Origin of the sequence: Cryobacterium sp. TMT1-3, assembly GCF_004402315.1 — a bacterium.
Lineage (GTDB): Bacteria > Actinomycetota > Actinomycetes > Actinomycetales > Microbacteriaceae > Cryobacterium > Cryobacterium luteum.
In genome coordinates, this window is sequence record NZ_SOFW01000037.1 from 170,851 (window position 1) to 226,914 (window position 56,064).

General features: G+C 66.2%; 56 protein-coding genes, 2 tRNA genes and 1 other RNA gene (2 of these 59 cut by a window edge). 29 read left to right on the forward strand and 30 right to left on the reverse strand.

Annotated elements, in window-relative coordinates; all coding sequences use genetic code 11:
* Positions 1–1,007 carry the 3' portion of a CDP-glycerol glycerophosphotransferase family protein gene (locus E3O25_RS13075; protein ID WP_092108432.1) on the forward strand. It extends 268 nt beyond the left edge of the window, so the window shows 1,007 of its 1,275 coding nt (coding positions 269–1,275); its start codon lies off the left edge, out of view; its stop codon occupies positions 1,005–1,007.
* Between the two features lie 9 nt (positions 1,008–1,016).
* Here E3O25_RS13075 and E3O25_RS13080 read toward each other — a convergent pair whose 3' ends face one another.
* Positions 1,017–1,862, reverse strand: coding sequence for a hypothetical protein (locus tag E3O25_RS13080; RefSeq protein ID WP_241983899.1), 846 nt, complete (start codon positions 1,860–1,862; stop codon positions 1,017–1,019).
* A gap of 92 nt (positions 1,863–1,954) precedes the next feature.
* Here E3O25_RS13080 and E3O25_RS13085 point away from each other — a divergent pair, with 92 nt between their 5' ends.
* A complete protein-coding gene (locus E3O25_RS13085; protein ID WP_092108434.1) occupies positions 1,955–2,293 on the forward strand; it encodes a helix-turn-helix transcriptional regulator in 339 nt (112 codons plus the stop codon).
* Here E3O25_RS13085 and E3O25_RS13090 read toward each other — a convergent pair.
* The 3 genes from E3O25_RS13090 to E3O25_RS13100 all read right to left on the reverse strand — a co-directional run bounded on the left by E3O25_RS13090 (position 2,272) and on the right by E3O25_RS13100 (position 4,707).
* Complete coding sequence (locus E3O25_RS13090) at positions 2,272–3,042, reverse strand: ABC transporter ATP-binding protein (RefSeq protein ID WP_092108436.1); 771 nt, start codon at positions 3,040–3,042, stop codon at positions 2,272–2,274. The genes E3O25_RS13085 and E3O25_RS13090 overlap by 22 nt on opposite strands.
* A complete protein-coding gene (locus E3O25_RS13095; RefSeq protein ID WP_241983900.1) occupies positions 3,042–3,842 on the reverse strand; it encodes an ABC transporter permease in 801 nt (266 codons plus the stop codon). Before E3O25_RS13095 ends, E3O25_RS13090 begins: the two co-directional genes overlap by 1 nt.
* Positions 3,843–3,984: 142 nt before the next feature.
* Complete coding sequence (locus E3O25_RS13100) at positions 3,985–4,707, reverse strand: phosphocholine cytidylyltransferase family protein (RefSeq protein WP_255576205.1); 723 nt, start codon at positions 4,705–4,707, stop codon at positions 3,985–3,987.
* Positions 4,708–5,792: 1,085 nt separating this feature from the next.
* Between E3O25_RS13100 and E3O25_RS13110 the strand changes: the two genes are divergently transcribed.
* Genes E3O25_RS13110 through E3O25_RS13120 form a run of 3 tightly spaced genes read left to right on the forward strand, consistent with a single transcriptional unit; the run spans position 5,793 to position 8,414 of the window.
* Positions 5,793–6,548: an ABC transporter ATP-binding protein gene (locus E3O25_RS13110; protein ID WP_241988601.1), complete on the forward strand. Its 756-nt coding sequence runs from the start codon at positions 5,793–5,795 to the stop codon at positions 6,546–6,548.
* The gene (locus tag E3O25_RS13115) at positions 6,524–8,098 is read left to right on the forward strand and encodes a hypothetical protein (protein WP_092108446.1); all 1,575 of its coding nucleotides are present in this window, start codon (positions 6,524–6,526) and stop codon (positions 8,096–8,098) included. Before E3O25_RS13110 ends, E3O25_RS13115 begins: the two co-directional genes overlap by 25 nt.
* 31 nt (positions 8,099–8,129) lie before the next feature.
* Entirely contained in the window at positions 8,130–8,414 is a 285-nt protein-coding gene (locus tag E3O25_RS13120; RefSeq protein ID WP_092108448.1) for a DUF3039 domain-containing protein, read from the forward strand.
* 4 nt (positions 8,415–8,418) lie between these two features.
* Here E3O25_RS13120 and E3O25_RS13125 read toward each other — a convergent pair whose 3' ends face one another.
* The gene (locus E3O25_RS13125) at positions 8,419–9,780 is read right to left on the reverse strand and encodes a nicotinate phosphoribosyltransferase (protein WP_370448764.1); all 1,362 of its coding nucleotides are present in this window, start codon (positions 9,778–9,780) and stop codon (positions 8,419–8,421) included.
* Positions 9,781–9,821: 41 nt separating this feature from the next.
* On the opposite strand from E3O25_RS13125, the gene murI reads away from it, so the two are divergent.
* The 4 genes from murI to E3O25_RS13145 all read left to right on the forward strand — a co-directional run bounded on the left by murI (position 9,822) and on the right by E3O25_RS13145 (position 13,018).
* Positions 9,822–10,679, forward strand: a complete 858-nt coding sequence (murI, locus tag E3O25_RS13130; protein ID WP_092108660.1) for a glutamate racemase — start codon at positions 9,822–9,824, stop codon at positions 10,677–10,679.
* A gap of 9 nt (positions 10,680–10,688) precedes the next feature.
* On the forward strand, positions 10,689–11,435 hold the full coding sequence (rph, locus tag E3O25_RS13135; protein ID WP_092108450.1) for a ribonuclease PH: 747 nt from the start codon (positions 10,689–10,691) through the stop codon (positions 11,433–11,435).
* A complete protein-coding gene (rdgB, locus tag E3O25_RS13140) occupies positions 11,432–12,028 on the forward strand; it encodes an RdgB/HAM1 family non-canonical purine NTP pyrophosphatase (protein ID WP_092108452.1) in 597 nt (198 codons plus the stop codon). The genes rph and rdgB overlap by 4 nt, the downstream gene beginning before the upstream one ends.
* Before the next feature lie 81 nt (positions 12,029–12,109).
* A complete protein-coding gene (locus E3O25_RS13145) occupies positions 12,110–13,018 on the forward strand; it encodes a cation diffusion facilitator family transporter (RefSeq protein WP_092108454.1) in 909 nt (302 codons plus the stop codon).
* Between the two features lie 21 nt (positions 13,019–13,039).
* Here the strand turns inward: E3O25_RS13145 and E3O25_RS13150 are convergent, their stop codons facing one another.
* The 4 genes from E3O25_RS13150 to E3O25_RS13165 all read right to left on the reverse strand — a co-directional run bounded on the left by E3O25_RS13150 (position 13,040) and on the right by E3O25_RS13165 (position 15,599).
* On the reverse strand, positions 13,040–13,774 hold the full coding sequence (locus tag E3O25_RS13150) for a VTT domain-containing protein (RefSeq protein WP_174721745.1): 735 nt from the start codon (positions 13,772–13,774) through the stop codon (positions 13,040–13,042).
* 121 nt (positions 13,775–13,895) lie between these two features.
* Positions 13,896–14,570, reverse strand: a complete 675-nt coding sequence (locus tag E3O25_RS13155; protein ID WP_134361341.1) for a DedA family protein — start codon at positions 14,568–14,570, stop codon at positions 13,896–13,898.
* A 1-nt stretch (position 14,571) separates the two neighbouring features.
* Positions 14,572–14,653, reverse strand: a tRNA-Leu gene (locus tag E3O25_RS13160).
* A gap of 10 nt (positions 14,654–14,663) precedes the next feature.
* The gene (locus E3O25_RS13165) at positions 14,664–15,599 is read right to left on the reverse strand and encodes a LysR family transcriptional regulator (RefSeq protein ID WP_241983901.1); all 936 of its coding nucleotides are present in this window, start codon (positions 15,597–15,599) and stop codon (positions 14,664–14,666) included.
* A 160-nt stretch (positions 15,600–15,759) separates the two neighbouring features.
* Between E3O25_RS13165 and E3O25_RS13170 the strand changes: the two genes are divergently transcribed.
* The 11 genes from E3O25_RS13170 (at position 15,760) to E3O25_RS13215 (ending at position 24,308) form a co-directional block, all read left to right on the forward strand.
* A complete protein-coding gene (locus E3O25_RS13170) occupies positions 15,760–17,166 on the forward strand; it encodes an MFS transporter (RefSeq protein ID WP_092108463.1) in 1,407 nt (468 codons plus the stop codon).
* Positions 17,167–17,264: 98 nt separating this feature from the next.
* Positions 17,265–18,080: a 3-hydroxybutyrate dehydrogenase gene (locus tag E3O25_RS13175; RefSeq protein ID WP_092108465.1), complete on the forward strand. Its 816-nt coding sequence runs from the start codon at positions 17,265–17,267 to the stop codon at positions 18,078–18,080.
* Between the two features lie 148 nt (positions 18,081–18,228).
* On the forward strand, positions 18,229–19,461 hold the full coding sequence (locus tag E3O25_RS13180) for a CpaF family protein (RefSeq protein WP_092108467.1): 1,233 nt from the start codon (positions 18,229–18,231) through the stop codon (positions 19,459–19,461).
* A complete protein-coding gene (locus E3O25_RS13185; RefSeq protein ID WP_092108469.1) occupies positions 19,458–20,315 on the forward strand; it encodes a type II secretion system F family protein in 858 nt (285 codons plus the stop codon). Before E3O25_RS13180 ends, E3O25_RS13185 begins: the two co-directional genes overlap by 4 nt.
* Positions 20,316–20,328: 13 nt before the next feature.
* Positions 20,329–21,276, forward strand: a complete 948-nt coding sequence (locus E3O25_RS13190; protein ID WP_092108471.1) for a type II secretion system F family protein — start codon at positions 20,329–20,331, stop codon at positions 21,274–21,276.
* A gap of 40 nt (positions 21,277–21,316) precedes the next feature.
* Positions 21,317–21,493, forward strand: a complete 177-nt coding sequence (locus tag E3O25_RS17015) for a hypothetical protein (protein ID WP_166787722.1) — start codon at positions 21,317–21,319, stop codon at positions 21,491–21,493.
* 8 nt (positions 21,494–21,501) lie between these two features.
* Positions 21,502–21,933: a TadE family protein gene (locus E3O25_RS13195; RefSeq protein WP_241988593.1), complete on the forward strand. Its 432-nt coding sequence runs from the start codon at positions 21,502–21,504 to the stop codon at positions 21,931–21,933.
* Positions 21,908–22,366, forward strand: coding sequence for a hypothetical protein (locus tag E3O25_RS13200; protein WP_092108475.1), 459 nt, complete (start codon positions 21,908–21,910; stop codon positions 22,364–22,366). The genes E3O25_RS13195 and E3O25_RS13200 overlap by 26 nt, the downstream gene beginning before the upstream one ends.
* Positions 22,363–22,809, forward strand: a complete 447-nt coding sequence (locus tag E3O25_RS13205; RefSeq protein WP_092108477.1) for a pilus assembly protein TadG-related protein — start codon at positions 22,363–22,365, stop codon at positions 22,807–22,809. The genes E3O25_RS13200 and E3O25_RS13205 overlap by 4 nt, the downstream gene beginning before the upstream one ends.
* A 264-nt stretch (positions 22,810–23,073) precedes the next feature.
* On the forward strand, positions 23,074–23,346 hold the full coding sequence (locus tag E3O25_RS13210; protein ID WP_092108479.1) for a hypothetical protein: 273 nt from the start codon (positions 23,074–23,076) through the stop codon (positions 23,344–23,346).
* Between the two features lie 77 nt (positions 23,347–23,423).
* The gene (locus E3O25_RS13215; protein ID WP_092108481.1) at positions 23,424–24,308 is read left to right on the forward strand and encodes a DMT family transporter; all 885 of its coding nucleotides are present in this window, start codon (positions 23,424–23,426) and stop codon (positions 24,306–24,308) included.
* Between the two features lie 32 nt (positions 24,309–24,340).
* Here the strand turns inward: E3O25_RS13215 and E3O25_RS13220 are convergent, their stop codons facing one another.
* The 3 genes from E3O25_RS13220 to E3O25_RS13230 all read right to left on the reverse strand — a co-directional run bounded on the left by E3O25_RS13220 (position 24,341) and on the right by E3O25_RS13230 (position 27,134).
* Complete coding sequence (locus E3O25_RS13220; protein WP_241983903.1) at positions 24,341–25,003, reverse strand: pentapeptide repeat-containing protein; 663 nt, start codon at positions 25,001–25,003, stop codon at positions 24,341–24,343.
* Positions 25,004–25,005: 2 nt separating this feature from the next.
* Positions 25,006–25,443 (reverse strand): nitroreductase family deazaflavin-dependent oxidoreductase, encoded by a 438-nt coding sequence (locus E3O25_RS13225; RefSeq protein WP_092108483.1) that lies wholly within the window; start codon positions 25,441–25,443, stop codon positions 25,006–25,008.
* 323 nt (positions 25,444–25,766) lie between these two features.
* Positions 25,767–27,134 carry an MFS transporter gene (locus tag E3O25_RS13230; protein WP_134361342.1) on the reverse strand — a complete coding sequence of 456 codons (1,368 nt, stop codon included), beginning with the start codon at positions 27,132–27,134 and terminating at the stop codon, positions 25,767–25,769.
* A gap of 40 nt (positions 27,135–27,174) precedes the next feature.
* On the opposite strand from E3O25_RS13230, the gene prfB reads away from it, so the two are divergent.
* The 5 genes from prfB to ssrA all read left to right on the forward strand — a co-directional run bounded on the left by prfB (position 27,175) and on the right by ssrA (position 31,524).
* Positions 27,175–28,287 (forward strand): peptide chain release factor 2, encoded by a 1,113-nt coding sequence (gene prfB, locus E3O25_RS13235; RefSeq protein WP_092108485.1) that lies wholly within the window; start codon positions 27,175–27,177, stop codon positions 28,285–28,287.
* Positions 28,288–28,364: 77 nt separating this feature from the next.
* Complete coding sequence (ftsE, locus tag E3O25_RS13240) at positions 28,365–29,534, forward strand: cell division ATP-binding protein FtsE (RefSeq protein WP_092108487.1); 1,170 nt, start codon at positions 28,365–28,367, stop codon at positions 29,532–29,534.
* Positions 29,531–30,445 carry a permease-like cell division protein FtsX gene (ftsX, locus tag E3O25_RS13245; RefSeq protein ID WP_092108489.1) on the forward strand — a complete coding sequence of 305 codons (915 nt, stop codon included), beginning with the start codon at positions 29,531–29,533 and terminating at the stop codon, positions 30,443–30,445. The genes ftsE and ftsX overlap by 4 nt, the downstream gene beginning before the upstream one ends.
* An 86-nt stretch (positions 30,446–30,531) precedes the next feature.
* Complete coding sequence (gene smpB, locus E3O25_RS13250) at positions 30,532–31,008, forward strand: SsrA-binding protein SmpB (protein ID WP_092108491.1); 477 nt, start codon at positions 30,532–30,534, stop codon at positions 31,006–31,008.
* 141 nt (positions 31,009–31,149) lie between these two features.
* Positions 31,150–31,524, forward strand: a transfer-messenger RNA (tmRNA) gene (gene ssrA, locus E3O25_RS13255).
* A 90-nt stretch (positions 31,525–31,614) separates the two neighbouring features.
* Here ssrA and E3O25_RS13260 read toward each other — a convergent pair.
* The 9 genes from E3O25_RS13260 to E3O25_RS13300 are packed head-to-tail and all read right to left on the reverse strand — an operon-like array spanning position 31,615 to position 41,317.
* Complete coding sequence (locus E3O25_RS13260; RefSeq protein WP_134361343.1) at positions 31,615–32,346, reverse strand: PIG-L deacetylase family protein; 732 nt, start codon at positions 32,344–32,346, stop codon at positions 31,615–31,617.
* A complete protein-coding gene (locus E3O25_RS13265; protein WP_092108495.1) occupies positions 32,343–33,521 on the reverse strand; it encodes an XdhC family protein in 1,179 nt (392 codons plus the stop codon). The genes E3O25_RS13260 and E3O25_RS13265 overlap by 4 nt, the downstream gene beginning before the upstream one ends.
* Before the next feature lie 23 nt (positions 33,522–33,544).
* Entirely contained in the window at positions 33,545–34,408 is an 864-nt protein-coding gene (locus E3O25_RS13270) for an SRPBCC family protein (protein WP_134361344.1), read from the reverse strand.
* Positions 34,408–35,664 carry a VWA domain-containing protein gene (locus E3O25_RS13275; RefSeq protein WP_134361345.1) on the reverse strand — a complete coding sequence of 419 codons (1,257 nt, stop codon included), beginning with the start codon at positions 35,662–35,664 and terminating at the stop codon, positions 34,408–34,410. Before E3O25_RS13275 ends, E3O25_RS13270 begins: the two co-directional genes overlap by 1 nt.
* Complete coding sequence (locus tag E3O25_RS13280) at positions 35,657–36,553, reverse strand: MoxR family ATPase (RefSeq protein WP_134361346.1); 897 nt, start codon at positions 36,551–36,553, stop codon at positions 35,657–35,659. Before E3O25_RS13280 ends, E3O25_RS13275 begins: the two co-directional genes overlap by 8 nt.
* 30 nt (positions 36,554–36,583) lie before the next feature.
* Positions 36,584–37,489, reverse strand: a complete 906-nt coding sequence (locus E3O25_RS13285; RefSeq protein WP_134361347.1) for an XdhC family protein — start codon at positions 37,487–37,489, stop codon at positions 36,584–36,586.
* A gap of 1 nt (position 37,490) precedes the next feature.
* Positions 37,491–39,884: an aerobic carbon-monoxide dehydrogenase large subunit gene (locus E3O25_RS13290; protein WP_134361348.1), complete on the reverse strand. Its 2,394-nt coding sequence runs from the start codon at positions 39,882–39,884 to the stop codon at positions 37,491–37,493.
* Positions 39,881–40,381: a (2Fe-2S)-binding protein gene (locus E3O25_RS13295; protein WP_092108507.1), complete on the reverse strand. Its 501-nt coding sequence runs from the start codon at positions 40,379–40,381 to the stop codon at positions 39,881–39,883. The genes E3O25_RS13290 and E3O25_RS13295 overlap by 4 nt, the downstream gene beginning before the upstream one ends.
* Before the next feature lie 6 nt (positions 40,382–40,387).
* Complete coding sequence (locus E3O25_RS13300) at positions 40,388–41,317, reverse strand: xanthine dehydrogenase family protein subunit M (RefSeq protein ID WP_241988594.1); 930 nt, start codon at positions 41,315–41,317, stop codon at positions 40,388–40,390.
* A gap of 151 nt (positions 41,318–41,468) precedes the next feature.
* Here E3O25_RS13300 and E3O25_RS13305 point away from each other — a divergent pair, with 151 nt between their 5' ends.
* Both E3O25_RS13305 and E3O25_RS13310 read left to right on the forward strand, forming a co-directional pair.
* Positions 41,469–43,193: a SulP family inorganic anion transporter gene (locus E3O25_RS13305; RefSeq protein ID WP_092108511.1), complete on the forward strand. Its 1,725-nt coding sequence runs from the start codon at positions 41,469–41,471 to the stop codon at positions 43,191–43,193.
* 83 nt (positions 43,194–43,276) lie between these two features.
* The gene (locus E3O25_RS13310; protein ID WP_092108513.1) at positions 43,277–44,257 is read left to right on the forward strand and encodes a LysR family transcriptional regulator; all 981 of its coding nucleotides are present in this window, start codon (positions 43,277–43,279) and stop codon (positions 44,255–44,257) included.
* A gap of 15 nt (positions 44,258–44,272) precedes the next feature.
* Here E3O25_RS13310 and E3O25_RS13315 read toward each other — a convergent pair whose 3' ends face one another.
* The 4 genes from E3O25_RS13315 to E3O25_RS13330 all read right to left on the reverse strand — a co-directional run bounded on the left by E3O25_RS13315 (position 44,273) and on the right by E3O25_RS13330 (position 48,862).
* Positions 44,273–45,460 carry a TerC family protein gene (locus tag E3O25_RS13315; protein WP_092108515.1) on the reverse strand — a complete coding sequence of 396 codons (1,188 nt, stop codon included), beginning with the start codon at positions 45,458–45,460 and terminating at the stop codon, positions 44,273–44,275.
* A gap of 98 nt (positions 45,461–45,558) precedes the next feature.
* Positions 45,559–47,094, reverse strand: a complete 1,536-nt coding sequence (locus tag E3O25_RS13320; protein ID WP_134361349.1) for a CYTH and CHAD domain-containing protein — start codon at positions 47,092–47,094, stop codon at positions 45,559–45,561.
* 44 nt (positions 47,095–47,138) lie between these two features.
* A complete protein-coding gene (locus tag E3O25_RS13325) occupies positions 47,139–48,302 on the reverse strand; it encodes a globin domain-containing protein (protein WP_092108519.1) in 1,164 nt (387 codons plus the stop codon).
* Positions 48,303–48,418: 116 nt separating this feature from the next.
* A complete protein-coding gene (locus E3O25_RS13330; RefSeq protein ID WP_134361350.1) occupies positions 48,419–48,862 on the reverse strand; it encodes an Rrf2 family transcriptional regulator in 444 nt (147 codons plus the stop codon).
* 54 nt (positions 48,863–48,916) lie between these two features.
* Between E3O25_RS13330 and E3O25_RS13335 the strand changes: the two genes are divergently transcribed.
* Positions 48,917–49,660: a trimeric intracellular cation channel family protein gene (locus E3O25_RS13335; RefSeq protein WP_092108523.1), complete on the forward strand. Its 744-nt coding sequence runs from the start codon at positions 48,917–48,919 to the stop codon at positions 49,658–49,660.
* An 88-nt stretch (positions 49,661–49,748) separates the two neighbouring features.
* Here the strand turns inward: E3O25_RS13335 and E3O25_RS13340 are convergent, their stop codons facing one another.
* Positions 49,749–50,585 carry an inositol monophosphatase family protein gene (locus tag E3O25_RS13340; RefSeq protein ID WP_134361351.1) on the reverse strand — a complete coding sequence of 279 codons (837 nt, stop codon included), beginning with the start codon at positions 50,583–50,585 and terminating at the stop codon, positions 49,749–49,751.
* Positions 50,586–50,710: 125 nt separating this feature from the next.
* Between E3O25_RS13340 and E3O25_RS13345 the strand changes: the two genes are divergently transcribed.
* Positions 50,711–50,786, forward strand: a tRNA-Lys gene (locus E3O25_RS13345).
* Between the two features lie 86 nt (positions 50,787–50,872).
* Here E3O25_RS13345 and E3O25_RS13350 read toward each other — a convergent pair.
* The 4 genes in view from E3O25_RS13350 to E3O25_RS13365 are tightly spaced (at most 4 nt apart) and all read right to left on the reverse strand, a layout consistent with a single transcriptional unit that may run on beyond the window.
* Complete coding sequence (locus E3O25_RS13350; RefSeq protein WP_092108527.1) at positions 50,873–52,060, reverse strand: acetyl-CoA acetyltransferase; 1,188 nt, start codon at positions 52,058–52,060, stop codon at positions 50,873–50,875.
* Positions 52,057–53,400 carry an MFS transporter gene (locus E3O25_RS13355; RefSeq protein ID WP_134361352.1) on the reverse strand — a complete coding sequence of 448 codons (1,344 nt, stop codon included), beginning with the start codon at positions 53,398–53,400 and terminating at the stop codon, positions 52,057–52,059. Before E3O25_RS13355 ends, E3O25_RS13350 begins: the two co-directional genes overlap by 4 nt.
* Before the next feature lie 4 nt (positions 53,401–53,404).
* Complete coding sequence (locus E3O25_RS13360; protein ID WP_092108531.1) at positions 53,405–55,273, reverse strand: GAF domain-containing protein; 1,869 nt, start codon at positions 55,271–55,273, stop codon at positions 53,405–53,407.
* On the reverse strand, positions 55,270–56,064 hold the 3' portion of the coding sequence (locus tag E3O25_RS13365) for a class I adenylate-forming enzyme family protein (protein ID WP_134361353.1). 780 nt of this gene lie beyond the right edge of the window; 795 of the gene's 1,575 nt are visible here — the last part of the coding sequence; its start codon lies beyond the right edge, outside the window — the gene reads right to left on this strand; its stop codon occupies positions 55,270–55,272. The genes E3O25_RS13360 and E3O25_RS13365 overlap by 4 nt, the downstream gene beginning before the upstream one ends.

The following is a 56,064-nucleotide window of genomic DNA, read 5'->3' on the forward strand; positions in this document are numbered from 1 at the left end:
AGTCGCCGATCCCGGTTGCCTACGCGCGCACGGTACCGCAGCTCGAACAGATCGTCGCCGAGCAGGACATCCGCATCGTGTTCTATGTCAATCAGAACCCGCGCAACTTTCAGATGATGCGGTACGGGCGCTGCTGGCACGTTTTCATCAACCACGGTGAGAGCGACAAGATGTACATGATCACCAACCAGTTCAAGGCCTACGACTATTCGCTCGTTGCCGGCGACGCCGCACTGGCCCGACTCGACCGGGTGCTTTGGGACTACGACTTCGACAAGCGCGCCCTCAAGATCGGGCGCCCCCAGGCCGACTACTTCAGCGGGGAACTGCCCTATCGGCCCGATGAACGCCAGGTCGTGCTCTACGCGCCCACCTGGGAGGGGGACCGGGCCGCCGCCGCCTACGGCTCCGTGGCGACCCACGGGGTCGCGCTCGTCACCGCTCTGCTGGCCACCGGCCGGCACCGGGTCATCTACCGGCCACACCCGCGCAGCGGCGTCGTCGACCACCGCTACGGTGCCTCCAACAAGGTCATCATCGCTGCCATCGCTGCGGCGAACGCCCGCGATGTGACCGCGCAGCACGTTTACGACTTTGGCCCCGACCTCGGCTGGCAACTCGCCGCAGCGGATGTCGCCATCGTCGACATCTCCGCCATGGTCTACGACCGCCTCGCCACCGGAAAACCGCTCATCATCACCCGACCGGTGAACCCGACGGCCGTGATCGATACCAGCGGCTACCTCTCCGACTGCGAGTGGCTGCCGGCCGAGCAGGCCGCCGATATCGTGACGCAGGTTGAACGGCTCACCCACGATGACGCTGCGGTGGAACGCCTGCAGGGCTGGGTACAGCGCTATTTCGGCGACACCACCCCCGGCGTCGCGACGGAACGACTGCACGCGGCAGTGCAGCACCTGATGGACGAGTGGGACAGGTTCGCGGCCATGCACGACGCAGACATCGCGATCATTCCCGATCCCGCGTTGATTCCCGACCAGGAATAGTCCGAAGCGCTACGACCCGGCAGGCTCCGTCGGCTCTGAAACGGATGCCGGCGGCTCGGCCGCTCCGGCCCGTACCGACCGGCCTCCGCGCTTTTCCCGCACCGAGATCTCCCGCACGCGCAGGTCCAGATCCGGCTGGAATCCGGCTGGTGCCGGACCGAAGGCGAGCCGTGACGCGTGCATGACCTTCTTACCCAGAATATGGTTTCCGGCACCGCCGATCACCGCTCCGATGCCGAACGGCAAGGCCTTGCCGAGCAGGCTGGCGCTGCCCCGGGTGGCGAACTGCCGCAGGAAAGCACTCTTCAGCCGGTCGGTGAGCGGGCCGAGAATAGCCCGGGGCAGACTGTTGGTGATGAGTTCACCCCAGTACGTGGTTCGTGCCGTTCCCGAGCCGGTCACCTGCCCGGCGAGCTGGCGGACCAGGTCGCTGCCCTCCCGACCCAGCATCATGGTCATGACGAGGGCACGGGCGCGGTCGGGGTCGTCAACGGCGATGCCGTGCACCTCACTCACCGACTGGGTGAACAGGGCCGTCGCTTCGAGAAAACCGGCGGTCTCCACACCGGAGAGTGCGAGGGTGATTCCAGTCCCGACGCCGGGAATGACCGCGGTGGCGCCGACGGCGGCACCGCCGGTCGTGACCGCTGCGACGTAGCGCTTTTCCAGGATGCGCACGATCTGCTCGGGGGAAGCATGGGGATTGCGACGTCGGATGCTGCGAATGTGCGCGAGCACAACGGGCCGGTGAATGGCCAGGATCCGATCGAAACCCTTGACGAATCCGGTTGGTAGTGCGCCGCCCTGCGGAGTGCCGCCGGTTGACGACAGCATCGGTGTACTCTTCCTGGCCATTAGTCGCCTTCCTCGCGCCCGTCTACAAATACTATCTTTCACGAAATGTCCACCCGCTAGTCAAGACGCCCCTGTGCCGCTACAACTGAGGAATGCTTTCGCCTAAGTCAGAAGCGTCCCGACTGCTCGGACTCCGCCTGCGCGAGCGCCGCCTGGCGCTCGCGCTCAACCAGCAGGACGTCGCCCTGCTCGCCGGACTCAACGTGTCCAATTACGCCCGAATCGACCGCGGGCGCGGCAATCCCACGATGTACACGCTCATCCGAGTTGCGGCCGTGCTGCAACTCGAAATCAGCGAGCTCGTTGCCGGTCTGGCCGTCGAGCAGCTGCCGCCGACCCACGACGGCTACCTCGCGATCGAATTTCGTCGGTCACAGGACAGTCAGGTCCGTCGACGACTCGATGAGGGTCAGGCCGGTTTGATGCCGTAGTCGGCGTTATACCGGGCGAGCACGTCGGTGATCGGCGCGTCGAGCACCAGATCACCCTTGTCGAGATAGAGACCCCTGGTGCAGAAGCGCCGCAGGTCGCGCTCGTTGTGCGAGACGATGAACAGCGTGCGACCGCCGGCCAAAAGTTCCTCGATGCGACGGTAACATTTCTCCCGAAAGGCCTTGTCGCCGACGGCTAGAACCTCATCGACCAGCAGGATCGGTTCCTCCAGCCGGGAAATCACCGCGAAAGCGATCCGCACTTTCATTCCGCTGGACAGATGCTTGTACGGCGTATCGATGAAATCGGCGATCTCGGCGAATTCGATGATTTCGTCAAAGCGTTCGGTGATCTGCCTGCGGGTCATCCCGTGCAGGCCCGCCGTCAGGTAGACGTTGTCGCGCACGCTCAGGTCGTCGACGAAACCGCCTGTGATCTCGATCAGCGGTGCCACACCCTCGGTGACGCGCACGGAACCTTCATCGGGCAGCACGACCCCGGTGACGAGCTTGAGCAGGGTGGACTTACCCTGCCCGTTGCGCCCGACGACGCCGATGGCCTCGCCCGGTTGCACGGTGAAGCTCACATGCTGCAGGGCCCAGAACTCGCCCGGCCGGCTGCGCCTCCTGCTCGCACCGAACAGATCCTTGAAATTGCGACGTCCTCGCCGATTCCGGCGAAAGCGGATGCCGACATCCTGCAGCGAGATAACCGGCGTTACTGTCGGCGGCGCTTTCACCTGCGTCATCAGATCTCCTTCAACACGGCGCGTTCGGTGCGGCGGAAGACGAGCAGTCCGAGCCCGAGGAAGACGAGGGACATGATCACGCTGATCCCGACGGCAAACCAGTCGAGCTGTTCGGGAAAGAAGGCTGCCCGATACAGACTGAAAATACCGCTGAGCGGGTTGAACGCCGCCCAGAAGTGCAGCTCGGGCGGTAGGTCGCTGGTGCCATAGATGATGGGGGAGGCATAGAACAGAAAACGCAGGATGAGCTTGACGGCCCGTTCCAGGTCGCGGAAGAACACCACGAGCGGGGCGACGAGAAGCCCGACACCCGCGGTCAATATCGCCTGGATCACGATGGCGAGGGGGAAGAACACGGCGTCGACGTTGAGTTCGGCACCGTACAGGAGCGCGAACAGCACCAGCACCGGGATGGACGCCAGAAACTCGATGCCCTTGGACAGCACCAGACGGTTCACCCAGATGGTGCGGGGTATCCGCGTCGAGCGGATGAGCTTCGCCTCGCGCAGAAAGGCTCGGGTACAGTCGGAGACCGCACCGTTGAACCACATCCAGGGCAGCAGGGCCGCCAGCAGGAACACGATGTACGGGTCGCTGCCGGCGCTGCGGTCAAAGACCTGGGTGAAGACGAACCAGTAGATGCCGGCCATCACGAGCGGGTCGAGGATGGACCAGAAGTAGCCGAGCACCGAGGTGGAATAGCGCACCCGCAGGTCGCGCTGCGTCAGCAACCACAGCGAATGCCGATACCGGGCGATCGGCGTGCGCTGTTCGGGGCGCACCTGGGCGTAACTACTCACGCGGTCTATCGTATGGGAGCGCGGGGAGCGTTCCGCGCCAGCCTGGCCGGTGACGAAACCCCGACGCCGTGGCTTAGGTCTTTCCGGCGGCACAGGGGTTTCCGGCGGAACAGGGGTTTCGGATGGTGCCGGACCGGGTCGGTCAGACGAACAGGTTGGCGCGCTCGAGGTCCTCGGCGAAGTCCACCTCGACGGCGTAGAAGTCGGAGATGTTGACCGGCTCCACCAGCATGCGGTTCTGTTCGATCGCGAGCTCGATGCCACGCTCAAAGTAGTCCTGGTCGGCCACCTTGTTCAGCTGACGGATGAGGGTAGCCTTGTCAGCGCTCGATACGTAGTTGATGCCGACGGCTTCGCCGAGGCCGCCCTTGACGGTCTTCGAGAGCTCCTTGATGTAACCTTCGGCACTCGTCGTGTACTTGACCTCTTCATCGGACACCTTGTCGGTGTTCACGGTGACGAAGGATTGATCGCGAGCCATCATGGCCGCAGCGCGGTCGAGGATGGCCGGGTCGAAGACCACGTCGCCGTTCATCCAGAGCACGCCACCGGGTTTGGAGGCCTGCAGGGCACGCAGCAGGCTCTTCGAGGTATTGGTCTGGTCGTATTCTTCGTTGTAAACGAAGGATGCCTGCGGGAACGCTTCGATGATGTGCTCAAGCTTGTATCCGACGACGATCGTGACCTTGGCGGCTTTGCCGAAGGCGTGTGCGATGTTGTCGAACTGCTGCTGCATGATCGTGCGGCCGTCATTCAGCTCGGTGAGCGGCTTCGGCAGTGAGCGCCCGAGACGGCTGCCCATACCGGCCGCCAGAATGACCACCTGCGTTTTAGTTGCTCGCGCTTTGACTGCGTGCGTCGTCACGATTATCTCCTCAAGAATGGTTAGGGCTAGGCCGCAAAACCCCATCAGTACTGAAGAGTTTGCCCAGGATTCACCCACATGTTCACGTAAAGACACACCGTTATGTCATCCTCACCATAACCCGTCGGGCTGTTCCGAGGGAAGAAACGGCTCAGCACGTGTCCATTTCGTGACCCGGCGTGGAGCGCACTCACAGGTTGAAACGGGTGCTTCTGGCCCGTCCGCACGCCCCGGTCGGCGGTCCTTGGTAGGTTAGCGGAGTGACTTTTGTGCCGCCCCACTCCGAATCCGGCGATGACTCCGTCACGGGCCGTGCTGCCGATTCGCAAGCTCAGCCCATTGGCGCGCCAGGGGTCGCTACGCCACCCGTCGCCAAGCCGGCCGTTCGTAAGCCGGCCGTTCGTCGGCCGGCGGTTGGTAAACCGACCGGTGCTAGACCGACCGTACGTGCAACGACGGCGGCCAAGTCAACAGTCGCTAAGCCTGCTGTTGCCAAGCCTGATGTTGCCAAGCCTGCCGTTGCCAAGCCTGCCGCAGCCAGGACGACGGTGACCAAGCCGACCGTAGCCGCGCCGACCGTAGCCGCGCCGACCGTAGCCGCGCCGACCGTAGCCGAGCCAACGGCGGCTCAGCCCACGGTGATCGGAGCAACCGCTGGGCAGCCGCCCGCCGAAGCCGGAGTTGCCGAGCCGGCGGTGCGGAAGCCGGCGGTGCGGAAGCCGGCGGTGCGGAAGCCGGCCGTGCAGACGCCGGCCGTGCAGACGCCAGCGGTGCGGAAGCCTGCGGTGCGGAAGCCGGTTGGGTCCGAATCGACATCGGCGACAAGCGCGGGGGTACCGACGTCGTTTGGTGTTGTTCGGGCCACGGCGCAGGTGCTCGCCGAGAACGCAACCGACGAGACGACACGTCCGTACGTGACCCGCGACGCCCTGGTGACGACCCCGCCGCCCGCGACGGTCGCGGTCGTGCGGCAATCGGTCGATACGTCGGCAGCGACACCGACGATCGGCACCACGTCAACAGCGAAGCCGGTGCCCCAGCCGACACCGGCTGTCGCAACACCCGTAGCGGCAGCCCCGGCACCGATTGTCATCGAAGCTCGCGGTCTGGTCAAACGCTTCGGCCACACCGTTGCGGTGTCGGATCTGGACCTGACCGTTCGGGCCGGATCGTTCTACGGCATCGTCGGACCCAACGGTGCCGGAAAAACCACGACCCTGTCGATGATCACCGGGCTGCTGCGTCCGACCGCCGGAACCGCCCTCGTGCACGGCATCGACGTCTGGGCCAGGCCCAACGAGGCGAAGCGGGTGATCGGCGTACTTCCCGACCGGCTTCGGCTCTTCGATCGTCTGACCGGCGCCCAGCTCCTCTATTACGCCGGCACCCTGCGTGGTCTCGACAATGATACGGTGCGCAGCCGGTCGGCTGACCTTGCCGCGGCGTTCGGCCTCGAAGATGCCCTCAATCGTCTCGTCGCCGACTACTCGGCCGGCATGACCAAGAAGATCGCCCTGGCCTGCGCGATGATTCATTCCCCGCGCGTGCTGGTGCTCGATGAGCCGTTCGAGTCGGTCGACCCGGTGTCGGCGGTCAATGTCACGGAGATTTTGCAGAAATATGTGGCTGCCGGAGGAACAGTCGTGCTGTCCAGCCACGGCATGGACCTGATCCAACGGGTGTGCGATCACGTCGCCATCATCGTGCAGGGCCGCGTGCTCGCCGCCGGCACCGTCGACGATGTTCGCGGCCAGAAGACACTGGAGGATCGATTCGTCGAGCTTGCCGGTGGGCGCAAGGTCGCGGAGGGCATGGAATGGTTGCACAATTTTTCGGACTGAAACTCCGGCTCCTCGCCAATCTTTTTCGTCGTAGTCCCTGGCAGGTCGTCGGCCTCGTGCTCGGTCTGCTGTACGGCCTCAGCGTTGCCGTTTCCCTGCTCATCGCCCTGATCAGCCTGCGCTTCGTCGGAGACCCGGTCATCATCCGCGATGCGCTCACGGTGGCCGGATCCATCGTGATCCTCGGTTTTCTGGTCATCCCGATCGTGGTCGGTATCGACGACAGCATGGACCCCCGCAAGTTCGCCTTTCTGGGAATCCCGAACCGGTCCCTCTCGCTCGGCCTGGCCGGTTCGGCGTTGATCGGAGTTCCGACCCTCACGCTTTCGATCGTGCTGCTCGGCACCGTTGTCACGTGGTCGCGCGGCGTCGGGCAGACCCTGCTCGCCCTGATCTCGGCCGCCCTGATCCTCGTTACCTGCATCCTGCTGTCCCGGGTGAGCGCATCCGTTGCCGCATTTCTGCTGTCGACCAGGCGATCACGCGAATTCACCGGGCTGATCGGTGTCGTACTCCTCGTGTTGGTCTCCCCGATCGTCGTGGTGCTGCTCAGCACGGACTGGGGCCGTCACGGCCGCACCCTGCTCGGCACCCTGGCGGCGGTTCTGGGCTGGACGCCGCTCGGCGCAGCCTGGGCCGTTCCGGGAGACGCCTCCACTGGCGCCTGGGGCGCGGCGATTCTGAAGCTGCTCATTGCCGTGGGATCGGCCTACGCCCTCTGGCTGATCTGGCAATTCGTCGTGGCCCGCATGCTCGTGTCGCCCGGGCGCGAAGCGGCGGCGAAGCAGTATTCCGGGCTGGGCTGGTTCGACCGGCTGCCGCACAGTTCCGTCGGCGCGATCGCAGCCCGCACCTTCACCTACTGGGCGCGGGACTCGCGCTACTGGGTGTCGCTGATCATGATTCCGATCGTGCCGATCATCGCGATCCTGCCGTTGAGCTTCGTCGGCGTGCCGTTGCACGACCTCGCCCTGGTGCCAGTCCCGCTCATGTGCATCTTCCTCGGCTGGACCATGCACAACGACGTCGCCTATGACAGCACCGCGATCTGGCTGCACGTGGCGTCGGGCACCAGGGGGGCGGCTGACCGGATCGGACGCCTCATTCCCGCTCTTTCCGTCGGCATCCCTCTGATTGGAATCGGCTCCGCCATCAGCATTTCGGTCTATGGGGACTGGTCGGTGCTTCCGTCGATGCTGGGCGTGAGTACCTGCATCCTCCTGGCTGGTCTGGGCTTCTCCAGCTACACCTCGACCCGTTTTCCCTATCCGGTGACCAAACCCGGTGACAGCCCGTTCGCCCAGCCTCAGGCCTCGGACACCGCCTCGGCTCTCGTGCAGTCGCTCACCTTCATCGGATCGATCGTGGTGGCGCTGCCGGCGCTCGTCTTCGCCTACCTCGGACTCGTCGAGGACCCGGTCTGGCATCTGCGCGCGCTCGGTGCCGGCCTGGGCCTGGGCCTGGTAGCCGTCGTCGTGGGCGTCTGGGTCGGCTCGCGTGCCTTCGACCGGCGCGGACCGGAAATGATCGCTTCCGCTCAGCGCGCCTGACTCAAACGGGCCGAGTGCCTAGACTGGTGCCATGAGTGAATTTCGTGCGAGCATTGCAGAACCCGGCCAGCCCGGCGGCGGAACGTCCACGCTCGACCGTGAACTCGAAGAACTGCTGAACCAGGAGCAGATCGAGCCCGGCGACCACGAACGGTTTTCGCACTACGTGCCCAAAGACAAGATTCTCGAATCGGCCATCTCGGGCAAGCCGGTCAAGGCGCTGTGCGGCAAGAAATGGCTGCCGGGCCGCGATCCCGAGAAGTTTCCGGTGTGCCCGACCTGCAAGGCCATTTACGAGAAGATGAAAGCCAAGTAGTCCATCACCGGTAGGTCGTGGGGATGACGGCCTCGCCGCGCCCCAACCGGAACGCCTCGATCGGCAGTTCCTGCATAACGGATGCGTTGTGCGCGCGGGCGCGCAGCGTTCCGGCCGGTCCCAGATAGCGTTCATCGACGGCGCCGTCGACGATCAGTGGAACCAGCAGGGCGCGTTCCAGTCCGCTGCGGGAATCGAATTGGGCGTCGGGACCGTCCCCGAGCACCACGATCTCTTCCTGGGCGGTACCGACGGCGTCCACTCGGCGCAGCGCGCTTTTACGGCCGCCGATGGACAGCTTCGCGGTCGACGTCTTGGCGACGGAGATCCAGTCTTCGCCGTGACCCTTGTGGGCGACGAGCTTGTAGACCAGTCCGGCAGCGGGCTCGCCCGACCCGGTGACCACCGAGGTGCCGACGCCGAAGGCATCCACCGGGCTGGCCGACAGAGCCGCGATGGCGAACTCGTCGAGGTCGCTCGTAACGGTGATCTTGGTGTTGACCGCGCCGAGGGCGTCGAGCTGTGCCCGGGCCGCAGCGACGACGGTGGGCAGATCACCCGAGTCGATGCGTATTGAGCCGAGTTCCGGCCCCGCGATCTTCACCGCCAGGGCGATTCCGGCCGGCACGTCGTAGGTGTCCACGAGGAGAGTCGTGGCGGAACCGAAGGCATCCACTTGCGCCTGGAACGCGTCTTCTTCGGTGTCGTGCAGCAGAATGAACGAGTGGGCGGCTGTTCCCATGGTGGGCAGGCCCCACTGGCGGCCGGCCTCGAGGTTGCTCGTCGACGCGAAACCGGCAATGTACGCGGCACGAGCGGCGGCGACGGCTGAATGCTCGTTGGTTCGGCGTGAACCCATTTCGGCGATCGGACGACCGAGGCTCACCGACACCATGCGGGCGGCGGCGCTGGCGACCGAGATGTCGTAGTTGAGCACGCTGAGTATGAGGGTCTCCAGAATGACGCCCTCGGCGAAGGTGCTCTCCACCAGCAGCAACGGTGAGCCGGGAAAGTACGCTTCGCCCTCCTGGTAACCCCAGACGTCGCCGCTGAAGGCATAGTCGGCCAGGTAGTCGAGGGTTGGGGTGCGCACGACGTTGTTCTCGGCGAGCCAGGTCAGTTCTTCGGTCTCGAAGCGAAATTGGCGGATCAGCTCGAGCAGACGACCGGTGCCGGCGACGATGCCGTAACGACGGCCGGTGGGCAGGCGTCGGGCGAAGGCCTCGAACATGCACTCCCGATCGGCGGTACCGCTCTGGATGGCGGCGTCCACCATCGTGAGCTCGTAGCGGTCGGTGCGCAGGGCGGGCGGCCGGGCGGCCGTTCCGCGGGGCGCCGGAACGGAGAAAGCGGGGGACGGGGTCACCCGGCACAGCTTATCCGCTTGGCGGGCTAGGCTTGATCTCCGTGACGGATGCACCGATTGGTATTTTCGATTCCGGAGTCGGCGGCCTGACCGTCGCCCGGGCGATCAAGGACCAGCTGCCCAACGAATCCATTCTCTATATCGGTGACACGGCCCACTCGCCGTACGGACCGAAGAAGATCGCCGACGTGCGTGGATTCGCCTTGGATGTGCTCGATGATCTCGTGGCGCAAGACGTGAAGATGCTCGTCATCGCGTGCAACACAGCGTCGGCGGCCATGCTGCGGGATGCCAGGGAACGCTACAGCGTGCCCGTGATCGAAGTGATCCAGCCGGCCGTGCGACGTGCCGTTTCAACGACCCGTAACCAGCGCGTGGGCGTCATCGGCACCCTCGGCACCGTCAACTCTCGTGCCTACAACGATGCCTTCGCCGCAGCGCCCCAGATTGCCCTAATCAGCCAGGCCTGCCCACGATTCGTCGAGTTCGTCGAAGCCGGCGTCACGACCGGCGCCGAGGTGCTGGCCGTCGCCGAAGAATACCTGGCACCGCTGCGTGCAGCCGAGGTCGATACCCTCGTGCTCGGATGCACCCACTATCCGTTTCTGCGCGGCGCCATCTCTTATGTCATGGGAGAAGGCGTCACCCTGGTCTCAAGCGACACCGAAACCGCCAACGACGTCTACCGAGTGCTGGTCGGCCAGGGCCTGGAGCGCGCACGCACGAGCCCGCCCAGCTACCGTTACGAGGCCACCGGCGACAGTGCCGAATATTTTCTCGCCCTCGCCCACCGCCTCATGGGACCGGAGGTCAGCCGGGTCGACCTGATCGAGACCGGCACCCTCAACCTCAGCGCGCTGGCAACGCCCACCTTTTCCCCGCTGCACCCGAACCACTAGGAGTACACCGTGACTGAGATCCTGCGCGCCGATGGCCGCACCAACGACGCACTGCGCCCGATCACCATCGAGCGCGGCTGGAGCGACCAGGCTGAAGGTTCGGCGCTGATCTCCTACGGCCGCACCAAGGTGCTGTGCACGGCGTCATTCACCAACGGCGTTCCGCGCTGGATGAGCGGTAAGGGCAAGGGCTGGGTCACCGCCGAATACTCGATGTTGCCGCGTTCGACCAACAGCCGTATGGACCGCGAATCGGTCAAGGGCAAGATCGGTGGCCGCACCCACGAGATCAGCCGGCTGATCGGTCGCAGCCTGCGCGCGGTCGTCGACATGAAGGCGCTGGGCGAGAACACGCTCGTTCTGGACTGTGACGTGCTGCAGGCCGATGGCGGCACCCGCACTGCGGCCATCACCGGCGCGTATGTCGCCCTCGCCGACGCCCTCGAATGGGGACGCACGAAGAAATTCATCGCCCAGAAGGCGCAGCCGCTTCTCGACAGCGTCTCGGCTGTCTCCGTCGGAATCATCGCCGGGGTTCCGATGCTCGATCTCGCCTATACCGAAGACGTGCGTGCCGACACCGACATGAACGTCGTCGTGACCGGACGCGGCAAGTTCGTGGAGGTGCAGGGCACCGCCGAAGCTGCACCGTTCGACCGCAGCGAACTCGACACGCTGCTCGACCTCGCCCTCAAGGGCGCCGTCACCCTGACGGAGTTTCAGACCGGTGCGCTGACCATGGCTCGGGAGCGTTGAGCGTGCAGATCGTTCTCGCCACGCACAACGCCCATAAGGTCGAAGAGTTGCGGCGCATCCTGGCTCCTCAGCTGCCGGGCGTGGAGGTGCTCGCCTATGACGGCCCCGAACCCATCGAAGACGGCACCACCTTCGCCGAGAACGCCCTGATCAAGGCGCGCGCAGCCGCCGCCCAAACCGGGCTACCGGCGATCGCCGACGACTCGGGCATCTGCGTCGATATTCTCGGCGGGGCTCCCGGCATCTTTTCGGCGCGCTGGTCCGGGCCGGCCAAAGACGCCGGCGAGAACCTGCGCCTGCTGCTCTGGCAGCTCAGCGACGTTCCCGAGCAACACCGCGACGCCCACTTCACCTGTGTGGCGGCACTCGCCCTGCCCGATGGCACCGAGCGGTCCGTGACCGGTGAGTGGCCGGGGCAGCTTCTGTTCGAACCGGCCGGTGCCAACGGCTTCGGCTACGACCCGATCTTTCTGCCCGAGGGCTACGCGATCTCGGCCGCAGAGCTCTCGGCGCACGTCAAGAACCAGGTCAGCCATCGGGCGATCGCCTTCGAGGGCCTCGTTCCGATGCTGCGCGAGGTGCTCGGCTCGTAGCCGTCGAGCGCTGAGAACGGCACTCATTCCCAACTAGACGCGCGGCTGGCGAGCGACCCGGCGCAGCCCTAACCTTGAGCCATGGGCCATGATCACGCGCACGGCACCGGATCGAACCGGCGGCGATTGTCGATCGCAATCGGCATCGTGGCAGCGGTGCTGCTGCTCGAGGTGATCGGAGCCTGGCTCACCGGTTCGCTTGCCCTGCTCGCCGATGCCGGCCACATGCTGTCCGATCTGTTGGGGTTGATCGTGGCGTTGACCGCGACGATGGTGGCGGCGCGGCCGGCCACCGACCGGGCCACCTTCGGCTTTCAACGCGCCGAGGTTTTCGGTGCCCTCATCAACGGGCTGATCCTCATCGTCGTCGCCGGTGTCGTCTCCGTCGCAGCGATCACTCGGCTGATCAGTGCGAGTGACGCCGAGGTACTCGGCACCCCGATGCTCGTCGTCGCCGTCATCGGGCTCGCCGCCAATCTCGCCGCGATGGTGCTGCTCCGTCCCGCCGCCGCCAAGTCGATCAACATGCGCGGCGCGTACCTCGAGGTGCTCGGCGACGCGTTGGGATCGGTCGCCGTCATCGTCGCCGCCATCATCATTCTCACCACCGGCTTCGCCCAAGCGGATGCCGTCGCCTCGCTCGTCATCGCCGGGATGATCGTGCCGCGCGCCTACCTTCTGCTGCGCGACGTCGTTCGGGTGTTCAGTCAGTCCACCCCGGCCGACACCGACGTGACGGAGATTCGGCGTCACCTGCTCGGTACCGCCGGCGTCGTCGCCGTGCACGACGTGCACGTCTGGGCCATGACGAGCGGGGCCCACGTGTTCACCGCGCACATCGTCGTCGAGCCGACCGTACTCGCGGCCGGCACCGACGCCCTGCTCGACGAGCTGTGCGGGTGCCTCGCCGTGCACTTCGACGTCGCCCACTCCACCTTTCAGCTGGAACCGGCCGAGCACGCCGAGCACGAAGACCACCAGCACCGCTGACTGATTCAGAGGCTGACCCGATCAGGCCTCGTGACGCCCGTCATGGTTGGTGTTGAACGTCTCCGGGTCGAGCAGGTGGCTGCCCGTAGCGGCGGTGAGCTGTCCGCGGAGCCGACGCGCCTTCACGACCGACAGCACGTAGTGGTACACCGTGGGAATGAGGGTTATGACGACCGCACCGAGCAGAATCAGGTCAATGTACGTCGTGACAAAATCGGCCACGGGCGGAATATAGCCGAGAAAGTATCCGGCAAAGGTCAGTCCGGCGCCCCAGAGCAGCGCCCCGATCAGGTTGTACAGGGTGTACTTGCGGTAATCCATATGGCCGACGCCGGCCGCCACCGGTGCGAAGGTACGCACGATCGGCACGAACCGGGCGACGATCACGGCAACGCCGCCGAAGCGCACAAAGAACGCATTGGTCCGGTCGACGTTTTTGATGCTGAACAAGCCGGATTCTTTACGCTCGAAAACGCGCGGACCGAATTTATGCCCGATCAGGTAGCCGACTTCACCGCCCAGAAACGCGGCAAATCCGATGGCCAGGGCAACCCACCAGATATCGATCTGGATGACACCGGCGGCGGGAAAAGCCAGCAGGCCCGTGATGACGAGCAGAGTGTCTCCGGGCAGCAGAAAACCCACGAGCAGCCCGGTCTCCGCGAAGACGATCGCGCAGACGACAAGAAGGGCCCACGGACCGGCCGATTCAATGATCTGGGTCGGGTCGAGCCAGGGGATCAAAGCGGTGTGAATCACGGAGTCAGCTCCTGTTGGCGTGCGGGCAGACGATCGGGTTACGACGGCGGGTGGCGAGACACAGGGTATCGCCTAATCGTGAGAAAGTGCCCGTCGTCACACCCCCGAATCGGGGTGGTCAGGGAACGAAGAGGGGTGCGTCGTCGCAGGCGGCGGCATCCGCTCTGCGCTGCGCGCGGTCGAGGCGCCAGGTGCGAAACCCCACCACGATCGAGGCCGTGATGAGTACCCCCGCGATGATGTAGGCCGCACTCTTGACGCCGGGAATCGTCGCCGCGTAGTAGCCGGTGAGGGTGAGCCCGACCCCCCAGGACAGTGCGCCGAGCAGGTTGCTGGAGAGGAACTTGTAATAGTTCATGCGGCCGACGCCGGCGACGACGGGAACGAACACCCGGGCCCACGGTATGAACCGGGCGACGACTACCGACCACCAGCCGAATTTGCGATAGAACGACTCGGTCTTGAGGACCGCGGCCTGGGTGCGTCGGCCGCCGTGCCGCTCCAGGTAGCCGCGACCGTAGTGGCGGCCGAGCAGAAAACCCACCTGGTCGCCGAGGAACGCCGCAATGCCGGTGCCGATCACCAGGATCACAATGTTGATATTGCCGGTGGAGGCGGCGACGAGCCCGGAACCGAACAAGAGCGAGTCCCCGGTGATGAACGGTATGAACACGCCCAGAAAGAGTGCCGTACCGGCGAACACCAGACCCCAAATGAGCAGGTAGAACAAAACGGCTCCCGTGTGCGAGAGAACGTCGTTCAACGTGCTGTCTAGTGCTGAAATCTGGACCATGTGCGGGAGAGGGGACTTGAACCCCCACGCTCGAAAGCACAGGAACCTAAATCCTGCGTGTCTGCCAATTCCACCACTCCCGCCGGTGTGGTCCTAGTCTACGTGGCTGGGTCTGCCGTCGCCGAGCAGCGCTGCCGAGAACGATTCCATCTGGGCGCGAATCATTCCCACGAGCGCTGCCACCGCCGGCAGTCGCAACGACTCGCTGCGCACGACCATCCAGTACGGCAGCCGTTCCTGAAACTCCTTGGGCAGCAGACGCACCAGATCCGCATGCTGATCGGCCATGAAACAGGGCAGAAAACCGATTCCGGCACCCGCCCGGGTGCCTTCCACGTGCACGAACACGTTGGTGGAACTGAGCGACTCACGCATCGCTGGCACCAATCGCCGCGGCGCGTCGAGATCGTCGACCTGCAGCATGGAATCCACGAAATAGACCAGCGGATGCTCGGTCAGCTCGGCAATCGTGGTCGGGGTGCCGTGCCCCTGCAAGTACCGGCGGGAGGCGTACATGCCGAGGTTGTAGTAACCGAGCAGAATCGACTCCGCCCGGTGCACCTGAGGTTCGCCGACGACGATTTCGATGTCGAGTCCCGAACGGTGCTGCAGGGCGCGCCGGGTGACCGTGACGATTTCGACCCGCAACAGCGGATGCCGTCGCTGCAGAGCGGCAACGGCCGGAGCAGCGATGTAGGCGCTGAAGCCGTCCGTAGCCGACATACGCACGACGCCGGAAAGCTGCTGGGCGTCGTCCTCGGAACCGCGCAGCAGAGTCACAGCAGCTTCCACCCCCTCTGCCGCGGTGCGGGCGCGCAGCCCCAGCTCGGTCAGCTCCCAGCCGCCCAGGGCGCGGGCCAGCAGACGACCGTCGAGAGCCTTTTCCAGGGCGGCGATGCGCCGGGACACGGTGGTGTGGTTGAGCCCCAGGCTCTCCGCCGCGGTCGTGAATCGCCCGGTGCGCGCGACGGCCAGAAAAATGAGCAGGTCATCGGGAGTGGGGGCGGTGCCAGCCGGCGGAAAGGTCATATCTGCAATTATGCACATGGGCTCTGTCGTTTTGGCTCTTGTTGCCCGCCCGTCCTGCGGGAATACTCAGTCAAGTCGTGCTTCTGTTAGAACGACCAATTTCTTCCCGCACACCTCTCAGGCCAAGTACGTGTCATCGACGACACAAAGGAGACAGACAATGAGTGTCAATCAACGCGTGGGGACTGCCGGTTCCGGTAAGGCCGCTCGCAGCGCCGGTAGTGAAACCGAAAAATCCGGCCTCAAGAAAATCGTCGCCGCCTCCATGGTCGGAACGGTCGTGGAGTGGTACGAGTTCTTCCTGTACGCCACTGCCGCGAGCCTGGTTTTCGGCACCGTCTTCTTTCCGAACGCCGGCAGCGAACTCGACGGAATTATCGCGGCCTTCCTCACCTACGCGGTGGGCTTCATCGCCCGCCCGCTCGGTGGCATCGTGTTCGGCCAGATCGGTGACAAACTCGGCCGCAAGCACACCCTGCAGGTGACGATCATCATGGTCGGTGCCGCTACCTTCCTCATGGGCTGCCTGCCCGGTTTCGACACCATCGGTTACTGGGCACCCGCCCTGCTCGTTGCCCTCCGTTTCATTCAGGGCTTCGCCGTCGGTGGCGAATGGGGCGGCGCCGTTCTGCTTGTCGCCGAGCACAGCCCGAACGCCTCCCGCGGTTTCTGGTCGAGCTGGCCCCAGGCCGCCGTTCCGGTGGGAAATCTGCTCGCCACCCTCGTACTGCTGACCATGACCTGGATCCTTCCGCCCGAACAGTTCCTCAGCTGGGGCTGGCGGGTAGCGTTCTGGCTCTCCGCAATCATCGTCGTGATCGGCTACTACATCCGCACGCACGTCAGCGAAGCACCGATCTTCCTCGAGGCCCGTGCCCAGGTTGAGGCCGAGAAGGCCGTCAACTACGGCGTGCTCGAGGTCGTGAAGAAGTACCCCAAGGGCATCCTCGGAGCCATGGGACTGCGCTTCGCCGAAAATATCCTGTACTACATCATCGTAAGCTTCACGATCGTCTACCTGAAGACAGTGCACGAGTACGACACCGGCCAGCTCTTGGTCGCCCTGCTCATTGCCCACGTCGTGCACTTCATCGTGATTCCGCAGGTCGGCCGGCTGTCCGACCGCCTCGGTCGCAAGCCCGTCTACCTCGCCGGAGCTGTGCTGGGTGCCAGCTGGGCATTCTTCGCCTTCCCGATGTTCGACACCCTGAACCCGGTGCTGATCATTCTCGCCGTGACGGTCGGCCTCTGCTTCCACGCCCTGATGTACGCCGGTCAGCCCGCGATCATGGCCGAGATGTTCCCGACCCGCATGCGCTACTCGGGTGTATCCCTCGGCTACCAGGTCACGTCGATTCTGGCCGGATCGATGGCACCGATCATCGCCGCCGCACTGCTGCAGGAGTACAACACCTGGGTTCCGGTCGCGATCTACATCATGATCGCCTGCGCCATCACCGTGGTTGCCGTGGTCACCCTCAAGGAGACCAAGGGAGTGTCACTGCGCGAGGTCGACGCCGTGGACGCCCGCAAGCACGGGCTCGAGCCCGTCGGCACGGGCAACTGACCCGGCTCAAGTAACCCGGCTCGCAGGAGGCGGGGTGTCGACGGCACCCCGCCTCTCGCCGACCCTTCCCGCAGCGATCACGCGATCAAAGGAACACCATGACTGACCTCACCGACGCCATCAGCACTAGCACCGTGCCCGTCCGAACGGCCGAGCAGCCCCTCACCGGGCGTCGCGCCCTCGTTACCGGTGGTGCGAGCGGCATCGGCGCCGCCGTTGTTCGGGCGCTGGCCGCCCGCGGCGCGCACGTCGTGGTCGCCGACATCGATACCGCGGGTGCCACCGCCCTGGCCGACGAGGTGGGCGGATCAATCTGGACCGTCAACCTGATGGATACCGACGCCCTCACCGACGACACCCTCGCGACCGCGCTGCACGGCGTCGATATTCTGGTCAACAACGCGGGAATCCAGCGCATCAACCCGATTCAGGATTTCAATCCGGCCGACTTCCACAACATTCTCACCCTCATGCTCGAGGCACCGTTCCTGCTGATTCGGGCGGCGCTGCCGCAGATGTACGCGGCAAAGTTCGGGCGAATCATCAACGTGTCGTCGGTGCACGGCATTCGAGCCTCCCCGTTCAAGAGCGCCTACGTTTCGGCCAAGCACGGGTTGGAGGGCCTGTCCAAGGTGACTGCCCTCGAGGGGGGCGCGTACGGGGTCACCAGCAACTGCGTCGCTCCCGGCTATGTGCGCACGCCGCTGGTGGAGAAGCAGATCACCGACCAGGCCCTTGTGCACGGCATTCCGGAGGCCGAGGTACTCAGCAAGATCATGCTGACCGAGAGTGCGATCAAACGGCTGGTCGAACCATCCGAGGTCGGCTCCCTCGTGGCCTGGCTCGCCTCCGACGACGCCGCAATGGTCACCGGATCGAGTTACACGATGGACGGCGGATGGTCGGCCCGCTAGCACAAGCGCTGCCTTAGGTCGCAACGGATGCCCCGGCATCCGTTGCGACCTATTTTTTGCCGTCGGTATTTTTGCTGGTCAGGGGGCCAAGACACAAGCCCTGTGGAGAGATCGCACGAAGATCGGTAAATAAGGCCATCATGCGGGGATGACCGAAGCCGTTCGTATCATCACAGATCAGGTGCGCCAGCGGGTGCGCCGCGAGGGCGTCGACCTCGCGGCCAACCACGCATTGGTGGAGCAGTACGTGCGGGACGAGTTGCGCCGCTACAGTGAGCGGGCGCTCGGCGGGAGCGCCCCGATGATCGCCGACGAGCAGCAGGCCACCCGCGAGGTCGTCGCCGCGCTGACCGGATTCGGCGTACTGCAGCCGTTTCTCGACGATCCCGAGATCGAAGAGATCTGGATCAACGGCCCAGCGCGGGTGTTCGTGGCACGCGACGGGGTACCCGAACTGACCACGCTGCTGCTCGGCGAACAAGACGTTCGTGACCTGGTCGAGCGGATGCTGCAGGCATCCGGTCGCCGAGTCGACCTCTCGTCCCCCTTCGTCGACGCCTCGCTGCCGGACGGTTCCCGGCTGCACGTGGTGATCCCCGACATAACGCGCAAATACTGGGCGGTGAATATTCGCAAGTTCACCCGGCGCATCCGTGATCTGAACCAGCTCGTCGGGCTGGGCGCCCTCACCCAGCAGGCCGCCGATTTTCTGCGAATCTGTGTGCTGGGCGGCCAGAACATTCTGGTGTCCGGAGCCACCCAGACCGGCAAGACCACGATGCTCAACGCCCTGCTCTCCTCGACGCGGCCGGGCGAACGTATCGTAACGGTGGAGGAGACCTTCGAACTCGACCTCTCCGCCCGTGACGTGGTCGCGATGCAGTGCCGGCAGCCGAGCCTCGAGGGCACCGGGGAGATCACCCTGCGGCGGCTGATCAAGGAGTCACTGCGGATGCGTCCAGACCGGCTCGTGGTCGGTGAGGTGCGCGAAGCCGAAAGCCTCGACCTACTCATCGCTCTGAATAGCGGACTGCCCGGCATGTGCTCGATTCACGCCAACAGTGCCAGGGACGCGCTCGCGAAGCTCTCAACGCTGCCGTTGCTGGCCGGTCGCAACATCGACTCGTCGTTTGTGCTGCCGACGGTGGCCGGCTGTATCGACATCGTGGTGCACTGCGAGATCGATCGGCACGGCCGCCGCCGGGTCACCGAGATCATCGCACCGAGCGGCCAGCTCGCCGGCTCGACCATCGAGGCGAGCCCCCTGTTCCTGTCGCCACACGGCCACCTCGAACCGACCGGCTCCCACCCCACCAAACTCGCCAAGTTTCGTGCGGCCGGCGTCGACCCGGCATCGGTGTTGCGGCAGGGAGCCGCATGACTCTCGTGCTGGGGTGCCTACTCGGGAGTGGGCTGGTGCTGGTGCTCGCCCCGTTCCTTTGGCCGGCGAATTCTGCAACCAGGCGGGCCGGAGTGGGGGAACGGATGCGGGTGCGCCTGGCTCAGGGCGGGCTGCGGGCGGTGCCGGTGCCCGCGTTCCTGGCGCTGTCGGTGATCGTGGGGGTGGCATCCGCTGCACTGATGCACGGAATCTTCGCTGTTCTCGCGCTCAGTGCGGTCGCCGGACTGGCCGGGCTGCTGTTGCCGTGGCTGATCGTGTCGTGGCGGTCGGCAGCGCGGCGTCGGGCCAACCGCACCGTGTGGCCCGATGTCGTCGACCACCTGGTGTCGGCGCTGCGTTCCGGGCTGGCCCTGCCCGACAGCGTGAGCAGCCTCGCGCAGGCGGGGCCGGCCGCGACCCGCACGGCGTTTGCGCAATTCGAGCGCGAGTACCGGGCCACCGGCAACTTCAGCTACTGCGTCGACGAACTTAAACGTTCCCTCGCCGACCCGGTCGCCGATCGCATTCTGGAGACCCTGCGCATGGCGCGGGAGGTCGGCGGCAGCGACCTCACCGTCGTGCTGCGCAGCCTGGCCGCCTGGTTGCGCCAGGATGCCGCCGTGCGGCTCGAAGTGGAAGCCCGCCAGTCCTGGGTGGTGAACGCGGCCCGGTTGGGAGTCGCCGCGCCGTGGATCATTCTGGTGCTCCTCGCTTCGCGTCCCGAAGCGGCCATCGCCTACAACTCGCCCGCCGGTGTCGTCGTGATCGCGAGCGGCCTCGCGCTGTCGGTCATCGCGTATCGCGTGATGATCGCCCTCGGTCGCCTGCCCGAGGAACGCCGGTGGTTCTCGTGAACCGGCGCGGCCGATGAGCGCCGCGCTGGGTTCGTCGGCCCTGGGGTGGGCCGTGCTGTGCGGGAGCGCCCTCGGAGTGGGGCTGTGGTCGCTCGTGAGTCTGACGCCACGGCTGACCCGGCCGCGCCTGATGGACCGGGTGGTGCCGTACATCCTCGACATTTCCCCGGAAGCGCGCCGCGTTCAGGCTCGGCGAACGGTGAACCCGATCCCGGTGCTGGGCAGCCTGTTCGCGCCGCTGGTGCGTACGCTCACGCGGGGGCTGTCGAGTCTTCTCGGGGGCAGCGACACCATTGCGCGACGCCTGCACCAGTCGGGGTCGGCGAAGACAGCCCTGGAATTTCGCTCTGTTCAGCTCGTCTGGGCCCTGCTGGCCTTCGCTGCCGGAACGGTGATCACCCTCGTGGTGCTGCCGGACCTGCTGTTGCCCGCCCGCCTTGCCCTACCGTTCGTGGCCTCGTTTGGTGGCGCCATGCTGCGGGATTGGCTGCTCCAGCGGGCAGCGGCCGCACGACTGGCCCGCATGCGCAGTGAACTGCCGACCATTCTGGAATTCCTCACCCTGTCGTTGTCGGCGGGGGAAGGCATCCTGGATTCGATCCGCCGGGTGTCGCGCACGAGTTCGGGGGAGTTGTCGCGGGAATTCGCCGGGGTGGTCGCCGACGTGCACACCGGGGTTCCGATCGCGGCGGCGTTGCAGACGCTGTCACGGGACATCCAGCTGCCGGAGGTGACCCGGTTCGTCGACCAGGTCACCGGTGCCCTGGACCGGGGGTCGCCGCTCGCCGAGGTTTTGCGGGCGCAAGCGCAGGATTCCCGCGACCAGACCAAGCGCACGCTGCTGGAACTGGCCGGCAAAAAAGAAGTGGCGATGCTCGTGCCGCTGGTCTTCCTGATTCTTCCGATGACCGTTCTGTTCGCTGTTTTCCCCGGACTCGTTGTGCTTCAGGCCGGGTTCTGATTTCCACAGCACCATCCACCCCTCAAGAAAAGAGAATGAGATGACCCGAATGATGCTTCGCTTCAACCGCCTGCTTCGCGATGAAACGGGCGATGTACCCGGCTGGGTGCTGATCACCCTGATGACCGCTGGTTTGGTTCTGATCATCTGGGCACTCGCCGGCCCCGCCCTCAGCGGGGTGTTCCAGCAGGCCATGGACCGCGTCAGCAGTTTCTGACCTTCGGCATGTACCCGCATTGCGAGCGGATGCTGCGCCTCGCCCGGCTGCGCCTTCACCGGCAGCGCGGCGAGGCGGGGTCCGTCGTGGCCGAATTCGTCATGGTGGTGTCGCTTCTGACCTTCCTGACGCTCATGGTCATGCAACTCGCCCTCGCGCTGCACATTCGCAACACCGTGCTCGACGCCGCCGCCGAGGGGGCCCGCTATGCCACGCTCGCCGACAGCAACCTGGCAGCGGGAGCCCAACGCACACGCGACCTGATTACGACGGCCATCGGGGCGAGCTATGCCTCCGAGGTCACCGCCCAGCACGGGGTGAGCGCCGGATACCCGACGGTCGAAGTGCGGGTGAGGGCGCCGCTGCCGCTGATGGGACTGCTTGGGGCCCCACGCGGGTTGGAGGTGGTCGCTCGTGCCGCGGTCGAAACGCTCGAGTAGCGGCTCGGAATCGGGTTCGGCGTCGCTCGAGTTCATCACGGCGGGCCTGATCCTGCTGGTTCCGCTGGTCTACCTGGTACTGGCGCTATCGGCGTTGCAGGGTGGTGCGCTCGCCGTGGAGGGCGCCGCCCGACAGGCAGCCCGCGTCTATGTGCAGTCTCCGGATGCGGTCACCGCCACCGCGCGGGCCCACCGTGCGGTGGCGTTCGCGCTCGAGGACTACGGCCTCGACCCGGGTGATGCCGAGGTGCAGATCGACTGCGCCGGCGGTGCGAGTCACTGCCTGACCCGTCGGGGCCTCGTGACGGTCACCGTGCGCATCGGCATCACTCTGCCGCTGGTCCCCGACCTGCTCGCCGTGAACCAGAGCGCGAGCATTCCAATGACGGCGGCGTCGACCCAGATCGTGTCAAGGTTCGGCGGCCTCGGATGACCGGGCGCCGACCGCACACATCGAACCAGGACGGATCCACCCTGCTGCTCGTCATCTTCTACGGCTTTCTGGCGCTCTGCCTCGTGCTCGTGGCCCTGTCGGCGACGTCGCTCTATCTCGAACACAAACGGTTGCTGAGCTTCGCCGATGGGGCCGCGCTCGCCGGATCCGAGGCGTTCACCCTGGATGCGGTGCAGGTCGGCGTCGCCGGGCCACGGCCCCGGCTGCGTTCGGATGACGTGGCGGCCGCGGTCGATGAGTATCTGCGCCTCGTGCCCCACGACTCGTTCGAGGCGCTGTCGGTGACGAGCGCGGCATCCGCTGACGGGCAGAGCGCGTCGGTGACGCTGCGCTCGTGGTGGCGCCCGCCGGTACTCACGCTCGTGGTCCCCGACGGTGTGCCGCTCGAGGTGACGGTGGTCTCCCGTGCGGTGTTCCACTAGCCGGTCCCGGTCCGCGAAGTAGGTGCACGCAAAGTGGCACTGGTAATTTCAGGATGAAAGCGTACTATACACAGACACGTAGTCGACATGAAGCCTCCTACCTCGTAGGAGGCTTCACGCTTTGGTACCGACGTCGACCCTCGTGCCAGCCCCGGTCCCCGGTTGGTAGTGCTGGCGACCCTCGGTCGTCGTTCACCCGGGCTGGTCGCCGCCGGATGACGTGGCCCAGAATGGCGGCTGAGTACCACCGAGATCGGCTGCGAAATGATGAATGTACTACTGGACGATCGGGTTGTCGAACAGCTCGACTTCGACTCTCTTCTGCCCTGCGAGGGCGTGCATCACGATCGCGGATTGAGCGGTCACGATCCGGCCGAATCGGGCGGCTACATGGTGATTTCCCCCTGCTGCGGCCCCAAGGTGATCCAGTGCTGCTCGCGGGTTGACGCCATGCGGGTCTCCGGTGTGCTCTATTGCGGTGCCTGCCAACACGAGCACCTGACGAGCGAATACCAGTTCGTTCCGCTGGCGCTGTAGGCGGCCTCCGCATTTCTCGAGCGGATGCCGCGAGCGGTACTGTCGAGAGGTGCCCGGACGGCGCCGACAGGAGCAGTGTGCGTACCCAGCGGGAGAAGTTGAGCGGCGCCGGAGCGCAGCTAGCCACCGAGGTCAGCATCAACTTCGGGTCGTCACTGGCCGGACTGCTCATTCCGGTCGTCGGCTCGCCCCTCGTCGTCGCGGCCCGCCAGATCGTCATGGTCATTGTGGTGCTGCCGTTGGCCCGGCCCCGCCTGAGAAACCTGACCTGGGCCCACACCTGGCCACCGTTGGCCCTCGGTGTCGTGCTCGCCGTCATGAACCTCAGCTTTTACCAGGCCGTCAGCATGCTCGGACTCGGCGTCGCGGCGACGATCGAATTTCTCGGGCCGTTCGCTCTCGCCCTGGTGACCAGCCGCCGCATCCTGGACTTCGTCTGCGCAGCGGCCGCCGCCGGGGGCGTGTTCTTACTGACCTGGTCGGACGGCACGCTCGACCCGCTCGGCATCGTGCTCGCGCTCACCGCGGCGGCCGCCTGGTTCTGCTACATCGTGCTGACCCGCCGCGTGGCGACGGAATTCGCCGGGCTTGAGGGCATCTCGATCGCGAGCGTGGTCAGCCTCATCATCGTGGTACCGATCGCGCTGGTCACCCTCGATCTCTCGGTCTTCACCTGGGGCGTGGTCGGGCTGCTGGTACTCGTGGGTATCGTGTCCTCGGCCTTTCCGTATACGCTCGACACCTACATTCTGCGACGGATCAGCCCGCGGCTGTACGCGATCATCACGAGCTTCGGCCCGGTGATCGCGGCCGGTTTCGGCGCTCTCGTGCTCGGCGAGACCTTCACCCTGCTGCAGCAGATCGCCATCGTCGTCGTCTGCGTCGCCGCCGGAGCGGCGATCGCGACCCAGCGCGACCGCCCGACGTCTGACCTCGAGCTGACCGCGACCGCGATCCCCTAGGGCGGGCTCCCCGGCATCCGCTCGTCGGCGGGCTATTCGACGCGCAGGCCGAGGTGGGCGGCGAGCAGCGGGGCGAGCAGACTCAGCTGGGCATCGTCGATCGTGGCACCGCGCAGGCCCTCGAGGCCGTGCACCGCCGAGAAGTCGCTCGAGCGCAGGTCGACGTCTTTGAGCCTGGCCCCGCCCGCATCGAGCGTGCCGATGCGGCAGTTCTGCAGTTCAAGGCGTTGCACGGTGGCGCTGCCGAGATCGAGCTCCTCGATGATGCAGTTGCTGATGAGCACATCGGTGAGGGTCGCGTTGCGCAGGTTCACGAAGTCGAGTTTGGAGCCGTCGATGTGCACCGAGCGCAACGTCGCCTCGTACGCCTCGACCGAACCGAGCCGGGCGTGCTCGATGCGCACGTCCCGCCAGCTGGAGCGCGGCGCGCTGAACACCGGCGCGTGCAGGTCGGCCAGGAGACACTCCGAAAAGGATGCCCCGCGCAGCCTGGTCTCGTGCAGGGAGGCTGTGCTGAATTCACACTCGCCGAAGGAGATGCCGGTGAGGTCGCGGCCATCGAGGTCAACGTTTGTGTACCGCTCGGCCTCACGGGCATCGCCGGAGCGCAGGAGGGAGCCGTCGGCCTCGTCGAGGTCGGGCAGCGTGATGCGGTCGATGGAGGCGTGGCGGGTGCGGGTGCTGGGCTTCGCCACCCTTAGGCGAGGGGTTCAAGCACGAAGACGGGAATCTCGCGGTCGGTCTTGACCTGGTAGGCGGCGTAGTCGGGGAACGCGGCCACGGCGCGTTCCCACCAGACGGCCTTCTCGTCGCCGGTGACCTCGCGAGCACGCATGTCCCACTTCTGCGGGCCGTCCTGCAGCTCGACTTCGGGGTGCGCCACGACGTTCGCGTACCAGACCGGGTTCTTGGGGCTGCCACCGAGGGAGGCAACGGCGGCGTACCGGCCGTCGTGCTCGACCCGCATGAGCGGGGCCTTGCGCAGCTTGCCGCTCTTCACGCCGACCGTCGTCAACACGATGACGGGCATGCCGCGCAGGGTCGTGCCCTCCATACCGCCGGACTTCTCGATCTGGTCGACCTGGTCGCGCACCCACTGGGAGGTGCTTGGTTCGTATTCTCCGATGAGGGGCATGGTCGCTCCAACGCCCGGGCTGGCGAGAACATTCCGCGCCAACGTCGCTGGCGGGTCGTGGGCCGGCGCGTCCTGGGCTGGCGGGTTATTCTCGTGGCTAGTTCAGGAGATCCGGCCGTGCGGCCAGTCCTCAGGTGCGGGACTACGGGCCGGGCCGACAAGATGCGACAGATTTTCCTGAATTAGCCACAGGGGACGGGCCACAGGGGACGGGCCACAGGGGGAGGGGAATGAGGGGGGAGCGAGGGGGAGTGAGGGGAAGAGAAGAGGCTGAGTGAGGGAATGGGGCGGGGCGGGGGATGAGAGGGCGGGGAACGGGGAGGCTAGAGCAGGCTGCGTGGGCGGTGCGGGGCGAAGCGGGGGATGTAGCGGCCGAGCAGCACGGCGCCGAACAGTCCGAATACCCCGATGATGCCGCTCGCGATCGACAGCGAGGCGAGCGCGGTGATGCCGGCCACGGCGAGCGGAGCTGCGGCGCTGCCGAAGTCGGCGGTGAACCGCCAGGCACCAAGGAACGGCGCCGGATGCCGCTGCGGAGCGAGGTCGGCGCCGAGGGTCATGAGCAGGCCGCTGCCGATGCCGTTGGCCAGGGCGAGGAACATCGCCACGCCGATGAACCAACCCACGGTGCTCGGCAGGTCGTGCGTGAAGGCGAGCGCGACGTGGCCGAGGCCGAGTCCGATCATCGACGGCACGGCGCTCCAGATGCGGCCGAAGCGGTCCATGATCTGGCCGCTGACGTAAAACAAGAGAAAGTCGATGCCGCCGGCGATGCCGATGATCAGGGCCGTGTCGGGCGCGCTCACCCCGATGCTGACCGCCCAGAGCGGCAGCATGGCGGTGCGACTGGCCCGCATCGCGCCGACGAGCGCGGCGCCGGTGCCGAGGCGCACGAGCACGCCGCGGTGGGCGCGGATGGTCTGAAAGAGACCGGCAGCGGTGCCGGACGTGGCGGCATCCGGTAAAGCGGATGCCGCGTTCTCCGACCCAGCCTGCTCCGACCCGGAACGTTCCGACCCGGTCTGCTCCGAGCCAGCCCGCGCCGGACCGGAACGCCCAGACCCGGCCTGCTCCGAGCCAGCCCGCGCCGGACCGGCACCCGGAGTCGCCAGGCCCCGGGTGGGATCGGGCAGGATCACCAGCGTCGCGACGGCGAGAACGCAGCAGACGATGAACACCCAGAACGCCGCCTGGGTGCTGCCGGTGAGGTGGATGAGCGCGGCGGAGAGGAACGGGCCGACGAACCAGCCGGCCCGAAAAACTCCACCGAGGGTGGACAGGGCGCGGGCCCGGTAGACCAGCGGCACGTAGCTCGTCATGAAGGCGTGTCGGGCGAGGGCGAAGACGGCGGTGGCGATGCCGATCAGAAAGATGCCGAGGCCGAGTACGAGCGGGCTCGGCGCGACGATGCAGATGATGACGGCACCGATCGTGACCAGCGAGGCATAGATCATGGAGTTGCGCTCGCCGATGCGGGCGACGATCCAGCCGCTGGGAATGTCGCCGACCAGTTCGCCGAACATGATCATGGCGGCGATCACCCCGGCGACGGCGAGCGTGGCGCCGAGGTCATTGGCGACCAGGGGAATGAGCGGAATGATCGCGCCCTCGCCGACCGAGAACAGCAGGGTGGGCAGAAACGCGGTCAGGGCGATGGACCGCAGGTTGAGGGGGCGCTGCATATTGCTCATCAGAGTCGATGCTACGCCAGCCCGGTAGGCTGAACAGAACATGATTGACTTGGATTTCTCAGTACAGATCGCCGCGCTGCGGACCACGTTCGGCGACATCCGCTCGGTGATCGACATCGATCGACTGCGCGCGGACATCGACGACCTCAGCGGTGAGGCCGGCATGCCCGATTTGTGGGACGACACCGAGCACGCCCAGAAGGTGACCAGCGATCTCAGCCACCGGCAGTCGCAGCTCGCGCGCATCGAGAGCATCACCACCAGGCTCGACGACCTCGAGACCCTGGTGGAGATGGCCAACGACGGCCAGGGCGACCAGGAACTGGCCGACGAGGCAACGGTGGAACTCGCGAGCCTGCAAAAGCTGCTCGGCGAGCTCGAGGTGCAGACCCTGCTCAACGGTGAGTTCGACGAACGCAACGCCGTCATCACCATTCGCGCCGGCGCCGGGGGAGTGGACGCCGCCGACTTCGCCGAGATGCTGCTGCGCATGTACCTGCGCTATGCCGAGCAGCACGACTGGCGCACGAGCGTGCTCGACATCAGCTACGCCGAAGAGGCCGGCATCAAGAGCGCGACCTTCGAGGTCGACGCCGCCTACGCCTTCGGCACGCTCAGCGTTGAGGCCGGCACGCACCGCCTGGTGCGGATGAGCCCGTTCAACTCGGCCGGTAAACGCCAGACTTCCTTCGCCGCGGTCGAGGTAGTTCCGCTGATCGAACAGACCGAGTCGATCGAGGTGCCCGACGGGGATATCCGCGTCGATGTGTTCCGTTCGAGCGGCCCCGGCGGCCAATCGGTCAACACCACCGACTCCGCCGTGCGCATCACCCACCTGCCCACGGGCACGGTGGTGAGCTGCCAGAACGAGAAAAGCCAGATCCAGAACCGGGCGGCCGCCATGCGCGTGCTGCAGTCGCGCCTGCTCGTGCTCGAACGCGAGAAGGAAGCCGCGACCAAGAAGGAACTCGCCGGCAACATCACTGCCAGCTGGGGCGACCAGATGCGCAGCTACGTGCTCGCGCCCTACCAAATGGTCAAGGACCTGCGCACCGAGTACGAGGTGAACAACCCGAGCAACGTGTTCGACGGTGACCTGGACGGATTCATTTCGGCCGGCATCCGCTGGCGTAAGAAAGCACCGGAAGACTAAAGGGCTTGCTGAGGCTTGGTCCCTGCGGGTATGTCGCTGTAGGGAAAACGCCCGCGGATGCCTAGGCTCTAAGAGCTATGATCCGTTTTGATCACATAACCAAGAAGTATCCCGGCACCTCTCGGCCGGCACTGAACTCGATCGACGTCGAGATTTTGCGAGGCGAATTCGTCTTTCTGGTCGGCGCCTCCGGATCGGGCAAATCGAGCTGCCTGCGGCTCGTGCTCAAGGAGGAAAAACCCACCAGCGGCAGCATTCACGTGCTGGGCCAGGACCTGCGGTCGATCTCCAACCGCAAGGTGCCCTACTTTCGCCGCAACATGGGTGTGGTCTTTCAGGACTTTCGTTTGCTGCCGAACAAGACAGTGTTCGACAACGTCGCCTTCAGCCTGCAGGTCATCGGCAAGAGCCGCGGCTTCATTCAGGAAGCCGTACCCGACACCCTCAAGATGGTGGGACTGGCCGAAAAAGCCCAGCGCCTGCCACACGAGCTCTCCGGTGGTGAACAGCAGCGCGTGGCCATCGCCCGCGCCATCGTGAACAAACCGCAGATTCTGCTCGCCGACGAGCCCACCGGAAACCTCGACCCCACCACGAGCGCCGAGATCATGTCACTGCTCGCGAGCATCAACGCCGGCGGCACCACCGTGATCATGGCCACCCACGAGGCCGGCATCGTCGACAAGATGCAGCGCCGGGTGATCGAACTGGTCAATGGAGAGATCGTGCGTGACGAACGCCAGGGCGGCTACGCCACCGCGTCCATCCCCACCATTCTTCCCTCCTCCACTGCTACTGCCACTGCCGCTGCCACTGCCGCTTCCACTTCCACTGCGTCAGCGGATGCCCCTGCCGGCGCCCCGGCGCCGGCCCTGCCGGTCTACGCCCGGCCCGCGGCTGCTGCCGAGCCCGAACCGGCACTGACCCACCCCTCGGCTCCCGTTCCGGAGACCTCCGTGTCGCTGCACCAGGCCGCTGCGGCCGCGGTCGCCGCGGCGACCGGACCGGTCGCGCCGGCCCCGGGTACCCCGCTCGCTGCACCATTCGCCGCCTCGCCGCAGCCTTCGACAGCCGAGGCGGCCCCGGCCACCCCGGCCACCCCGGTGCCGCCGATGACGCGCCCGGTGCTGCCGGTCGCCGCGAACGATGACCCGGAGCAGCTCACGCTCGCCGAGAAACTCGGCCTGCGAGCGCCGGGAGAGAAACCCGATCAAACGGGCGAGCAGAACGTGGGGCCGACCCGATGAGGATCGGACTAGTGCTCTCCGAAGCCGCGAACGGCCTGCGGCGGAACGCCTCGATGGTCGTCTCCGTCGTGCTCGTGACCTTCATCTCCCTGACCTTCGTCGGCGCCGCCGTGCTCATGCAGATGCAGATCGGCCAGATGAAAAACTTCTGGTACGACAAGGCGCAGGTCGGCATCTACATGTGCTCCGATATCTCGCCGGGGGAGACCTGCACCGGCGGCGATGCCTCGCCGGAGCAGATCGCCGCCGTTGAGGCGCAGCTGAAATCGCCGACCCTCGCGTCATTCATCGACAATTACTACTTCGAGACGCACGAGCAGGCCTTCGAGAACTTCAAGAAGCAGTTCGCCGGCAACCCGGTCGCCGACTACGTCACGGCCGACCAGCTCAACCAGACCTTCTGGGTGAATCTGCAGGATCCGGCCCAGTCCGCGGTGCTGGTGGAAAGCCTGTCGGGAGTTGCCGGCGTCGAAAATGTTGCTGACCAGCGTAAATATCTTGACCAGATCTTCTCCGTGCTCAATGTGGCGAGCTACACGGCCATCGGTATTGCCGGGTTGATGCTGATCGCGGCGGCGCTGCTGATTGCCACAACCATTCGGTTGTCGGCGTTCTCGAGGCGTCGGGAGCTCGGAATCATGCGGTTGGTGGGTGCGAGCAACCGCTTCATTCAAACGCCGTTCATTCTGGAGGGCGTGTTTGCCGCCCTGCTCGGATCGCTGCTGGCGGGAGGCGCGATCGTGGCACTCGTCTACTTCTTCGTGCAGGGCTACCTCGGGGCCAGGCTCACCGGCTTCGCCCTGGTCGGCATGGACGATGCGCTCGTCGTGGTGCCCATCCTGCTCGTGGTCGGTGCGGTGCTCGCCGCGTTCTCGGCCAACTTCGCGATCACCCGCTACCTCAAGGTCTAGTCCTCGAGCGGATGCCGCTAGACTGGTGGGCTGTCTGCCTGATCGGCCGGCGGCATCCGCTTGACGAATCTGAATCGAGGTGAACCATGCCCAGGGAACGTGGCGAAAAAGTCGTGGCGACCAACCGCAAGGCCCGACATGACTACCTCATCAGTGACACCTACGAGGCCGGGATGGTCTTGAGCGGCACCGAGGTGAAGTCCCTGCGAGCCGGCCGGGCGACCCTCGTCGACGGTTACGCCTTCATCGAGGGCGGAGAAGCCTGGCTGGATGCGGTGCACATTCCGGAATATTCCGGCGGATCGTGGACCAACCACCCGCCGCGCCGCAAGCGCAAACTCCTCCTGCACAAGAAGGAGATCGTGAAGATCAGCCACAAGACCAAAGAGGGCGGCTACACGCTCATTCCGCTGCGCATCTACTTCGCCGACGGACGGGCGAAAGTGGAGATTGCCGTGGCCAAGGGCAAGAAGGAGTACGACAAGCGCCAGACGCTGCGCGAACGCACCGACAAGCGCGAATCGGACCGCGCGATGTCGGCGCAGCGCCACCTCGGCGACTAGCCAGCTCGCTCGGTCTGTTGTAAGATGGAGGGCTGCACCGAAATGTGCGGTTTGGTAACTGAACAGCGTGTGACACGAACCCATCGCCGGCCCGGTGTTTATCAACGCGGTGTTGATTTTGACGCGGGCTCCGATGTGTATGGGGATGATCGGTTTCGACATTGTTTGCGCAATTGTGAGAAGCGGGTCGAGGATGCAGGGTTATCTCGTAAACGATCTCTGCAAAACAATAAGTGCCAATTCAAAGCGCACTGACTTCGCTCTCGCTGCCTAAGCGAAAGCACTAAAGAAGTCCGCCAGACCGGGAATGCTCTCTACCCGGATCCTGACGCCATTTAGAGAGATTGCTTCTACATTGAGCCACGGGGTGTAGAGGGACTTAAACGAAGGCTGGGCCTGTCGGAGTAGATGCCAGTGGCAAATTCCGGGGCCGAGAAAGCGACTTCACTGGATACACCCGTAGAAGGCATATGACCACAGCAGTGGACCGGGGTTCAATTCCCCGCATCTCCACCATCGGTTCTGTCACACGCTGTTTTGTGGCTTTCATCAGGCCGCTCGCTGACCATTAGGTTCAGTGGGTGGCCTGAGCTGTTTTACGCGCCCTCAGCGCAGGCGCAGGCCGATCGCGGTCCGGATCGGGTCGCGCTGGCCACCGGAGTGCACGATCGAGTCGCCGTCGACGGTCAGCTGACTCGCGTGACAGCGGAGCGCCGCCACGACGGTCTCGTGCTGGGTCTCAAGGTCGAACCAGTCGGCATCCGCTGCGGGAGCGTCAAGGATTTCGGCGAAGGGGATGCCGAGGCTGCGGCTGGCAGCGATCGTGGCGACGTGCACGCGCACGTGGTCGGGATGACCGTAACCGCCGGTTTCGTCGTAGCTGATGACGAGGCTCGGTCGCACGTGCTGCAGAATCGCCACGAGATCGGCGGTGGCCTCATCGAGGGGCGCGCGGGCGAGTGCATCCGTGTCGGAATCGGCGGCAGGTCCGGCCACCCCGGGGCGGATCCACTCCATGCCGGAGTCGCGGTAACGGCGCGCGGGTAACCCGGGCGCGCGTGCCGGCGCCTCGCCGAGCCAAAACCCTTCGCTGACGCCGAGGGTGAACGCCGCGCGTTCGAGTTCACGCTCGCGTTCCTTCGCCAGGGCCGGAGTGCCGGCGAGCACCGAGAGCGGTCCGGCGACGACCTCCCCGCGCTCACCCCGGGTGGCGGTGACCAGGCTGATGCGGATGCCGCGGCTCGCGAGAGACGCGATCAGCGCGCCGGTGCTGATGGTCTCGTCGTCCGGATGCGCGTGCACGACCAGCACCGACGTGACAGCATCGAGCAGGCTCATGCCTCGATCAATTTCTGGCCGGCCGTCTGATCCGGCGGCAGGTTCGGGTCGACCAGATCGTCGTGGTGGATGGCATCGACGAGGGTGTGCAGCGGTTCGCCACTGCCGCCCCACTGCAGCGAGATGATTTCGGCGGCGATCGATACGGCGGTCTCCTCAGGCGTGCGGGAGCCGAGGTCGAGGCCGATTGGGCTGCGCAGCCGGGCGAGCTCGGTGTCGGTCACCCCGACAGCCCGCAGGCGCTCCAGACGGTCGAGGTGGGTGCGCCGGGAACCCATCGCACCGATGTACGCCACGGATGGTCCGTGCAGGGCGGCTTCGAGCAGGGGAACGTCGAATTTGGGGTCGTGGGTGAGCACGCAGATGACCGTGCGCGGGTCGATGAGCCCGCCGGCGATCTGCTCGCGCAGGTAGCGGTCGGGCCAGCTCACCACGATCTCGTCGACACCGGGAAACCGGGCCGCGGTCGCGAACACACCGCGCGCGTCGCAGACCGTTACGCGGTAGCCGAGGAAGGTTCCGAGCCGGGCCAGGGCGGTCGCGAAGTCGATCGCACCGAACACCAGCAGACGCGGGCGGGGCGCGTAGCTCGCGAAGAACACCCGCATCCCCGCGCCGCGCCGCTCGCCGTCGGGGCCGTAGGTGAGGGTGGTGTTGCGTCCGGCGGCGAGCAAACCCTGGGTGTCATCGCCGATGGCGTGGTTGGCGCGGTCCGACCCGAGGTCGCCCTCGAACCCGTGCGGCCGCACCACGAGGTGGTGGCCGAGCCAGGCGGCATCCGGATGCTCGATCACCGTGGCGACCCCCACCGGCCGGCCGGCGTCGACGTCGGCGTGCACTCCCTCGAGCAGGGCGAAGGTGGCCCGGGAGACGGGCTCGACGAAGACATCCAGGATGCCGCCGCAGGTGAGCCCGACGGCGAAGGCGTCGTCGTCGCTGATGCCGTAGCGCACGAGCACGGGTACGCCGTCTTCGGCTACCTGGGTGGCGAGTTCATAGACAGCGCCCTCGACGCAGCCGCCAGAGACCGAGCCGACCACGGTGCCGTCGGCGCGCACCAGCATCGAGGCGCCGGGCGGGCGCGGCGCGGACTGGAAGGTGCGTACCACCGTCGCCAGGCCGGCTGTGGCGCCGTTCTGCCAGCCGGTGAAGAGGGTATCCAGAACTTCACGCATGTCCGTCTCCCTTCGGTTGCGGGTCAGCGGCCGGACGCGCGCCGACCAATTCGGTATGCGATGAACGCTACCGTGGCCAGCAGCCCCAGGAGTTTCACCGGGTCGCTCAACTGGTCGGTGATGACGCCCTTGACCAGGCTCATCGCGTCGAGGCTCGGCGCGGCGGCCGGGTGGGAAAGGTGCGGGGCTGACCGGTTCGGCGCGGCCCGGTGTCCGCCGGCGGGTGCGACGCGGGGAGGGACCGGGCGTGGCGGCAGGCCGGGCTGCGGCGGGGCATCCGCCTGCACGCCGGGAAGTGTGTCCGCGGCGGGGGCATCCCCGGGCGGAATGTCGGACATGTCGGTGACCGCCCGCGGGGCGGCCTGGGCGAGGGTGGCGGGGTCATCGACATGGTCGCCGACCGGGGTCGCAGCGGCTGGGCCGCCGACGGAATCAGAGTCGCCGCCTTCGATGAGATCCTGCAGGTTGGCCGCGAACAGCGCCATCATCTGATCGGTGACGCTGCTGATGACGCCCTTGCCCATGGCGGCGGCCTTACCCGACAGCGACAGGTCGGCGCTGACCGTGCCCTGCGTGACACCGTCGGTTTCGACCAGCACGAGCGTGACCGTGGCCTGGGCGGTGCCCTGCCCGCGCGTCTCCTGCGCCTTGCCGGAGAACACAGCGCGGTGGCCCTCGGCGTCGCGTTCGTCGACGTTCATCTGGCCGCGGTACGCCATGGTCACCGGGCCGAGTTTGACCTTCATACCCACCTGGTAGTTGTCGTCGGAGAGCCTGTTCAGAATCTGCGCACCGGGCACACAGCCAGCGACGCGTTCGAAGTCCATCAGGGTGGTCCACACCGTGTCGACGGGGGCGATGACGGTGAAGGTGCTGTCGAGTTGCATCAGGGTGTCCTCTGCTGGATGGTTACGGATGGTCGAATGGATGCTAAGGGGTCGCCGCGAATCGCCGCCGCCACCTCGGTGAGGGCCGCGTAGCTGTGCCCGCTGACGAAGGCGTCGCAGTAGGGCAGGGCGGCGGCCATGCCGCCGACGAGCGGCCGGTAGCCGGCGGCAATCTTGCGCGGATTCACCCAGACGATGCGGTGTGCGAGCCGGCGGAGGCGCGCCATCTGGGCGTCGACGTCGGCCGGGTCGTCCTCCGCCCACCCGTCGGAGAACACGACGATCACGGCGCCGCGCGCCAGGCCGCGCCGCCCGAAATCGTCGATGAATCGACGAATGCTGGCCGCCAGCCGGGTGCCGCCGGCCCAGTCGGTCGCGGTGACGGCCGCCTGCGCGAGGGCCTGGTCCGGGTTGTGCAGGGCGAGCTGGCGGGTCAGCCGGGTGAGCCGGGTGGAGAACACGAAGGCTTCGGCCCGGGCGCCGGAGGCTGCTCCCTGCAACAGCGAGAGGTACACCCGGGTGTACGGTTCCATCGAACCCGACACGTCGCAGAGCAGCACGAGTCGGCGCGGGCGTGGGCGGCGACGGGCGTAGTACAGGGTGATCGGGTCGCCGCCGGTGCGTTGCGCGGCGCGCACGGTGCGTGCCACGTCGAGCCGGTCACGGCTGTGCGGCGACGGATGCGTGCGGCGGCTGAGCCGGGTCGGGGTTGACAGCACGATGCGGGCGATGAGCTGCTGCAACCGGGCGAGCTCCTCGGGGTTGAGGTCGGCGAACGCCATGTCGTGCAGGTGTTCGTCGGGGGACGCCAGGGCGAGGATGGCGTCGCGTTCCGGGCCGTCGTTCTCACCGTCGGCGGAGTCGGAGCCGGGCAGCGGGGCTGGCGGGCGATCGGACTGCGGTTCGGGAGCTCCCGTCGGCCGGTTGGTTGATGGGGCGGCCTTCGTGTGCGTCTCCGACCCGATCGCCGGGGGAGCGTTGGGGTCTCCGCGACTCTCGGCCGGGTCGAGCCGACCGTCGAATACGGCGCTGAACACCGCGTCGAAGCGGGCGAGGTACTGCTGCTGCGAAACGAAGACGATGCGGCAGGCCCAGTACAGGGCGGCCCGGTCGGTCGGCGGGACTAGTCGCAGTGCTTCGGCCAGCCGCGCCGCGCGGTCCGGCGACACCGGCAGGCCGGCCCGATGCAGGGCCGTGCTGAAGCCGGCGGCGAGGGCGGCAGATTCGATCCCAGGCGCGAGAACACGGTCAGCCATGCGCGTCCTCCGCCACCCAGGCACCGCCGCGGGCGGTAACGGAATCGAGGTCGTCCCGATTCTTCAGAACCGTGCCCCAGGTCTGCTCGACCGCGCGGCCGCTGAGCTCCTCGATGCCCAGAACGGCGAGGGCGCTCACCCAGTCGATGGCCTCGGCGATGCCCGGCGGTTTCACGAGATCGAGCGAGCGCAACCGGGTGATCGCCGCTGCGGCCTCGGTCGCGAGGGCCTGCGAGCTGCTTGGCACCCGGCGACGCACGATCTGCGCGATCCGCTCGGGCCCCGGGTAGTCGATCCAGTGATACAGGCAGCGCCGGGTGAGGGCGTCGTGCAGGTCGCGGGTACGATTGCTCGTGAGTATGACGATCGGCGCATGCTGCGCCGTGACGGTTCCAAGCTCGGGAATGGTGACCGCCGCCTCGGCGAGCAGCTCGAAGGTGAACGCTTCGAACTCGGCGTCGGCCCGATCGATCTCGTCGAGCAGCAGCACGGCCGGCCGCGGGCCGGGGTGTTCGATCGCCTGCAACAGCGGGCGGCGCAGCAGATAATCACGCCCGAACAGCTCGGTCTCGGCCAGGGAAACCCCGCGCGCCTCCGCCAGGCGGATGCCGAGCAGCTGCCGCGGATAGTTCCACTCGTAGAGCGCTTCCCCGGCGCTGATGCCCTCATAGCACTGGAGCCGGAACAGTGCGGTGTCGAGCAACCGGGCGAGTGCCTTGGCGATCTCGGTCTTACCGACCCCCGGCTCGCCCTCGAGCAGCAGCGGCTGCCGCATGCGCACGGCCAGGAACACAGCGGTCGCGAGTCCCTCATCGGCGAGGTAATCCTCGGCGTCGAGGGAGCGTTGCAGGGCGGCGACGGACGGCACCAGCTCGGGCACGGTCACCATCGCCGGCACCAGCAAGCGCCGGCCGGGCCGCTAGCGCGCGGTCGCATACCGCTCCGGTTGCCCGAGAAAAGCCGTGCGGCAGCCCGCCGAGCAGAAATACACCGTCGAGCCGTCGTACTCCACCTGCAGCGACGTGGGCAGCGCGGCCACCGCCATGCCGCAGACCGGGTCGATCGCAGTCGCAGCCGCCTTCTCATCCACTTCCGCACCAAGCGGATGCCCGCGCCCGGCCCGTTCCTGCACCAGCTGCGCAAAAATCGACACGGCGACCTCCCCGGGCGTGCGCGCCCCGAGGTTGAGGCCGGCCGGGCTGAACACTCGCGCGCGCTGCTCCGGCGACACGTCGAGCGAGGCGAGCACGGCCGCGCCGCGCTTCGGGCTCGCCACGAGTGCGACATAGGGCACCCCGGCGGCCAGGGCGGCGAGCAGAGCCGGCTCCTCGTCGCGGCCGTGCGACGCGACGATCAGGGCGGCGTCGCCGGCCTCGAGGGAAGCGGAGGCGCCATCCGCTCGTATCAGGTCGAAGCCGACCAGCGGTGCCAGCGCGGCAAGCGCCTCGGCGTCGGGGGTCGAGCCGACCACGACGAGGCGCGGCAGCGGAATGCGTGGTTCCAGAAAAATTTCGATCGCACCATTGCTCACGCAGGGGTTGGAGACCTCGACCGCGCCGTCCTCGATGATGCTCGACGGCACGCCGGCGACGACCTTGAGCAGCAGCGGCTGGCGGCTTTCGAGAACCTGCAGGCTGTAGAGCCGAACGGATGCCTCCACGCACGTTCCGCCGACGAACCCGTCGATCTCGCCGGTCGCCCGCACGAGCGCCGTGTCGCCGGCGTGCGCGCTCGTGGGGCGCTGGGCGCGCACCACGGTCGCCTGCACGAACGGTTCGCGGCGTTCGATGAGTTCCTGCGCGAGGGTCGGATGGGTGACGGGCACGTTACACCGGCGGTCTCGTGCGGCCCTGCATTGCCTCCCACACCCGGGCGGGTGTGCACGGCATGTCCATGTGCACCACGCCGAACGGGGCGAGGGCGTCGACGACGGCGTTGACGACAGCCGGCGGCGAACCGACGGTGGCCGATTCGCCGACCCCCTTGGCACCGATCGGGTGGTGCGGCGACGGGGTCACGGTGAAGCCGGTCTCCCAGTCGGGCACCTCCATGGCGGTGGGAATCAGGTAGTCCATGAAGGAGCCGCCGAGGCAGTTGCCCTCGGCGTCGAATTCGATGATCTCCATCAGCGCCATGCCGACACCGTCCGTGAGGCCGCCGTGAATCTGTCCCTCGATGATCATCGGGTTGATGCGGGTGCCGCAGTCGTCGACGGCGATGAAGCGGCGTACCTTCACATGGCCGGTGCCCGGGTCGACGTCGACCACGCAGATATAGGCGCCGAACGGAAAGGTGAGGTTGGGCGGATCGTAGGTGACCTCGGCGTCCAGGTTGCCGTCGATGCCCTCCGGCAGTGCCACTGTGCCGTGGGCGCCCATTGCGATCTCGGCCATGGTCTTACCCACGCTCGGGTCACCCTTGACAAACCAGCGGCCCTTCTCCCACTCGAGGTCCTCCGGCCGGGTTTCGAGCATTGCTGCGGCGATGAATCTGGCCTTTTCGCGCACCTTGCGGGCGACGAGTGCCACGGCCGCGCCGCTGACCGGGGTGGACCGGCTGCCGTAGGTGCCGAGGCCGAACGGGGTCTGGTCGGTGTCGCCGTGCACGACGTCGATGTCTTCCGGCGGGATGCCGATTTCCTCCGCCACGATCTGCGCGAAGGTCGTTTCGTGGCCCTGCCCCTGGCTCTGCACCGAGATGCGCACCACGGCTTTACCGGTGGGATGGATGCGCAGTTCGGCACCGTCTGCCATGCCGAGGCCGAGAATGTCCATGTCCTTGCGCGGTCCGGCGCCGACCGTCTCGGTGAAGAACGAGATGCCGATGCCCATCAGTTCGCCGCGTTCGCGTTTCTCCTTCTGTTCGCGGCGCAGTTCGTCGTAGCCGGCCATCTTCATCGACAGCCGCATGGTGGGTTCGTAGTCGCCCGAGTCGTACTCCCAGCCGGTCTTGTTAGGGTACGGAAACTGCTCCTTCTTGATGAAGTTCTTCAAACGCAACTCGGCTGGATCCATCTCAAGCTTGCGGGCCAGGATATCGACCATCCGCTCGACCAGGTAGACCGCCTCGGTGACGCGGAACGAGCAGGCGTAAGCCACCCCGCCCGGGGCCTTGTTGGTGTAGACGCCGGTGACGGTGCAGTGGGCGGCGGCGAGGTCGTAGCTGCCGGTGAAGATATGGAAGAACCCGGCCGGATATTTGGTGGGTTGGGCGGTGGCGTTGAACGCGCCGTGGTCGGCGAGAACGCTGGTGCGAAGTGCCAGAATCTTGCCGTCTTTGGTCGCCGCGATCTCGCCCTGCATGATGTAGTCGCGGGCGAAGGAGGTGCTCATGAGATTCTCGGAGCGGTCCTCGACCCATTTCACCGGTTTGCCGGTGACGATGGAGCCAACCACGGCGAGGATATAGCCCGGGTAGATGCCGACCTTGTTGCCGAATCCGCCGCCGATGTCGGGGGAGACCACCCGAATCTTGTGCTCCGGAATGCCGGAGACCATGGCGAACAGGGTGCGGTGGGCGTGCGGGGCCTGGGTTGTTTCGTACAGGGTGAGGCGGCCCTCGATGGGGTCGAAGTCGGCGACGGCGCCGCAGGTTTCCATCGGCGCCGGGTGCACCCGCGGATAGACGATCTCCTGTTTCACCACGACGTCGGCGCTCGCGAAGACGGCATCCGTTTCGGCTTTATTGCCGGCTTCCCAGTCGAAGATGTGGTTGTCGGTGCGACCCTCGAGGTCGTCGCGAATGACGGGGGCGTCCGGATCCATGGCCTTGCGGGCGTCGACGACGGGCGCAAGGACGTCATACTCGACCTGGATCAGCTCGAGGGCGTCGCGGGCGGCGTAGCGGTCTTCGGCGACGACGAACGCGACCTCCTGACCCTGAAAACGCACCTTGTCGGTCACCAGCACGGCCTGCACATCCATCGAGAGGGTCGGCGCCCAGGCCAGGCCGAGCGCCTGCAGGTCGCTTCCGGTAATGACCGCGAGCACCTTGGGGTGTGCGAGCGCCTCGGTCGTGTCGATCGACACCAATCGGGCGTGGGCGACGGGAGCGCGCAGAATGGCGCCGTGCAGCATACCGGGAAGCACGATGTCGTCGACGTAGTGGCCTTTGCCGCGCACGAAGCGCGGGTCTTCCTTGCGCTGCATGCGGCCGTGGCCGATGGGCCGATCGTGGTCGCCGGCGGCCGGGTTCGACGGACGGTCCTCAAGGATGGTCATGCGTGCACCTCATCTTCTGTGGTTTCGGCGGTTGCGCCGGCGGGATGCGCGGCGGCCCACTGGATAGACCGCACAATGGTGGCATAACCGGTGCAGCGGCAGATCTGGCCGGAGATGGCCTCGCGAATTTCGAGCGGTTCGGGGTGCGGATTGTGGTCGAGCAGGGCGCGGGCGGTGAGCATCATGCCGGGGGTGCAGAAGCCGCACTGCAGCCCGTGCTCCTCCATGAAGCCTTGCTGCACCGGGTCGAGGGTGGCGCCGTTGGCGAGCCCCTCCACGGTCGTGATCGTGTGTCCGTCGGCCATGGCGGCCAGTACGGTGCAGGATTTGACCGGCTGGCCGTCCATGAGCACGACGCAGGTGCCGCAGTTGGTCGTGTCGCAGCCCCAGTGGGTTCCGGTGAGTCGCAGGTCATCGCGAATGAAATGCACGAGCAGCACGCGCGGTTCGATCTCGCGGGTAACCTCGGTGCCGTTGATGGTCATGCTGATCTGCATGAGGGCTCAGCCTTCCTGGAGTGTCAGGTCGAAAACGGATGCCGCGGCGCGGCTGCACGCGACTCGCAGCACCCGGCGGGTCAGTTCGTCGGCGAGGTGCCGCTTGTAATCGATCGGGCCGCGCTGGTCGGCGAGGGGATCGCAGGCGAGGGCAGCCAGGCGGCCGGCCAGAGCGAAGAGTTCCTCGCCGGGAGCCTGGCCGACCAGGACGGCTTCGACCTCGGTGACGTTCCGGTCGAGTCCGACCGCGGTGAGCCCGACGGCCACGTGGCTGATCGTGCCGACGGCGGCGAGCGTCACGCTCGCGCCGGCAGCGACGACGGCCCAGTCGCCGACACGTCGTTCGACCTTTTCGTAGGCGCTGGCCGAGCGGGCGCGGATGGGAATGCGCACCTCGATCAGCAGCTCGTTCTGGGCGACGGCGGTCTCGTACGGGCCGCGATGGAAGTCGGCCATGGACAGCATCCGCTCACCATTCGGCCCGCGCACGACGGCGACGGCTTCGAGCACGTGGCAGACCGTGGAGAGGTCTTCGGCCGGGTCGGCCTGGCAGAGCGAGCCGCCGATGGTGCCGCGGTTGCGCACGATCGGGTCGGCGATGACCCGTTCGGCGTCGGTGATGATGGGGAACAGCCGCCGCACGTCGTCGGACTCGAGCAGGGTGGTGTGCCTGGTCATGGCGCCGATGCGCAACACCGGGCCGTCGACCAGCAGATAGTCGAGCTCGTACAGATCGTTGATGTCGATCAGCCAGTCCGGGCGGGCCAGGCGCAGCTTCATCATGGGCAGCAGGCTGTGACCGCCGGCGACCACGCGGGATTCCGGCCCGTGGCGATCGAGCAGAGCCAGGGCGTTGTCGACCGAACTGGCGCGGACATAATCGAACGGAGCCGGAATCTGCACGGGCTTCTCCTCACCGAAAGAGGGTGTGCGCATCGTTGCGCGACACCGTCGTGCCACAGCTTGGCCCTCGCTCCTATGACTGTCAACATCGACCTAAGCGAAAGGTTATGAGTGTGCCATCGTTGGGTAAGGCGCGGTACCCGCGCCGGTCGTGCAGCAAGATGGGTCAGGGAGAGAAAACGACATGGCTGCGACGAGGCTGCGAAAGTGGGCGCCGGGGATCGACACGGCGTTCGGCTATCGGCGTGCCTGGCTGTTCCCCGACCTGCGTGCGGGCGCGGTACTCACCGCTCTGCTCATACCGGTCGGTATCGGCTACGCCGAGGTGGCTGGGCTCCCGCCGGCAGCGGGCCTGTACGCCACGATCATCCCTCTGGCCGCCTATGCCGTGTTCGGGCCGTCGCGCATTCTCGTGCTCGGCCCCGACTCGGCACTGGCCCCGATCATCGCTGCCGCGATCGTGCCTCTCGCTCTCGGCGACGATGGGCGCGCTGTCGGCCTCGCCGGGCTTCTGGCGATCATGGTTGGAGTGATCCTCGCTCTGGGCGGAATTCTGCGCCTCGGGTTCGTGACCGACCTGCTCTCCAAACCCATCCGCGTCGGCTACCTCAATGCGCTCGCCCTGCTGGTCATCCTGTCGCAGCTGCCAGCCCTGTTCGGTTTCTCCATCACCACGGACTCGGCCCTGGGCGACGTGATCGGGATCGTCGCCGGAATCATCGGGGGCCAGGTCAACCTGACCGCCACGGTCTTTGGTCTCGGTTCGCTCGCGGTCATTGTCGTGCTGTCCTGGCGGCGAGCCCGGATTCCGGGCGTTCTCGCGGCGGTCGTGCTCGCGACGGCGGCTACGGCAGTCTTCGGGCTGCGGGATGCCCTGCCCGTCGTCGGTGCGCTTCCCCAGGGCCTCCCCGCACCCGCTCTCGCCGGCCTGAACTGGGCGGATGCGGCGGCTTTGGTGGTTCCGGCGTTCGGCATCGCGCTCATCGCCTTCGCCGACACCGCCGTGCTCTCCCGATCGTTTGCGGCCCGCCGCGGAGAGAACGTCAACGGGAGCCAGGAAATGCTGGCGATCGGCGCGTCGAATATCGCAACCGGCCTGCTCGGTGGATTCCCCGTCTCGGCGTCGTCCTCGCGCACCCCCGTCGCCGAGCAGGCGGGGGCTCGCTCCCAGCTCACCGGAGTCGTTGGCGCCGTCCTCGTTTTGGCCTTTATGCTGCTGGCGCCCGGTCTCACCGATTTCCTCCCCTCGGCGGCCATCGCGGCGGTCGTCATCGTCGCCGCTGCCGGGCTCATCGATGTGACAGGGTTCATCGCACTCGTGCGCATGAACCGGGTCGACGCGCTGCTCTCGCTCGCGGCCTTCCTCGGGGTGCTTGTGGTCGGTGTGATTGAGGGTATCGCCGTGGCCGTCATCCTCTCGCTCGGCGCCTTCGTCAGCCAGGCCTGGCGGCCCTACCGGGCTGAGCTCGGCCGGATTCGCGGTCTGCGCGGCTACCACGACCTGTCGCGGCATCCGGAGGGCGAACGGCTACCCGGCATCGTCATCGTTCGCTTCGATGCGCCGCTCTTTTTTGCCAACGGCGGTATCTTCGACGACTATGTGCGGGCCACGGTCACGGCCGCCGGCAGCGGGGTGCACACGGTCATCCTTGCTGCGGAGCCCATCACCGACATCGACACCACGGCGGTGGAAGAGCTGCTCGAACTCGACGATTTTCTCGCCTCCCGCGGCATCACGCTCATCTTCGCCGAGATGAAAGGCCCGGTGAAAGACCTCTTGCGTCATTACGGGCTGAGCCGGCGGTTTGCTGCCGAGCGGTTCGCGGGCACGGTTGGAGAGGCGGTCGATGAGGCCACGGGAACGCTCCGCGGTGACCTCGACGGCACCGCATGGGACCCGGACGCCTGACGCGGCCGGCCGGCTCGTGCTGCTTGCTCCCCGCTGCCGAGGCTGCCAGTATCGACCTAAGCGAAAGGTTATGAGCTGTGGCAATGACGCTGAATCAGCTGAGGACCTTTGCCCTGGTGGCCCGACTCGGGTCGCTGCGGGCCGCCGCCGCGGCGCTCGGAATCAGCGAACCGGCGGTATCGTCGTCGCTTGCCGCCCTGCGCCTTGACCTCGGGGATGCCCTGGTCGTGCGGTCCGGGTCCGGCATCGCCTTGACGGCCGGGGGCCGGGCCCTCGCCGATCATGCCCAGGAGATCGTCGGTCTGGCCGACCAGGTGCGTTGGGAGGTCGCACATGCCGCGGAGTCTGCGGCGAGCTTGCGCGTGGTCGCCACTGCGGGCTTCGCCGAACACGCGGCTGGCCGACTGTTCGACGCTTTCACTCGCCGGGTGCCCGGCCAGGCTGGCGGTATCGACGTGGTGGTCGAATCCGCCGATGATGTGGGGTCGTTGTTGCAGGATCACGCCTACGACGTGGCGCTTGGCTCCCGTCCGCCGCAGGGGACGCAGCTCGACGTGGTGCCCTTCCTGCGCTACCAACGGGTGCTGGTCGCCGCGCCGGAGCATCCGCTGGGCCAGAGGCAGCGGTCGGTGCCGCTCACCGACCTGCTGGGGGACCTCTGGTTCACCGGCCCGGCCGGGGTCGAAGAGTTCACGGCAGAGAGCAGCTGGCTCGCAGCCGCATTTCTTGCCTCCGGGATCGGTGCTCCGGACATCGTGCCGCTCAGCAGCGAAACGGATGCCCTCGGTGCCGTTCGCGCCGGCGAGGGGATCATGCTCGCGTTTAGGCACATTGTGCGGGCCGAGCTTGCGGCCGGGTCGCTCGTAGTGCTTTCGGTGCCGAACACGCCGGTCGCCGGGCTGTGGTGTGCGAGCACCCTCGATCACGGTCGGGCGACGGCCGCCGCGCGCACGTTGCAACGCTTCGTCACAACCGCCGAGGCGACCGCGGCCATGCTCGCGCCCGGCGGCTCACGTGGTGTGGCCCGGCGCGGTTCCAAGGTGCACGTGGCGCTCTGGAGTTGATAGCGCCACGTGGCCCTAGCGGGCCAGGTACTCGTCGTGCTGCCGATGCGCTTGCGTTACCTGTTCCCGGATCCGGTCGATGTCCTTGACTTTGTCGCGGTATTTCAACTCCATGGCCAGAACCTGCGCTTCCTCCTCGGTCAGCAGCCGGTAGATCCGCTCGCGCTCGGCGGGATCAGCGGTGTAGTCAAGATCCAGGTAGCTCACCGCGTGGCGGCGGGCGTTGTTGACGGCAGTCTGGGCCTTGCCCGCCTTGCTCAGCAGCGAGGCCACCACGGTGACGATGAGGGTGCCGATGATGACGGTCAGGGACAGGCCGGTGCTTATTTCCACGACCGGCACCGGTTCGCCGCCGTTGATGAACGGCAGGTTGTTTTCGTGCAGGGCATGAAGCACGAGTTTGACGCCGATGAACGCCAGGATTGCCGCCAGACCGTAAGACAGGTAGATGAGTCGGTCGAGCAGCCCGTCAATCAAAAAGTACAGCTGGCGCAGCCCCATCAGGGAGAACGCGGTGGCGGTGAAGACGATGTAGACGTTCTGGGTCAGCCCGAAGATCGCGGGAATGGAATCCAGCGCGAACAGGATGTCCGTGCCGCCGATCGCCACCATGACCAGCAGCATGGGCGTGAGCGCCTTCTTGCCCTCGTGCATGGTGAACAGCTTGTCGCCGTCGTAGTGCTCGGTGGTGTGGAAGCTCCGTTTGGCCAGGCGGATCATGATGTTGTCCGCTTGGTTGTCGCCGTGAGCTTCGGGCTTGAGCAGATTGCCCGCGGTAATCAGCAGGATCAGGCCGAAGATATAGAACACCCAGGCGAACGAGTTGATCAGCGCCGCGCCCAGAAAAATGAACCCGGTGCGGGCGATCAGGGAGAAGACGATACCGAACAGAAGAACCTTTTGCTGGTCTTCGCGGGGTACCCGAAAGCTCGCCATGATGATCAGGAAGACGAACAGGTTGTCCACAGACAACGCCTTCTCCGTGATGTAGCCGGCGAAATACTCCGACCCCATGGTGCTGCCGCCGAAGATCAAAACCAGGATGCCGAACAGGATGGCCAGACCTACGTAGATCGAGGACCACAGGGCCGCTTCTCTCAGCGCGGGAACGTGGGCCTTGCGGATGTGGAAGAAGTAATCGAAGGCGAGCAGCGCCAGGATGACGGCGATGGTGGAGACCCAGACGAGGGGCGAAACGGTCATGAACCTTGCTTCCCTGTGAATAGCCGCGGACGTTTGCCATACGATAACATCCGCTCCCGGGTGGTCGGCCCAGGAAGGTGGGGCTGCAGGAGGTCGGGTTACGCGCGGCGGGACCAGGCCTTCCAGAAGTGAGCCTCGGCATCCGCTGCCCGGAGCTGTTCCAGGGCGTGCAGGCGGCCGTAACTGAAGGTGTTCTCGCCGCGGAGATAGGCCTCGACCCCGCCGCGCTGCAGCAGGCGATCACGGGCGATGACGCTGTCGTGCTGGTCACCGAGAATGGTCTGCAATTTCTGCGCGAATCCGCTCACCCGGGCGGCACGCTCCGGGTTGAGCGGATGCGCCGTCTCGGCGGCGTAGCGCAGCCGCTTGGCGCGCTTGCGCACCGCGTGCAGGGCGAGGTCGCGCTCCGGCCCCGGCACGGTCTTCGCGGCGTGGCGCACGGCGCTTCGCAGTTTCTTCCACTCCTTCTTGAGCAGGGCGGGAACGACGACGCGGGCATCCTGGCCGGCCGCGGCGGTGAAGAGCGGCGTGGCGACCAGGGCGTCGGGAACTTCGAGGTCTTCGAGCGCGTCGAGCAGCCGAAAGTAGCGCCCGCTGTCGAGGGCGGCGACGAGTATGCGACCGGCGCTGCCGGCATCCGTCCCCGAGCGGGTTTCGAGGCGTTCCCGGATGGGGCCGAGCAGCAGGGCCGGGGCCTCGTGGTCGAGCAGGCTGGCGAGGCGGTGGTGCAGCACCTCTTCGTCGCGGGCGCCGCCGAGCACGGCGGCGAGCCAACCCAGTTCGGTGCGCAGGTGCTGCACGACAGCGGGATCGACGAGGGATTCATAGGTGGCCAGCACCGAACGCAGTCGGCGGGTGGCGACCCGCATAGCGTGCACGGAACCGGCGCGTTGTTGGCGAATCTCCGGATCCTGCGTGCGAATGACGCTGATCTGCTCGCGCAGGCTGGCCAGCAGCACAGTGGCGGCCGGCCTCGTGGGGGTCGGGCGCTTTCGGTTGGGTGCTGGTGTCGCCGGAAACCGGCCGCCGAGGGTACGTGCCAGTTTCGAGGGGTGCTGCGAGACCAGGATGCCGGCGCTCGCGAGCACGGCCTGTGCCGCATCGAGCAGGTCCTCGGGTGCGTCAACGAGTTCGAGCTCCCATTCACGCCAGGCCGCGGATGCGGGTTCGTGACCGAGCCGTTCGGCCTGCACCCGGTCGTCACAGAACACGGCGAGGGTTTCGCCGCCCGCTCCGACCAGGGCGCGCACCACGCGGGTGGTGTTTAGACGTGCCACGGGTATCAACGGGGAGTCACGCACGTAGACCCGCACGAGCTGGGCGAGCGATTCGGGCACGGCATCCGCTTCGTCCTGAGAATGCTTGCCGAGGGGTGCGTGGACTTCTCGGCGGCGCCCGCCGCCCTGGGGCAGTTTGAGGTGCCACCCGGCGTCGTCGCCACCGGTGCGTCGGCGCAGTGTGATGTGCGCGACCGTGAGTCTGAGGTCACTCGTGTCGAAGTAGACGGCTTCGAGGTCGTGAATCATCGGTTCGGCCACGGCGTGTACGCCCGGCAGCTCGGTCAAGCCGGGCAGCACCGCCAGCTCGTCGACGTCAAACTTGCGTTCTATCTCGATACCACCGTTAGCTTCCACTGTTCCAACCTAGCGCGGGCACGCCAGGTTGGAACCTGCGTGCGTCAGGCGTTGGCGAGCCACAGGTCGGGGCCGAAGATCTCATAGTGGATGCGGTCGGCCGGCACGCCGGACTCGAGCGCCTGGGAGCGCAGGCTGCGCATGAACGGGAGCGGACCGCAGAGGTACACCGAGGCATCCTCCGGGATCGTCACGTTGTCCAGCGACATGAAGCCCTCGTGGTGGCCCTCGCTCGGGATCTCCAGCCAGAGCTCGAGTTCGGCCGCCTCCAGCAGGGCGACGTCCTCGTTCATCTGGTCGCGCAGCGCCCAGCGTTCGAGGTTGCTCTCGGCGTGCAGCACGAGCACCTCACGCTTCGAGCCGGTGTCCACCAGGGAACGCAGGATGGAGGCGCTGGGGGTGCAGCCGATGCCGGCCGAGGCAAGGATCAGCGGGCCGGTGCCGTGGTCGAGGGTGATGTCACCGCACGGAACGGAGAGGATGAGTGTGTCGCCGACCTGAACGTCGCGGTGCAGCACGGGGGAGACCTCGCCGTCGGCGTCGAGCTTGGTGGTGAAGACGCGGGTGGTCGCCGTGCCGGCCGAGAGGGAGTACTGACGCACCTGGCGGATTCCGTCGGGCATGACGGCGGTGACGCTGACGTACTGGCCAGGCAGGGCGGGCGTCACGGGGGTGTCGTCGGCGGGTTCGAGGGTGAACGTCACGGCGTCGGTTCCGGCCGCTTCCTTCTTCACGACGATCCAGGGTGCGAGTGGCTTGTCGCTGGCGAGTCCGGCGTAGAGGCCCTTCTCCATCTTGATCAGGGCGTGGGCCATCAGCCAGTAGACCTCGGTCCAGGCGGCGGCGATTTCGGCCGTGATGACGTCGCTGAGCTCCTCGGCGATGCCCTCGAACAGGTACTTGTAGACGATGTCGTACTGCTCGGGCTGAATATCGAGGGAGATGTGCTTGTGGGCGATGCGGGAGAGCATGGCTTCCGGCGTGGTGTCGGGGTGCGCCACGAGGTGGGTCGCGAAGACGGCGATGCTGCCGGCGAGGGCCTGCTGCTGACTGCCGTTCTTCTGGTTGGACCGGCTGAACAGCCCGTCGAACAATTCAGGGTGGGCGGTGAGCATGCGGCCGTAGAAGTTTCGTGCGATCTGGGGCATCCGCTCGCCGACCAGCGGCAGGGTGGCTTCGATGAGGGGGAGAGACTGGGGCGAAAGCATGAATACTCCTTCTATGTAACAGACACCCGTTCGTGGGGGTCTCCTACAAAAGTAGCATTTGAAATGCCAATTAAACGGATGCTTTCTACAAGTCGTAGAAAGTAGGGACTTTAGTCCTACCGCACCAAACCGAGTTCAACGAGGACCGGGCCGTTCGGTTTTCCGTGAGGAAGGGTGGAGATGACGAGACCGTCGAGCTCGCGGTAGAACGCGTCGCGGGCGCGGCGCAGGCTGCCGCGCAGGCCGCATCCGCAGAGCAGGGGGCACGGGCCGTTGGAGGATTCGCAGGCGGCGAGGTCGGTGCGGGTGTCGAGCTGGCGCAGGAGAGAACCGACGGTGACGGCGCGACCGAGCGCGCTGATGCGCACGCCGCCGCTTCGCCCCCGAATGGCCTCGATCAGGCCGAGCTCGCGCAGTTTGAGCAGCGCCTTGCTCACGTGGTTGTAGGGGGTGCCCACCTCGGCGGCGACCACCCGGGAGGTGAACGTGACGCTCTCCGGCGCAGCACACAGCAGCATGACGACCCGCAGGCAGACGTCCGAAAAAGCGTTGATCCTCATGCCTCAACTGTAGGCGCGCTCGTTGCACCCGAGATATAAGAGAGAATGGGGCAAGTGATCACTGAGTCGGAGACGCTGTTTGAGGTAATCCGCTTCGTGGACCTGGCCGGTGTACTCGCCAACGCCATCCTCGGCGGGGTTGCCGCGCGCACGGCCCGCCTCGATATCGTCGGTTTTGTGGTGCTCGCCATCATGAGCGGGCTCGGCGGCGGCATGATCCGCGACACGCTGCTGCAGCAGGGCAGCCCGGCCGCGTTGCTCGACCCGGCCTACCTGATCTGCGCCATTCTCGGCGGGGTTATCGCCTACTTCGTCACCTTCAACGGGCGCTGGACCCGCCGTGTGCTGCTGCTGCTCGACGCGCTCGCCGTGGGCTGCTGGTCGGCGGTCGGGGCGCAGAAAGCGCTCGAAGCCGGTCTGGGCTGGCTCCCGGCGATTCTGCTCGGCATCATCACCGCGGTCGGCGGCGGAATGGTGCGCGACATTATGCTGCTCAAGGTGCCGACCATCTTTGGCGGCAACACGCTCTACGCCACCAGCGCCCTGCTCGCGAGCACCGAGATGGTCATTCTGAGCAAGCTCGGGTTCGTGGCGATCGGTACCGGCGTGGCCATTCTCAGCGGCGCCGGGCTGTCGCTGCTGGCCAAACGCTACGGCTGGATTCTGCCGACCGGCTATGCGCTGCGCATCCCGAAACCGATTCTGCTGTTGAATCCGCGGGCCTGGCGCCAGCGGCGCCTCGACGCTCGCAACGTGCGCGACGGTATCTTCCCCGACGATCCGGCTGCTTCGGTTTAGTTTGGTGGGGGCAGCGGTCGGGGGGGCGCAATCGTCCTTCTGGGCCCGCTTTTACGACGATTCGCGACCCTTCACGAACGCCGGTCGGTCAAGAAGACGCCGGGTTCAGCACGGCGAGCGTCGCCGCGTGCAGCAGTGTGTTGGTGGCCAGGGCGCTGCCGTGCCAGGGTCCGGGCTGGCCGTCGACCGAGGTGAAGGTGCCGCCGGCCTCCTGCACGATCGGAATGAGCGCCGCCATGTCGTAGGGCTGCAGGTCGAATTCGCCGGCCAGGTCGAGGTGGCCCTCGGCGAGCAGCATATACGACCACATATCGCCGTAGGCGCGGGTGCGCCAGACCTGGCGCGACAGGGTGACGAGCGCGTCGAGGTGCCCGGCTTGATCCCACTGTTGCAGGCTGCCGTAGCTGATCGATGCCTCGGCGAGGGTATCGATGCCGGAGACGCGCAGGCGGGTGGGGGCGTCGCGCAGGCGGGTGGGGGCGGCATCCGCTTGGGTCAGGTCGCTGGACCAGGCGCCGCTGCCGGTAGCGGCCCACCAGCGTTTGCCGAGGGCGGGGGCGCTGACCACGCCGACTACCGGCACGCCGTCGATGGCTAGGGAGATCAGGGTGGCCCAGATCGGGATGCCGCGGAGGAACCCGGCGGTGCCGTCAATCGGGTCGATGATCCATTGGCGCGTCGTCGATCCGGCCGTTCCGAATTCTTCGCCGAGGATACCGTCGTCGGGCCGGTGCTCGCCGAGCAGGGCGCGGATGGCGCGCTCGACGGCCTGGTCGGCATCCGTCACCGGTGTGCGGTCGGGTTTCGTCGTCACGACGAGGTCGAGCGAGGTGAAGCGGGCGCTGGAGATGGCGTCGGCGGCGTCGGCGAGGGCCAGGCCGAGCTCTAGGTCGTCGGACAGGGCGTAAATTCGCGGTTCGGTCACGCTTCCAAGGATAGTAATTTCGCGAACGGATGCCGGTCATCGCCCCCTTTCGGCCCCGATTGGCATCGAGCCCGCTTGGGGTGTTAGGGTTACACGTTGCCGCGGGTTGATCCGCTGCCTCACATGCACCTCTAGCTCAATTGGCAGAGCAACTGACTCTTAATCAGTGGGTTCCCGGTTCAAGTCCGGGGGGGTGCACCACCGAAAACCCGTCGTCACTGTGCTGCATAGTGACGGCGGGTTTTTTTGTGCAAATGAGTGGTGTGCGTGACAGATGCTGGTTCGAGTTAAATACTTTCCAGAACGCTGACGTAGTTGGCGACGGCCAAGCCGCCCATGTTCTGAATTGCCGCTCGCTGGGCGTTGGGAAGTTGCATCGCTCCGGCGGTTCCGGTGAGCTGCATGGCCGATATCACGTGCTGCGAAACGCCGGTCGCCCCGACGGGATGTCCCTTCGACTTCAACCCTCCAGAAAGGTTGATCGGTAGTCTGCCGTCGCGAAACACCCAACCTTCGTCAAGAGCGCGGCGCCCGTGACCTCGGGGGGTCAGGCCAATTGCTTCGTAGGTCAGGAGCTCGGCGATGGTGAAGCAATCGTGCACCTCGGCGAACGACAGGTCGTCCAATTCGACGCCAGCCATCTGCAGGGCGCGCTGCCACGCGGCGACCGTGCCGGCAAAATCCAGAGGGTCTCTCTTGGCGCTGGGCAGGAAATCGTTGGCCTGGCCAAATCCCGTGAGGCGCACTCCAGTGGTGGCGGCATTCGCAGACCTGTGCGTGCTGATGATGACCGCTGCGGCACCGTCTGACACGGGTGAGCAGTCACTTCGCCGGAGTGAGCCGGCAACGATGGGGTTTTGTTCGGAAACAGTCTGGCAGAATGCCTCACCCAGATCCTTGTGCAGGTGGGCATACGGGTTGGACATTCCGTTGTGATGGTTCTTCGCCGCAATCGTTCCCAGGGGATCGCCGATCGCGCCATACCGCTGTTCGTAGGCGTCGGTGACGGTGGCAAACAGCCCCGCAAAGCCCGTGCGCGACTCCTTACCTGCCATTTCGTAGTCGGCGCCGAGAAGGGCAGCACCGACTGTCTGGGCGCCGGCGCCGGTCATCTTCTCTGCTCCGATGACAAGCACCGTCCTGGCGGTTCCGGCGAGGACTGATTTCACCCCCTGCTGAAAGGCTGCGGAGCCCGACGAGCAGGCATTCTCGACCCGCGTGGCCGGCACGTTCGCCAGATCAGCGGATGCCTGCAGCGCGAGCGAGGATGCAAACGCCAACGGTTGCATCCCGGCGTTGAACTGGCCGAGGTAGATCTCGTCCACGTCGCGGGCCTCGATACCGGCCTGTGCGATCGCCTCGATGGTCACGCGCACGATGAGCGATTCCAGGGTCTCATCGACGAGCTTGCCGAAGCGTGAGTGCCCCCATCCGGTCAGCAGCACATCTCGGCCGAATTCATCGCTGAGGCTCATACGCGTGCTCCTTCGGCCTCTGCCAGTGCTGGCGCGACCGACGGCGTCGGTGAATTGTCAGCGAAGTCGCTCGGACGGAGCACGATCAAGGCGATGATCGAGGCGACGGCGGTGCCAACGAAGAAGTACCACGGCGAGGTGATGTCCCCGGTGCGGGAGATCAGCCAGGTGGCAATCATCGGGGCGCTGCCGCCGAAGACCGCGACGGGGATGTTGTAGGCCAAGGCAATGCCGGTGGACCGCACCCGGGTCGGTAGCAGCTCACTCATCGTGGCATAGGTCGAGGAGGCGTACAGGCCGAACAGCACGGCGCTGGTGACGAGTGGCCAGATGAAGCTGGACAGAGTGGCGCCAGGGGCCGCTTGAAAGAACCAGAACAGCGTCGCCGCGGACAGTACCGCGACCGTCAGCAGGAAGGGCTTGCGACCGAACCGGTCGGTCAACATGCCGCCGAAAGGCATGACGACCGCCGAAAGCAGGCTGGCGATGAAGACATAGAGCAGCACGGTCCCGGTATCGAACTTCAGAAGGGTCGACATGAAGGTCGATGCGTAGACGAGCACCAGATAGAAGATCGAACTGTGCAGGGTGATGATGAAGAAGATGAGCGCCAGAGAACGCTTCCAGGCGAAGACTTCCCGGAGGGGGTTCTTCGACGTTTTGCCGGCCGCCTGCAGGGAGCGGAATTCCGGGCTGTCCTCGAGTTTCAAGCGGATGTAGAGCGAGATGAGTCCGAGCGGACCAGCAAGCAGGAACGGAACTCGCCAGCCCCAGGCCTGCATGACATCGGGTCCGGCCAGAAAACTCATGCCGTTGGCGACCAGGCCGCCGAGCACCAGACCCAGCACCGCAGTCACCATGAGCCAGCTGGTCGAGAACCCACGTCGGCCGGGCCCCGCGTACTCCGAGATGAACGCCGTGATCGTGCCGATCTCGCCACCAGCAGAGAAACCTTGCAAGCACCGCACCAGTATGAGCAGAATGGGCGCCGCAACACCAATAGCGTCGTAGGCGGGCAGGGCCCCCAGGAGAAAAGTCGAGCCGGCCATGAGGATAAGGACCGTGACCAGGGTCTTGCGCCGCCCGATTTTATCGGCCATCGGGCCGAAAAAGAGTCCGCCCAGCGGTCGGATGAAGAAACTCAGCGCGAAAACGGCGAAGCTGCTGAGGAGACTGGTCATGGGGTCGTCCGAAACGAAGAATGCCTGCCCAATGTAGACGGCCAGGAAGCCGTAGATTCCGTAGTCGTACCATTCGATCAGATGTCCGGTGGTCGCGCCGACGAACGCCCGGCGGCGGTGCCATGTGGTGGGTGATGAAACTTCAGATGAGAGCGCCATTGCGTCAATCCTTAGTGTGAGATGGGGGTCGAGGTGCCCGGAGGGCATGGATGGTCAGCGCCAGTTGGCGCTGAATCGCGACGTCGGTGTCGCGCCAATTCGTACCGGTCAGCTGATCGATCCGGATAAGACGTTGGTGAACGGTGTTCGGGTGCAGGTAGAGAACCTCCGCCGCTGCGGCAACATTGGAGGACTGCCGGTAGACGACTTCCAGCGTTCGCACCAGTTCTGTGGCGTGTGCGTTGTCGTAGTCGAGGAGTTCTCCGAGAACGTCCCGGACGAACTCTTCGAGGTCATCGGGAGAGGTGCTTGCCAGAATTGCAGGGAACGGTGCGACTCCGGAGCTGTCAGCCCCCTGCCCGGCGCGACCCAGTGCCACGAGCGCTCGCACGGTGTTTCGGGCATCGCGCACGCCGGCTTGGAGGGTTTGAGCTGTTGCGAGGCTGCGGCTGGCGCCAACGGTCACCACGCCATCCACTGCGGCGCACAGCGCTGCGGCCGTTTGCTCGGCGGAACGCCGTGGATTCGCGCCGGGCAGCCACAGCAAGACCTCGCCCTCTACCTCGCAGGACAATCCGCCCAGGCGATCTGCGATGCGCAGGGCAGCTCTGAGCACGTCGAATTTGCTCGAGGCGTCGCAGCCAGAGGCGATCAGTACGGTGTCCAACGCCGCAAGGTCGACTGCGACCGTACTGCGCAACACGGCGACGCGATCGCTGCGCGGATCCCGCAGCAGCTCACCGATCAGATTTGACGCGGCCTGCCGCGAGGTATTGAGGCTGGCCAGCACCGACTCGAGCAGGAGTGACCCGACGGATGCTGCCCGCACCAGAATCTGCCGAATGTGGGTCTCATCGCGTTCAGGCACGATGAGCTCGTCGGGCCGGTACAGCACGTAGCCCAGCGTGGCTGTGCTCGCCGAGAGTGGCTGCGCGTTCCAGTCGATGGCGGTGGTCAGCGCGTCCGAGTGTCCCGCTCGGGCAATTTCACGCCGTCGCTCGTCACACAGAACAACGGTGCCGCCCACGGCCGATTGCGTCAACGTGGCCAGATCCTGCAGGGAGCCGCGGCTCATGAGCAGCGTCATGAGCCGGTCCTGCAATTCCAGGATTGTCTGCGAGGTGTTTTCACTGGCGCGCAAAGCCTCGACGGCCGCCTCGAGGTTCTCGACAGTGCGCTGGTCCTGGGCGTGCACGGTAGCGTTCTCGATGATCACCCCAGCGTGTTGTGCCAGTGAGACGAGCAGCTCGACATCCTGCGGCCGGTAATCGTGGGGATGCCGGTCACCAGCCAGCAACAGACCGACAATGCGACCGGCGTAAATGACGGGAACACCGAGGATCGCGCGTAAGCCTTCTTCAACGGTGGCTGAGTCAATCGGGCCGGTGTGGGTGTACTGATCGTCGGCAAGATAATCGCTGGTCCAACTTGGCCGCAGGGTCGATGCGATGTGGCCCGAAATGCCTTGCCCGGGATCAACCGCGAGGCGGTTGAAGGCCTCACTGATAATGCCATCAGACACCCGCATCACGGCCACCCCGGTGCTCTGATCGAAGGTGAGAAAATAGGCGACGTCGGCCATGAGCAGTCGGCGGCTGCGCGAGACAATGGACTGCAACACTCCGTCGACGGCATCCAGCCCGGCGATGTCACGCACCGAGTCGCCCAGCCGAAGCAAGGCCCGTTCCCGCTCCTCCAGCTGGTCGATTCGAGTGCGCACCGTGACGGCGGCCGCAATGAGAGCGCTTTCTGCGGGGTCGACGGCGTTGCTGCCGGCAAGCCCGCGCAGTTCGGTGGTGGTGGCTCCGTCGGCCAGGCGGGTCAGCAGATCGGAGTACAGAGCGCTGCCCGAGGGCTCGGTATCGGCGCTCATGATGGTGTGGGCGCGTTGGGGGTCAGCTCGCCCGACAGCTGAAAGCGACGAATTTTGCCGACGCTCGTTCGGGGCAACTCTTCGATGACGGTCCACTCCCGGGGGCGACTCTGCGGCGGGAGGTTGAGTTGCGCCCACATCGTAAGTTGTTCCGGCAGGGGAGGATTAGCGCGATCGCGCGGTACCACGAACGCTACGGGGACCTGATCACGAATCGGATCCGGTTTCGCCAGAACGGCGGCCTCGAGCACGCCGGGTGCCTGGGCGATCACGGCCTCGATCTCTGTGAGGCTGACGTTCTCTCCGGCGACCTTGATGACGTCGTCGACCCGGCCCACGAATCGGAGCGTGCCGTCGCTGTCTCGTCGGGCGAGATCGCCCGTGCTGAACCACGTTTCGCCGTTTCTCGTCGAGAAACTGCGCGCTGTCGTGATCGGGTCGTCGAGGTAACCGGCGAATACGTCCACTCCCGGGGTGCCTTGCAGGGTCATCACGCCGGGTAGTCCCGTCGAAACGGGCTGGCCGGTCGCTGGGTCGAGCAGTTCGAGCCGTCGGCCAGCAATTGGAGTTCCGATGACGTCCGATCTCGGCAGCGCGGCCAGGTCAGCGGTGACGATCGCGGTGGTCTCGGTCATGCCATAGAGTTGCCGCGGCTGGCAGCCGGTGAGGTCTGCGAACTCGCGGTAGTGGTCGTCACCGAGGCTCTGCGCATACCAGACGTGTTTCAGGTGCAGACGCGGCGCATCCGCTGGACGACGTGCGAGAATCATGCGGATTGGAGCGGCGAACAG

Coding starts and splice junctions, on each gene's coding strand:
- ftsE (WP_092108487.1), top strand. CDS start 28,365: ATGATCCGTTTTGATCACATAACCAAGAAGTATCCCGGCACCTCTCGG.
- E3O25_RS13310 (WP_092108513.1), top strand. CDS start 43,277: ATGACGCTGAATCAGCTGAGGACCTTTGCCCTGGTGGCCCGACTCGGG.
- prfB (WP_092108485.1), top strand. CDS start 27,175: ATGATTGACTTGGATTTCTCAGTACAGATCGCCGCGCTGCGGACCACG.
- smpB (WP_092108491.1), top strand. CDS start 30,532: ATGCCCAGGGAACGTGGCGAAAAAGTCGTGGCGACCAACCGCAAGGCC.
- E3O25_RS13115 (WP_092108446.1), top strand. CDS start 6,524: ATGGTTGCACAATTTTTCGGACTGAAACTCCGGCTCCTCGCCAATCTT.
- E3O25_RS13165 (WP_241983901.1), bottom strand. CDS start 15,599: ATGACCTTTCCGCCGGCTGGCACCGCCCCCACTCCCGATGACCTGCTC.
- E3O25_RS13360 (WP_092108531.1), bottom strand. CDS start 55,273: ATGAGCGCCGATACCGAGCCCTCGGGCAGCGCTCTGTACTCCGATCTG.
- E3O25_RS13210 (WP_092108479.1), top strand. CDS start 23,074: ATGATGAATGTACTACTGGACGATCGGGTTGTCGAACAGCTCGACTTC.
- E3O25_RS13205 (WP_092108477.1), top strand. CDS start 22,363: ATGACCGGGCGCCGACCGCACACATCGAACCAGGACGGATCCACCCTG.
- E3O25_RS13145 (WP_092108454.1), top strand. CDS start 12,110: ATGGGCCATGATCACGCGCACGGCACCGGATCGAACCGGCGGCGATTG.
- E3O25_RS13225 (WP_092108483.1), bottom strand. CDS start 25,443: ATGCCCCTCATCGGAGAATACGAACCAAGCACCTCCCAGTGGGTGCGC.
- E3O25_RS13265 (WP_092108495.1), bottom strand. CDS start 33,521: ATGCGTGAAGTTCTGGATACCCTCTTCACCGGCTGGCAGAACGGCGCC.
- E3O25_RS13325 (WP_092108519.1), bottom strand. CDS start 48,302: ATGCTTTCGCCCCAGTCTCTCCCCCTCATCGAAGCCACCCTGCCGCTG.
- E3O25_RS13330 (WP_134361350.1), bottom strand. CDS start 48,862: ATGAGGATCAACGCTTTTTCGGACGTCTGCCTGCGGGTCGTCATGCTG.
- E3O25_RS13185 (WP_092108469.1), top strand. CDS start 19,458: ATGACTCTCGTGCTGGGGTGCCTACTCGGGAGTGGGCTGGTGCTGGTG.
- E3O25_RS13270 (WP_134361344.1), bottom strand. CDS start 34,408: ATGCAACTCGACAGCACCTTCACCGTCATCGCCCCCGTCGACACGGTG.
- E3O25_RS13290 (WP_134361348.1), bottom strand. CDS start 39,884: ATGACCATCCTTGAGGACCGTCCGTCGAACCCGGCCGCCGGCGACCAC.
- E3O25_RS17015 (WP_166787722.1), top strand. CDS start 21,317: ATGACCCGAATGATGCTTCGCTTCAACCGCCTGCTTCGCGATGAAACG.
- E3O25_RS13190 (WP_092108471.1), top strand. CDS start 20,329: ATGAGCGCCGCGCTGGGTTCGTCGGCCCTGGGGTGGGCCGTGCTGTGC.
- E3O25_RS13230 (WP_134361342.1), bottom strand. CDS start 27,134: ATGAGCAATATGCAGCGCCCCCTCAACCTGCGGTCCATCGCCCTGACC.
- E3O25_RS13170 (WP_092108463.1), top strand. CDS start 15,760: ATGAGTGTCAATCAACGCGTGGGGACTGCCGGTTCCGGTAAGGCCGCT.
- E3O25_RS13155 (WP_134361341.1), bottom strand. CDS start 14,570: ATGGTCCAGATTTCAGCACTAGACAGCACGTTGAACGACGTTCTCTCG.
- E3O25_RS13080 (WP_241983899.1), bottom strand. CDS start 1,862: ATGGCCAGGAAGAGTACACCGATGCTGTCGTCAACCGGCGGCACTCCG.
- E3O25_RS13260 (WP_134361343.1), bottom strand. CDS start 32,346: ATGAGCCTGCTCGATGCTGTCACGTCGGTGCTGGTCGTGCACGCGCAT.
- E3O25_RS13195 (WP_241988593.1), top strand. CDS start 21,502: ATGTACCCGCATTGCGAGCGGATGCTGCGCCTCGCCCGGCTGCGCCTT.
- E3O25_RS13120 (WP_092108448.1), top strand. CDS start 8,130: ATGAGTGAATTTCGTGCGAGCATTGCAGAACCCGGCCAGCCCGGCGGC.
- E3O25_RS13315 (WP_092108515.1), bottom strand. CDS start 45,460: ATGACCGTTTCGCCCCTCGTCTGGGTCTCCACCATCGCCGTCATCCTG.
- E3O25_RS13180 (WP_092108467.1), top strand. CDS start 18,229: ATGACCGAAGCCGTTCGTATCATCACAGATCAGGTGCGCCAGCGGGTG.
- E3O25_RS13090 (WP_092108436.1), bottom strand. CDS start 3,042: ATGACGCAGGTGAAAGCGCCGCCGACAGTAACGCCGGTTATCTCGCTG.
- E3O25_RS13300 (WP_241988594.1), bottom strand. CDS start 41,317: ATGCGCACACCCTCTTTCGGTGAGGAGAAGCCCGTGCAGATTCCGGCT.
- E3O25_RS13355 (WP_134361352.1), bottom strand. CDS start 53,400: ATGGCGCTCTCATCTGAAGTTTCATCACCCACCACATGGCACCGCCGC.
- E3O25_RS13275 (WP_134361345.1), bottom strand. CDS start 35,664: ATGGCTGACCGTGTTCTCGCGCCTGGGATCGAATCTGCCGCCCTCGCC.
- E3O25_RS13305 (WP_092108511.1), top strand. CDS start 41,469: ATGGCTGCGACGAGGCTGCGAAAGTGGGCGCCGGGGATCGACACGGCG.
- E3O25_RS13175 (WP_092108465.1), top strand. CDS start 17,265: ATGACTGACCTCACCGACGCCATCAGCACTAGCACCGTGCCCGTCCGA.
- E3O25_RS13295 (WP_092108507.1), bottom strand. CDS start 40,381: ATGCAGATCAGCATGACCATCAACGGCACCGAGGTTACCCGCGAGATC.
- E3O25_RS13085 (WP_092108434.1), top strand. CDS start 1,955: ATGCTTTCGCCTAAGTCAGAAGCGTCCCGACTGCTCGGACTCCGCCTG.
- E3O25_RS13280 (WP_134361346.1), bottom strand. CDS start 36,553: ATGGTGACCGTGCCCGAGCTGGTGCCGTCCGTCGCCGCCCTGCAACGC.
- ftsX (WP_092108489.1), top strand. CDS start 29,531: ATGAGGATCGGACTAGTGCTCTCCGAAGCCGCGAACGGCCTGCGGCGG.
- E3O25_RS13350 (WP_092108527.1), bottom strand. CDS start 52,060: ATGAGCCTCAGCGATGAATTCGGCCGAGATGTGCTGCTGACCGGATGG.